Here is a 57,671-nt window from a genome sequence, read left to right on the forward strand (position 1 = left end):
CAGGTCCATGTTTGATGATAATAACGGAGTATGCCAATAAATATGGCATCCTCCGGATGATTCCATTGTGTGTTGAAAATTACGGTCAGTAGTATATTTTTGGCGGTCAGGCGCTGCTTTGCGCAGCACACAACCGCCAAAACCTCGATTTATCCCGACACCCTCCGCCGCAACTCACGCCAAACACCGTATCTCGCGCAGCGCTACGGTCAGCATTGCGGCGTCCAGCGTGCCTGCCAACTGCAGGTCGGCCAGCAGCTTGCGGTAGCGCGCCAGCGCGCTGTGATCGTTGCCGGCCCAGGCCTGCAGGATGGTCTCCGTGTTCTGTTCGTCGGGGCTCAGTGCGAGCGCGGTGGCGGTGAGCGTGCGGTGCGCGCCCGCCAGGTCGTCTAGCAGCGCGGCGCGCGCCAGCGTCTGCCATTGGCTGTCGGCCGGCAGCAGCCCGATCTGGTGGTGCAGCCAGTTGATGCCGAGGTCGCCGCCGAAGCCGAAATACACTGCGGCCACCAGGTCTGCCGGCCGCTTGCTCGCGGCCGCGACTTCGGTGATGTCGAGCGCGCAATACAACGCATCGCATTTGGCGATGCGCAGCGCCAGCTCGACCGGCACTCCGGCGCTGCTGAAGCTGGCCGTGCTGGCTTCCAGTTGGGCCCGGTCGGGGCCGATCAACAGCGTGCCCAGGTGTTCCGCCAGCGTCGCCACGCCGGGCCGGAAGCGTTCGATCACCGCCGCCATATCCTCCATATCCTGCTGCTGGCGGTGCTGCAGGAACCACAGCGTGCCGCGCTCGGCCAGCCGTTCGGCCTCGACGCTCAACGCGATCTGGGTCGCGTAGCCGATGTTGCTGTCGAGCCCGCCGATCGCCTGCCACAGGCTGACCAGGCCGAACACCTCGCGCGCCAGCAGGTAGGCGCGCACGATTTCGGCCGGCCTGGCCCCGGTTTCCTCCTGCATCCGATGCACGAATACGCTGCCGACCCGGTTGACCATGCTGTTGGTCACATGGGTAGCGATGATCTCGCGCTTCAGCGGGTGCTGCTGCATGCTGGCGCGGTAGCGTTCGCGCAGCGGCAGCGGGAAGTAGCGCTCCAGCGCGGTGGCGACATACGGATCGTCGGGCAGGTCGGAGGCGACCAGTTCCTCGCACAGCACGATCTTGCTGTACGCCAGCAGCACCGCCAGTTCCGGCGCAGTGAGGCCGGCGTCGGGGTCGACCGCTGCCAGTTTGCGCGTGTGCAGCTCCTGTTCGGTCGGCAGGAACTCCAGTTCGCGCTTGAGTTTGCCGGCCTGCTCCAGCGCCTTGATGTAGCGCGTCTGCGCGTCCAGCAGTGCGCTGCCGCGGGCGCGCGTGAGGGACAGGCTCTGGGTCTGGAAATGGTTGTCGCGCAGCACCAGTTGCGCGATTTCGTCGGTCATGTCGGCCAGCAGTTTGCTGCGCTGCTTGGCGGTCAGTTCGCCGTCGGCCACCACCGCATTCAGCAGAATCTTGATGTTGACTTCGTGGTCGGAGCAGTCGACGCCGCCCGAATTGTCGATCGCGTCGGTGTAGATGCGCCCACCGCCGAGCGCATATTCGATCCGTGCCAGCTGGGTGAATCCCAGGTTGCCGCCTTCGCCCACCACCTTGCAGCGCAGTTCGCTGCCATCCACCCGCACCGCATCGTTGGCGCGGTCGCCGACTTGCTGGTTACTTTGCTGGCTGGATTTGACGTAAGTGCCGATGCCGCCGTTGTATAGCAGATCGACCGGCGCTTTCAGGATGGCCCGGATCAGGTCGGTCGGCGTCAGTACTTCGGCCTCGATGGCGAGCAGCCGCCGCACCTCGGGCGACAGTGGCAGCGACTTGGCGCTGCGCGGGAACACGCCGCCGCCGGCCGAGATCAGGCCGGGGGCGTAGTCGGCCCAGGACGAGCGCTCCAGCGCGAACAGGCGCTCGCGCTCGATAAAGCTGGCCTCAGTTTGTGGCTCCGGGTCGAGGAAGATGTGGCGGTGGTCGAACGCCGCCACCAGCCTGATGTGGCGCGACAGCAGCATGCCGTTGCCGAACACGTCGCCGGACATGTCGCCGATGCCGGCCACGGTGAAGTCTTGATTGCCGATGTCGCGCCCCAGTTCGTGAAAATGGCGCTGCACCGATTCCCATGCGCCGCGCGCGGTGATCGCCATTTTCTTGTGGTCGTAGCCGACCGAGCCGCCCGACGCGAACGCATCGCCGAGCCAGTAGCCATACTCCTGCGCGATGCCGTTGGCGATGTCGGAAAAGGTGGCGGTGCCCTTGTCGGCCGCCACCACCAGATACGGGTCGTCGGCGTCGTGCCGCACCAGATTCGGCGGCGGCACCAGCTTGCCGCCGACCAGGTTGTCGGTCAGGTCCAGCATGCCGCGCAGGAAGATCTGGTAGCAGGCGATGCCTTCCCGCTGCAGCGCGTCGCGGTCGCCGACTGGCGCTTGCTTGAGCACGAAACCGCCTTTGGAGCCGACCGGCACGATCACTGCGTTCTTCACCATCTGGGCCTTGACCAGCCCCAGCACTTCGGTGCGGAAATCTTCCATCCGGTCGGACCAGCGCAGTCCGCCGCGCGCCACCTTGCCGCCGCGCAGATGCACGCCCTCGACCCGCGGCGAATAGACGAAGATCTCGAACATCGGTTTTGGCTGCGGCAGGCCGGGCACCAGCTGCGGATTGAACTTGAACGACAGATATGACTTAGATGCGGACTTAGGTGCTGACTTAAGCGCGGGCTGCGGCGCAGCGGCGGCCTCGACCTGGAAATAATTGGTGCGGGTGGTGGCTAGTATCAGCGCTAGGTACTGGCGCAGGATGCGGTCCTCGTCCAGATTCGCGACCTGCTCCAGCGCGGTCTCGATCGCCGTCGTCGGCGGCAGAGGCAGAGCAGGGCCGCGCTGTTCGGGTGCTTCGAGTACTTCGAGTGCTTGCGCCGGATCGAAGCGGGCCAGAAACAGCTCCAGCAACTGGCGCGCGATCTGCGGATAATGGGTCAGCGTCTGGCGGATGTAGGCTAGGCTGAAGGTGAAGCCGGCCTGTTGCAGGTACTTGCTGTAGGCCCGCAGGATCACCACCTCGCGCCAGGTGAAGTGCGCGCTCAACACCAGCCGGTTGAAATCGTCGTCCTCCGCCGCGCCGCGCCAGACCTGGGCGAAGGTGTCCTCGAACAGGCCCTTGACCTGGTCCAGCGCTAGCTCCGCGCCGGCCGCAAAGGTCATCGAGAAATCGTGAATCCAGACCGGCGCCGCATCCAGCGGCACGATCTGGTACGGATGATCGTCTTGCACCAGCACTCCCATGTGCTCCAGCATCGGCAGGCTGTCCGACAACGGCACCGGCCCGCCCGCATGAAACAGTTTGAAATGCAGTTGCTCGGGCTGCGCTTCGAGCCGCCGGTACAGCGTCAGGCCCAGGTCCAACCCCAGCCCTGAACCTGAACCTTGCTGCGCCAGCTGCTCCATCATCTCGATGTCATGCACCGCCAGCCGGGCCGAATAATCTTCCCGGTAGCCGGCCGGGAATGCGCCGGCGTAGCGGCGGTAGAGCCGGGTCGCGCGCTCCTCGCCGCAGCGTTCCAGCAGCGCCGCGTACACCTCGTCCTGCCAGCGCCGCCCGGCCTGCGCCAGCCGTGCTTCGAGCGCGGCCACGTCGAACTCGGGGATGCCGCTGCCGGGCCGGGTGCGCACCGTGAAATGGATGCGCGCCAGCGGCGACTCGGACAGTTGCACATTGAACTCCGCGCTGACGCCGTTGAACGCCTCCAGCAGAATCTGCTGCATGCGCAGGCGCAACTCGGTGTTGTAGGTGTCGCGCGGCACGAATACCAGACAGGACAGGAAACGGCCGTAAGGGTCGCGCCGCAGGAACAGGCGGGTGCGCTGGCGCTCGTTGAGGCGCACGATTCCCATCGCATGCTGCAACAGGTCATCCTCGTCGATCTGGAACAGTTCGTCGCGCGGGTAGGTTTCCAGCACCATGCGCAAATCCTTGGCGGCGTGGCTGCCGGGCAGCAAGCCGGCGCTGCGGATCACGTGCTCCACCTTGCGCCGCAACAGCGGGATCTGGGTCGGATTGGCGGTGTAGGCGTTGTGGGTGTAGAGGCCGAGGAAACGGTGCTCGCCGTTCACCTGGCCCTGGGCGTCGAAGCGCTTGATGCCGATGTAGTCGAGGTAGCCGGGACGGTGCACGGTGGCGCGCGAATTGGCCTTGGTCAGCATCAGCAATTGCGGCACCCGCGCCAGCCGGCGCGAATCCGGCGGCAGCACCGCGAAGCTGGCCGAGCGTTGCTGCTGGCTCTGGCGCAGGATGCCTAGTCCCGAATCCGGCACGATGCGCAGCACGTCTTCGCCGCCTTCGGTCACCAGGTCGTAGTCGCGATAACCGAGGAAGGTAAAGTGGCGTTGCCCGGCCCAGTCCAGGAACGCCTTGATCTCGGCCGCCTGCTCGCGGTCGACGGGCGCGGCATCGATCTCGGCGTTGACCTCGCGCAAGCGCGCCAGCATCTGCGGCCAGTCCTCCACCGCCTTGCGCACGTCCTGCAGCACGTGCTCGATGCCGGCCCGCAACTGCTCCAGCTGCGGGCCGGTCTGGCGGTCGACCTCCATGTGGATGATCGACTGCAAAACTCCATCGGCGGCTTCGGTGTCCAGCAATGCGATCAATTCGCCGGCGGCGTCGCGCTTGATGCGCAGCACCGGGTGGATCAGCAGATGCAGCGTGAGGCCCTGGCGGTTGGCCTCCATCGTCACCGAATCGACCAGGAACGGCATGTCGTCGTTGACGATTTCGACCACCGTGTGGCCGCACTGCCAGCCATGCTCTTCGAGGCGCGGATTGTAGACGTGCAGCTTGGCCGCGCCCGGGCTGAAACGGCGCAGCAAATTCCAGTGCGACAGCGCGGCCCCGTACAGATCCTGCACATTGCGCTCGCGCAAGTCATCGGGATCGACCTGCGCAAAGTATTCCTGCGCGAAGCGCACCAGTGGCGCCGTATCCTGCCCCGCGCAACGTTCTTCGATCAGTGCGCTGATCTTGCCGATCAGCTCCGCTTTGGTTTCTTCGCTGTTGGCCACGGTTCACCCTCTTGTTTTACGGTTAGTCGGACGACTGCTGACGCCCGGCGCAAACGGGTTGCCCGGAACCAGTCCGGTTTGTTTCAGCTTAGACGACGCAGCGGAGAAACCAAAGCCGAAGTAGGACGAAATGCATTGTTTTTGAGATAACCAGAATGGGATAGGCGTCAGCCCTGGAGCGCTAGAGCTGCATCCGGGCGGCGCAGGGCATAACCGCGTTCGATAACTGGCGCGGCGGAGCTTTTTATATGACTGCTATTTGGTGATAAATATGGTGGGTATGTCTATAAACATGGCATTTTCCGCATAATTTCATTGCGGACATAAAAAATACATTGGATAGTATATTTTATTTTCCAAAAAGTCCGGCTGGACAAAAAATCGCGGGGCGCCAATACCCGGCTGCCGGCGGCGGCGCGGACCGCGAGATTACGGTCCCGCAGCGGCTGGACTACAATCTTCTTTCCCGACTTTATGCTTGCCCGCCAATGACTTTGATCCCTTTAGCCGAACGCCTCCGCCCCAAAACGCTGGACGACGTGATCGGTCAGCAACACTTGCTTGGCGCGGGCAAACCGCTGCGCGTCGCGTTCGAATCGGGCGAGCCGCATTCGATGATCCTGTGGGGGCCGCCGGGTGTCGGCAAGACCACGCTGGCGCGCCTGATGGCTGACAGTTTCAATGCGGAATTTATCGCGCTGCCGGCGGTGCTGTCGGGGGTCAAGGATATCCGCGAAGCGGTCGAGCGGGCGCAGGTGATCCGCGCCAATTCCGGCCGCCGCACCATCCTGTTCGTCGATGAAGTGCATCGCTTCAACAAGAGCCAGCAAGATGCGTTCTTGCCGCACGTCGAGAGCGGCTTGTTCACCTTCATCGGCGCGACCACCGAGAATCCGTCGTTCGAGGTGAATGGCGCGCTGCTCTCGCGCGCGGCGACTTATGTATTGAAGTCGCTCACTGACGATGACTTGCGGACGCTGGCCGATCGCGCCTGCGCTGCCGAATTGGATGGTTTGCAATTTGCGCCGGATGCCAAACTGACGCTGATCGCCAGCGCCGACGGCGATGGCCGCAAGCTGTTGAATACACTGGAAATCATCGCCCGCGCGGCGCAAGCCAAGGAGGTGAAAGAAGTCGATGCGGCGCTGCTGGTGGAATGTCTGGGCGACACGCTGCGCCGTTTCGACAAGGGCGGCGACGCGTTTTACGACCAGATTTCAGCGTTGCACAAATCGGTGCGCGGCTCCAATCCGGATGCGGCGCTGTACTGGTTGTGCCGGATGCTCGATGGCGGCGTCGATGCGCGCTACCTGTCGCGCCGTATCGTGCGCATGGCTTGGGAAGACATCGGTCTGGCCGATCCGCGTGCGATGCAGATTGCCAACGATGCCGCCGCCACCTATGAGCGTTTGGGATCGCCGGAAGGCGAATTGGCGCTGGCGCAAGCGGTGATCTATCTGTCGATTGCGGCCAAGAGCAATGCCGGCTATATGGCTTACAACCAGGTCAGAGCCTTCGTAAAAAAGGACCAGTCGCGCCCGGTGCCGGAGCACTTGCGCAACGCCCCGACCAAGCTGATGAAGGAATTGGGTTACGGCAAGTTGTACCGCTACGCGCACGACGAACCGGAGGCTTACGCCGCCGGCGAAACCTATTTGCCCGATGGCATCGGCAATCAGCACTGGTACACCCCAACCCCGCGCGGGCTGGAAGGCAAGATCGGCGAAAAAATGGCCCATTTGCGGGAATTGGATAAAAAGGCGAAAAACTAGATACGCGATGGGTTGCACCCAGCGCGGGAGTAATACGCGGCTTGCTACAATGTTGGTTTCGTCACCAGAGTCCGGCAAACCCCCATGATCGACATTCAACTCCTGCGCAAAGACATCGACAGCGCCGCCATCCGCCTGGCCGCGCGCAAGTTCCAGCTTGATGTAACCACTTTCAATGCGCTCGAAGCCGAGCGCAAAGTCATCCAGACCCGCACCGAAGATCTGCAAGCCAAGCGCAACGCGCTGTCCAAGCAGATCGGCATACTCAAGGGCAAGGGCCAGGACACCTCGGCCGTGATGGCGGAAGTCGCCGGCTTGGGCGATGAACTGAAAAACAACGAAGGCGCGCTCGCCACCGTGCAGGACCGCATCAGCGAATTCATGCTGGCGATTCCGAATCTGCCGCACGAATCGGTGCCGGAGGGTCTGGACGAAGCCGGCAACGTCGAGTTGCGCAAGGTCGGCACGCCGCGCATCTTCGACTTCGAGGTCAGGGATCACGTCGATGTCGGCGCCGCGCTGGGGCTGGATTTCGAGGTCGCGACCAAGATTACCGGTTCGCGCTTTTCGGTGATGAAGGGCGGCATCGCCCGATTGCACCGTGCGCTGGCGCAGTTCATGTTGAATACCCATACTGAAGAACACGGCTATACCGAATGCTATACGCCGTACATGGTGAATGCCGACAGCTTGCGCGGCACCGGCCAGTTGCCGAAATTTGAAGCGGATTTGTTTTCAGTGAAAAAGGGCGGCGTGGAAGGCGAGGGCGAGACTTTTTACCTGATCCCGACCGCTGAAGTGCCGCTGACCAACATCGTGCGCGACGAAATCGTGGCCGCCGAAGCGCTGCCGATCAGGATGACTGCGCATTCCCCATGCTTTCGCTCGGAAGCGGGCAGCTATGGCCGCGACACGCGCGGCATGATTCGCCAGCATCAGTTCGACAAGGTCGAGATGGTGCAAATCGTCCATCCGGAACAATCCTATGAAGCGCTGGAACAGATGGTCGGCCATGCCGAAGCCATCCTGCAAAAGCTCGGCCTGCCGTATCGCGTGGTCAGCCTGTGCACCGGCGATATGGGTTTTGGCGCGACCAAGACTTACGACCTGGAAGTATGGCTACCGGCACAAAATACCTACCGCGAGATTTCGTCGGTCTCGAATTGCGAAGCCTTCCAGGCGCGCCGCATGCAGACCCGTTTTCGCAACGCACAAGGCAAACCGGAGCTGGTGCATACGCTGAACGGCTCCGGCCTGGCGGTCGGGCGTACCTTGGTTGCATTATTGGAGAATTACCAGCAGGCCGATGGCAGCGTCGATATTCCGGCGGTGCTGCATCCGTACATGGGCGGTTTGACGCGGCTGGTTCCGTAATTCAATGTCTACCTCAGCCGCGCACTTTGTCGGCTTCGCGTATGCGATTGATTCGGAAAAGGAATAAGGTATTCGGATGCCTACAGGCTGATGCAGCCTGTAGGCGATACTCAGGCAGCTTCCAAAACCAGATGTAATTTTTGACCGATGCGTGTGGCCAGTTTGATCAGCATGTCGAGCCTGAACTTGTCGCATTTGCCGCGCACCAGATCCGACACGCGCGACTGACTGATGCCCAGATGGGCCGATGCCTGTTGTTGGGTCCAGCCGTGTTGGGCGATTACGCGCCGCAGTTTTGCCATCAGGTCGGCGCGCATGTTCAGCACTGCCGCATCTTCGGGGGGGATTCCGGGGGCGGAAAAGGCAACTATTCGTGGTGAACTTAATAACTCTTTCATGACTTCTCCTGTTTCTCCTTGCATGGCTTTTGGCGGATTAATAGCCACCGGCCGGCGCTGACGAGCGGGCAGTCTGCACGGGAAGCAGGATTTTGTACTTGTCCTATCTTAAGTTTTGGCAGACGTTCCTGCAGAGGGGCGACAATTGTTGATGCTATCGGTCAAGGGCGGGTTTTCTAGAAGTTCGGTTGATTGAAAATTGCGCCCATTCAAGGTAGCCTGAGACTCGAGAATTCCATCGTAAACTTCATACTCAAAACTCACGGAAAGAAAATATGCCAGTTATCGTCATTGCAAACCCCAAAGGCGGGGTGGGAAAAAGCACCTTTGCCACCAACCTGGCAGGGTATTACGCGGCTCAAGGCAAGCATGTGATGCTGGGCGATATCGACTTGCAGCAATCGTCGCGTGGGTGGCTCGGATTGCGTCCCGCAAACCTGGCCCCTATCAGCGCCTGGGAGTTGAAGGATTGTCAGGTGGTCAGGCCGCCCAAGGGCAGCAGCCATATCGTGCTCGATACTCCAGCCGGACTGGAAGGCAGGCAACTTGCCGCAGTGCTCAAGATTGCCGACAAAGTCATCGTGCCGCTGCAGCCTTCGATGTTCGATATTTTCGCGACCCAGAAATTCCTGCAACTGCTGGCCAAGCGCAAGCACAAGTTCGACATCGGCGTGCTCGGCATGCGCGTCAATGCCCGCAGCCATTCGGCCGAGCAGCTCGCCGCTTATGTCGGTCAACTGGATTTGCCGGTGATCGGGATGCTGCGCGATACGCAGAATTACGTGCAAATGGCAGCGCAGGGCGCCACTTTATGGGATCTGGCACCGACGCGGGTAGCCAAGGATCTGGCGCAATGGCGCGAGGTTCTGACCTGGATAAACAAGTAATTCCCGATACTGCTCAGGCTCATTTGGGCTTATTTGCACTTAATCGGCACTGCTTACTTGCAAGGCAGCAATGCGTCGCTCGCGTTCGTCCTGGATTACCTGCATTGCGGCGCCCTCCGCAATGCCCAGCGTTTGCAGCACGAAAGAGGAGAGTTGCAAGCCGGATTCCAGGGTTTCCGGGATGACGATGGCGGCGCCGGCTTTCTTGAGCATGCGTGCATGTTTTTCATCCCGCGAGCGCGCAAAAACCGGTAGCTGCGGATATTCGCGCCGGATGGCTTTGACCGCGTGCAGCGCCGAAGCGGGATGATCCATCGTCAACACAATCGCAGCGGCCTGATCGGCGTGTACCTTTTGTAACAGTTCGGCGCGTGCGGCGTCGCCAAAATAGATTGGCACGCCCTGCGGGCGCAGTTCGGCCACCAGCCGCGCATTGTTTTCCAGCGCTATGAAATGGATTCCCTGCGTCTCCAGAATATGTCCCAACAGTTGGCCAACGCGGCCAAAGCCGGCAATGATCACCAGTCCGGCGGTTGGCTCCGGCACGTTGCCATTCAGGCTGCCAACCGGCTCCCGGTAATGTGCTTCCCACCAGTCGCCGAACAGTCGCCCGGCCCTGGCCGCCAGCGGTGTGGCAAACAGGCTCAGGCCAACCAGCAGCAACACGAACTGGCCCAGCGCCGGCGCGATCAGCTTGGTGGTCATCGCATAGCCGACCACGATAAAGGCAAATTCGCCGCCTTGCCCGAGCAACAGGCCGCCCTCCAGCGCGCGGCCCCACTGGAAGCCGCCGATCTTCAACAATACGGCCAGCACCAGCGACTTGACGGCAAATAAGCCGAACAGCGACAGCGGTAGCCAGAGCGGCGCCTGGGCAATTTCCCGCAGATCGATGCCAAGCCCGACCGACATGAAAAACAAGCCCATCAGCAAACCCTTGAAAGGCTCGATCGTCACCTCGACCTCGTGCTTGAACTCCGTCTCGGCCAGCAGCAAGCCGGCCAGAAACGCGCCCAGGGCCATTGATAATCCGGCTGCGGCAGTCAGGCCGGCAATTCCCAACGTGCTCAACAGAGTGAGCGCCATGAACACGTCGGGCCGGCCCTGCTTGGCGAAAGAGCTGAACAAGGGCCGAATTACCCGTCGGCCCAGCAAATAAATCAGCACAATCACGCCGACTGATTTCAGCAGCGTCAGGCCAGCCAGTACAAACAGGCCGTCGGTCTGGCCCTTGGCCAGGATGCCGACCAGGATCAGCAGCGGAACCACGAACAGATCCTGCATCATCAGAATGGAAAAAACCGATTGCCCCAACGGTGTGCCCAGCGTGCGCTGTTCGGTCATCAACTGCATTACCACCGCGGTAGACGACAGGGCCAGCACCAAGCCCAGCACCGCTGCAGTGTCGATCCGGTTGCCGAACAGATAGATAATGCCGCCAAGTGCCAGCGCGCTGATGCAGACTTGCGCGGTGCCGGCGCCAAAGACCCAGCGCCGCAATTCCCATAGACGCGCCGCCGACAGTTCGAGTCCGATCATGAACATCAGGAACAGTACCCCCAGTTCGGCTAGCACCGCCACTCCTTCCAGGCGTGGAAAGGTGAAATACGCCAGCCAGGGCACTGCAGTGGCCCAGAGCCCGAGGCCAAACGGGCCGACCAATGCGCCGACGGCCAGAAAACCCAGAATCTGATTGACGCGCCAGCGCTGTAGCAGTGGGATCAGAATCCCGGCCAGAGCCAGAAACAGCAGTGTCTCGCGCAGAAAAGGTAAAGCGTGTTGTTCTTCCATGTGATCTTGTTGAAGGGCGGTTGAGACGGGGTTCCATTTTATGTTGCAACCCGACCACAGCAACAGTATCGGATCAACTTTGCGCCCGGATTCGTTTGAATAATTTTCAATTTTATAAATTTAGGCGGGGTATGCGCATAAAAATGCCATTTCACGCAATTAAATAAAGTTTAATTAAAAATACATAGGCATGTATATATTTTCAGAAATACCCACTACGAACTGTAGTCAGGCAAATATTTTTGAAATATTGATATAGGTCAACTAGATGTTGTATTGAGGCATGTTTATACTGATACACCTACAAATTTTAAGGGTATTAACGTGAAAAAGACATCTCTCATCATTGCATTGGTTGCTCTCGGCGCTATCGCAGGGCCTGTCATGGCGCAACAAAGTCCGTGGCTGGTGCGTGCGCGTGTGGTGCAAATCGACACTGCAAATAAATTTGATACGGCCGGTAATGGGCTGTTAAAAGATAGTGTTCATGTCAGCAACAAGACCATTCCTGAAGTCGATATCTCTTACTTCTTCACGCCGAACTTGGCTGCGGAACTGATCCTGACTTACCCGCAAAAACATGATGTGTCTTTGAATGGCGACAATATCGGTACTCTCAAACACCTACCGCCGTCTCTGTTGCTGCAATACCACTTCACACCAGCCGCGCAGTTCAGCCCGTATGTTGGCGTCGGCGTCAATTACACCCGCGTCTCGCAGGTCAATCTGTTGAAAGGCGCCGCAACTCTGGAAAAGAATAGCTATGGTCTGGCGCTACAGGCGGGTGTGGACTACAAGTTGGATAAAAACTGGTCGCTGAATCTGGACGTGAAAAAAGTCCAAATCCGCAGCGATCTGAGCCTCGCCGATGGCACCAAGCTTGGTACCGTGAAAATTGATCCTTGGCTGATCGGTGTTGGCGTCGGTTACCGTTTCTAATGCGCTTGTCGCATCGGATGTGAGTCTAGCGGCCGGCTCTCGCCGGCCGCAGTAATGCCGGCGCGTCTGCGCCGGATTCTTTCTTCAAATTCAAATAATCTCCAGCAGAGCAGAGCGCAACGCATCGGCGCGGCGTTTGCCATCGCGGGTTTGAATAATGGCGTCGATCCAGTAGTCGAATTGCGCGCGCATTTCTGCGTGCGATTGCGCTGCATTCACTTTCTCGACCAGGCTGAGCGTCGCATACGGGCCGGTAAAACTTTTTAGTGTGTTCATCATGAAATTGCGCGCCAGTTCCAGCTCTTTGGTGCTTGACGTCGGCGGCAGTTCGCGAAACACGGTGCCGATTGGCGCCGGTATTTTTTCGGCGGGCACAATTGATGCGATCGGCTCAGGCCCGATGCAGAGATCCTCAGTCATTTCGACTGCCGCAATATAGCCCTGCTGCTGCAGCGCCTGTAGCGTGTTTTCCAGATCGTCGGTAGGCAACATTTTGCGCAATGCATCGATGTCGCGTTTGCCGTCGACAAAAATCAGCACCTGCCGCACGCGCTGGGCCAGGCCGCCGGTGCGCGTTTTGATCTCTTCCTGTCCTTGTTCGGTCTTGGAAAATACCTCGCTCATGACTTGTCTCTTTCTTTTGAGTAATATTTTTTCCTATTCTAACCTGTTGCATCAATCGCACAGCAGGCGGCATCCCGAGTGAATCCAGGATGGCAACGCCAACTTCTAGATTGGGATCTACTTTTGCTGCAATAGCGGATGCGGGATGATGCCTGCGCTATCAATTGCATCTATTGCATTTGTGACGCTGCCGGAATCAGCGCCAAGATAGCGTTCCACCAGCACGAAAAAGCGTTGATAGAACTCGCCGGTGGGGATTGTCAAGCTTGCAACCTTGACCAGCGAGTCGTCGCTGGAAGAGAACGGCAGCGAAATCGAGCCGAGAGCACCCACTCCCAGACTGGCTGAGTTATTACTCTTCTTTAATGCGTAGCGGTCTTCCAGTGCGCTGACAAAGGCGGTTGATCCTTTGCCGCTAGCGTCAGCTACGCAGACGATGCGAAACACGATCTGGACGTGATTATCGCTGCTTGGCTGGAAGTTCTTGCGTCCATCCACCAGTTCATTATTGGCCTGATTGATCAGGTAGCCCTGACTGAGCAGCGCGCGCCGCGCCGCTTCGCAAGTTTCATCGGCTGACACCGCAAAGCTGCGCGAATAGGTCGAAGTCGAATCGAATCCCTCATGCAGATACACCACCGATTTAGATGGCGTCCCGCAAGCCGATAAAACGCCGGCAATCGATACAGCGAGTATTGCCGGCAACCGGCGAAACGACTGGCGCATGCGTAAGTTCTCCCTCAAATAAATGCGGTAATGGATGCTTTTCGAAACAGTACCGATAGTAGCTGAATAGGCTTAAAAATCGCCCATATAGTCTTTTTTGCCGATTTCGATGCCGTTGTGACGCAAAATCACATAAGCGGTGGTGACGTGAAAAAAGAATTGCGGCAGTCCGTAATGGAGCAGATACGATTGACCAGACAATTTTTTCTCTTTCGGAGTTCCCGGGCGCAACACGATTTCACGCGTTTGGCTGCCATCAAATTGCGCCGCGTTCAGATTATCGAGAAAAGCCAGCGTTTTGCCGATCAGTGCCTGCAGATCGGAAAAAGTCTTTTCAGTCTCTTCGTAGGCCGGCACCGCAACACCTGCCAGACGCGCCGACACGCCGCGCGCGAAATCGGTTGCGATCTGTACCTGGCGCAGCAGCGGGAACATGTCGGGGAACAGGCGCGCCTGTAGCAAGGCGTCCGGCGTGATGTTCTTGGCCGTTGCATGCGCTTCGGCCTTGGTCAGCACGTCGTGCAGGCTGTTTAGCATTTGTTTGAAAACGGGAATCGATGCGGAGTACATGGAAAGTGTCATGGCGTTACCTCGGGTGAATGTGGCGTGATTATAGGGTTTAGTCAGTCAACCCGTATGGGTCTGCGCAAGGACTATCAGACTTGCCACGCACCATTGCAGTACACCACATCGTCGTCCAGCGTGACCGATTCCGTGACGGCAAAGACGTCAACGTGATGCTTGCCTTCGCCGCGCTTGAAGTTGGGTTTGCCGTAGCTGCCGTGCTTGGCGCCGAGCGACAGGTGGACGCCGCACATGCGCTCGAAGGTGCCGATATCGCTTACCGTTCGGTCTTTTGAAAAAGCGCGATTCATGCCAAAGCCCAGTTCGCGCACCCACACCACGCCCTCATCGGCGCGGATATTGGCCAGCACTTGCTCGAATTCCGGGGTGGCATCGATGACGCCCGTCACCTGGCCGCAGGTGACCACCAGCGTGATCGGCGTTTCCGGCTGGTTGACTCTGAACGCGGTGTCGCCAAACACAAAAATGCGCACCCGACCGTTGACCGCCTCCAGATTTTGCGCCTCCGTGAACACTTCGCCGATCGGAAACTGACCGCCGACGTTTTTCATCTGGCTGTAATCGCCTACGTTCAGTTTTGCCGATTCAAACCGGGAGGCGAACACCAGGCGCGCGCCGCCACTCTCGACCACACCGTCTTGCGCGCGATCAATGCGCGCCTTCAGCGCATTGCCGACGCCGCGGAAATACGCGGGATCATAGGCCAGCGAATCGATGTAGTAGAGCGCTTCCGGCCCAAGCATGCGGGCCAGATGCGGATGCTCGATCACCTTCAAGCCGCGCTTGAATAGCTCGACCCGAATCCGGAACGCTTCCAGCCGGAAGTTAGTCGATTGAATCAGCACCACCAGGTCGGACGGCGCCAGCGGTGCGAATGCCGCCAGCACCGCTGGCGGAGAAACCGCATCGAAGTCGATGAAGGTCGCGCTCGGAAGGCAGCGCCGGTAAGCCGCTGTCAGCGCCTGCGCCAGATCGCAGCGCGTATCGAATACCACCACCGCCGAATGCGGATGCGCGTGGTCGAATGCAAGCGACAGAATATCGCGCAGATGCTGTTCTGCAGCGTCCACCGCCGCGCCGGCGATCGTGCTGATGTGCGTACCGTCGGCGTTATTGGCGCACATTGGGTTGTCTGCTCAATTCTTGTTGTCGACGGCAAAGCGCTGCTGCAAATAGCTAATGATTGCGCCGGACTGATATAGCCATTGCGCTTTACCGTGTTCATCGGTGATTTTCAGGCAAGGTACTTTGCTGCTGCCGCCTTGCGCCAACAGGGCTTGACGATTTTCTGCCGAATGCTGCGCATCGCGCAATTCGACTGTCAATGCATGACGGCGCAATTCCTGGCGTACCTTGATGCAAAACGGGCAAGTGCTGAATTGATACAAGGCCAATTGCCGGCAAGCGGCATCGACGCCGGCTTGCTCAGTTGCAGAGCGCACTACGCCTTGCGGCCTGGTCAGCCGCTCGTTGAGCAGCATGAAGGGGCCAAGAATAACGCGTATCAATCTAAAAAAATATTTCATCGGTTCTTTCGGTGGGATGTCATCTGCTTCAAACAAGCAAGGCAGGCATTGTAAGCGACAAGGCGGCACCCGCCGCCAGTGCTGAAAAAGTTGTGCTAGTGCCGTCGGGACGGTAACTCAGGTTAATTCCAAACTTAAAAAATAGGGGGTATGCAGTAAAAACAGCAATTTTCCGCATATTTTTAATGTGCCTTTAAAAATACGGAGTTAAGTATATTATCTGGCCATCAGTATTGGCAGCAAGAAGTAAATGTAGGAAATAAGCAATGGCCTGAACAACAATTATTGCGATGCTTGCATCTTCTCCAGTGCCCTTAATAACAATGCGGGATCATTTGTCGCCAGCTTTTCCGAGTTGGAAAGCAATTGCCGAAACCTGCGTGCGCCAGGCATGCCAGCCATCAAGCCCAGCATATGACGTGTAATGCTGTTGAGCCGCAATCCACCTCCGGCATTCTGACTGTTACGCTCAAGTTGATGTCGAGTATACAAAACCATCGCTTCCAGCACCTCGGCCCGAGATCTGATCGGAGCTTCATCGCCATAATAACGTGCGTCAAAAGCAGCCATTGCATAAGGATTGTGGTACGCCTCGCGCCCCAGCATCACGCCATCAATATACTGAAGGTGACAGTCGATCTCGTCCGATGTTTTGACGCCGCCATTGAGGATGATCTCCAGTTGCGGAAAATCGCGCTTCAATTGGTAGACGAAATCGTACTTTAACGGCGGAATTTCACGATTCTGCTTTGGACTCAATCCTTTCAGGATCGCGTTGCGGGCATGGACGATGAATGTAACGCAACCTGCCTGCGCCACAGTCCCGACAAAATCTCGCACAAAATCATAAGACTGTATTTGGTCAACGCCGACGCGATGCTTGACCGTAATATCAATGGACGCGGCATCGCGCATCGCCTTTACGCAATCCGCCACCAAATCTGGCTCTGCCATCAGGCATGCGCCGAAAGCGCCTTTTTGCACGCGCTCGGACGGGCAACCGCAATTCAGATTGATTTCATCGTAGCCCCATGATTCGCCCAATTTCGCACTTTTGGCCAGATCGCCCGGGTCGCTTCCGCCCAGTTGCAGTGCAACCGGATGTTCTTCCTGGCTAAAGTCCAGATGCCGCGCAACGTCGCCGTACAAAAGCGCTCCGGTAGTCACCATTTCTGTATATAACCAGGTATGGCGCGTAATTTTTCTATGGAATGATCTGCAATGCCTATCTGTCCAATCCATCATTGGCGCAACAGATATTCTGCGTCCCTTATAGATAGACCTGTTTTCAGGATTCTCCCTGCGAGGTGTCATTTTTTCAGTCACATCAAGATTCATTTTGATTCATATTTTTAATCGTATTTTCACTTACAGCTGCTTCAAATTTTCCATCAATGCCCGATATTATCGCCCCAGACGCGTTCCTGGCTTGGAATGCGGGTTCCGTTCAGTCGCATACCTTGGATAAGGCCTACCATATTAGACAAGTCTCTTTTTTGATATAATTCGCAAATTCCAGTTATAATTTCCAAAATTTAAGCCAGCGTCTTTTAGTTGACGGGCGCATCGTAGCGCAAAGTCAGAGGCAAAATAAGTTTGATGGCAGTATCAGCAATGCCATAACGTTTAGCCGCGCAACCCTTTCAAATCGTCACTCATTCCATACCCAGCAACATGAGTGTTGAAACTAGTATCAACGAGATATCTAGTTGGTTGCTATTTTGAAAGATCGTCGTCGCATATAATCTCGCAATAGTCGCTTAAGTTCTGTGCATGAATACTCCTGAGGCTAAAAAAGTCCTTGAAACCGCCTTGTTGTGCGCCTACCAACCTTTATCAGTTCATGATATGAGGAAATTATTCAGTGGGCTTGAGGACGCATTGGGTGTTGAAGATATTAATGCGATTCTCGAAGAGTTACGCGCAGACTGGCTTGGCAAGGGTATAGAAATGGTTCTTTTATCGTCCGGTTGGCGTGTTCAAAGCAAGCCGGAGATGAAAGTATACCTGGATCGCTTGAATCCTGAGAAGCCACAACGATATTCCAGAGCGACCATGGAAACCCTGGCCATCATTGCTTATCGTCAACCTGTGACCCGAGGTGACATAGAGGAAATACGTGGCGTTGCCGTCAACTCGCAAACGATAAAGTTGATCGAGGAGCGGGGATGGATTGATGTGGTGGGGCATCGTGATGTTCCGGGGCGTCCAGCCTTGCTTGCCACCACCAAGCAATTTTTGAGCGATCTCGGCTTGGCTTCTCTGGATAAACTACCGCAATTACAACAGGAATCGAAGATCGAAATGCAGGCTGAAGCTTTGCTGCAACTGCAATCGCTGGAAGCCGATCTTCAACTTGTCGTGAGTTCGGCAGAAGCCAGTGATGGTCCTGCTGGTATAGAGTCAGCCAGCGAGTTAGTCAACAGTATCGGCGATGTCATCCCATATTCTGCACAAGGCCAGGAGCCCGATGTGCACATTCGCGCTTCACAAATTGAAGCCGTTTCTTCAGGTAATACGCCTGAATCAAAGTTTGATGCGAATGCGAACAGTAATATCACGAAGTAAATAATGAACCCGTCCAATCCAAATAATATTTCGCCAAAAAGCCCCGATACACTTGCACCAAGTGATGAGGTGGCCATTGCAAAAAGCAGCCGTGTACGTACGCGGAAAAAAACTACTGATACAAAGCCAGTTGACGCAGCGGCCGGATTGCAGTCGGCCCAGCCTGCTACACGCACCCCGCGCGCGCCACGAAAGGCAAAGCCGGCTTCATTTCCATCGCAGTCGGGCGACGAGCAGGCTGTCGCGGCACCCGCTGTGCAAGAAAATACTGTTGTCGAGCCACTGGCGGCTAAAGAAAGTGCAACAGCGGTAAGCGCAACAACACCGGGCCCGCGGCATGCTCGGGGTAATCGTGGTGACGGTAACCGGCAACAAAAACAGGGTCAGTCCGGACGCGTTGCATCGAAATCCTTTAACGGCAAGGAAAATGGCAGGGTTCAACAAACGCGTACAAAACCGGCGGATGCTGATGCGCTGTTTTCGTTTGTCATTTCCGAAGAGTTCGATCATGGTCAGATTGAAGGTCCTGATACCAACTCGCGTCAGGCTAATCGCGCATCACAGCAAAAAAACGTCAGGCGTGATCTGACTGCTGACGATGACGCACCCAAGCTGCACAAAGTATTGGCAGAGGCTGGCCTCGGCTCGCGTCGCGACATGGAGGATTTGATCATATCGGGACGTGTCTCGGTGAATGGCGAGCCTGCACATATCGGGCAGCGAATTTTGCCTACGGATATTGTGCGAATCAATGGCAAGCAAATCCAGCGAAAAGTCAGCACGCATCCCCCCCGGGTGCTGATTTATCACAAGCCGGCAGGCGAAATTGTCAGCAATAACGATCCGGACGGAAGGCCGTCAGTGTTTGACCATTTGCCTAGCATGAAAGCAGGCAAGTGGCTGGCGGTAGGTCGCCTGGATTTCAATACGGAAGGGTTGCTGTTGTTTACGACGTCGGGCGATCTCGCCAACCGTTTAATGCATCCCCGTTATGGCATTGATCGTGAGTATGCCGTGCGCACTTTGGGTGAGCTGGAGGAAGGCATGCGCCAGAAACTATTGAGCGGCGTTGAATTGGGAGACGGCCTGGCGCAATTTTCCAAAATTGCGGATGGTGGCGGCGAGGGTATTAATAAATGGTATCGCGTCATCATTGGCGAGGGCAGAAATCGGGAAGTACGGCGCATGTTTGAAGCAATCGGGTTAACCGTATCGCGGCTGATACGCACCCGGTATGGTTCCATGACCCTCCCACGCGGTTTGAAGCGTGGGCGATGGGAGGAGATGGAAGAAAATGCGGTCCGCGATTTATTAAATTTGTGTGGGTTGGATAAAATTGCTGCCAAAAGCCGTGGAAATGAATCCGTGGGTTACGGTGGAAATCGAGAGCGCAAAGACGTTGGTGACAGCAAAAAAAATATGAACTATAAAAAGCAGGGCCAAAGCTTTGAGCCAGGGAAAACTCAGCCGCCCCGAAATCGTCAGCCTGACCCGCTCCAAACCACATTTGGCTATGCCGGCATGGGACAGCCACGGCGCAATTCCAGTCGACAGCCTAACGGGGCAAATAGTCAGCAAGTTGCACCACGCCGCCGCAATAAAGGGTAATTCCCAAGTTCAACTGGATCAGGGTAATTTAAAATAGGCGGTTTTTTTGTACGAAATCCTGTATTTTTATTGAACAATGTATATTGTTCGCTCGATCGCAGGGCATTTTTACATTGCTGCCTATGGCGCATATCGTATATAATGCGCTGACTTAAAAGGTCACTCTGAATCCATTGTTGGCGAACAGCTTGGCTTGGTATATAAATAGAAGGTGGGCAGAGGCCCATTTTTTTTTGCTGAATGGTTTTAGAATCCAATGCTCAATGTTGTGGCGTGGCAGGGTTGGCTTATGTACGGAGAATGCTTTGCGTTTACTGGATTTAATTGAAAAAACAGTTATCGGTATGGGTTACGAGCTTGTTGATTTCGAACAAGCAGAGCGTGGCCTGTTGCGCGTGTATATTGATTTCATGCCCGAAGATGTTGAAACAGGTTTAATTACTGTCGAAGACTGTGCAAAAGTGAGTCACCAATTGACGCACGTATTGACGGTCGAAAATGTCGATTATTCGCGGCTTGAAATTTCATCGCCAGGTCTGGATCGGCCGTTGAGGAAGCTTTCTGATTATGTGCGCTTCGCAGGGCAGGAGGTGGTAATCAAGTTGCGCTTGCCAATGGCGGGAACGTCGAATCGTAAAACGTTTCAAGGTATTCTTCATGAGCCCTTGGGCGAAGCGTTGAAGCTGGAGTTTGAGGGAAATGATGGGATGGCGACGTTGGATTTTGCGCTCGCTGACGTAGATAAGGCACGATTGGTGCCAGCAGTGGATTTTAGGAGCCGCAAAGCATGAGTCGAGAAGTTTTATTATTGGTTGATGCGTTAGCGCGTGAAAAAAATGTCGATAAAGATGTAGTCTTTGGCGCACTTGAGCATGCGCTGGCACAGGCAACAAAAAAACGATATGAGGGGGATGTCGACATCCGCGTCTCCATTAATCGAGAGGCGGGTCAATTCGAATCCTTCCGCCGCTGGCATGTCGTACCAGACGAGGCTGGTTTGCAATTGCCGGATCAGGAAGTGCTACATTTTGAAGCCAAGGAACAAATCGCCGACATAGAAGTTGACGATTACATAGAGGAGCCAATTGAATCAGTCGATTTTGGCCGTCGTTTTGCGCAAGACACAAAGCAGGTCGTATTGCAGCGTATTCGGGACGCGGAGCGTGAACAAATTCTGATGGATTTTCTTGAAAGAGGCGATTCACTTGTAACCGGCACCATCAAGCGTATGGAGCGCGGGGATGCAATTGTCGAGTCTGGTAAGATTGAGGCCCGCTTGCCGCGGGATCAAATGATTCCCAAGGAAAATCTGCGTATTGGTGATCGTGTGCGTGCCTATATCTTGAGAATAGATCGTAATGTTCGTGGGCCACAGGTAATTCTTTCCCGTACAGCTCCAGAATTCATAATGAAACTGTTTGAGCTTGAGGTGCCAGAGATAGAGCAAGGTAGTCTTGAGGTGAAGTCTGCCGCTCGCGATGTGGGTGTGCGGGCGAAAATTGCCGTGTATACAAATGATAAACGCATCGATCCTATCGGCACCTGCGTGGGTATGCGCGGCTCGCGCGTACAGGCGGTGACTGGGGAGTTGGGTGGCGAGCGCGTGGATATTGTTCTGTGGTCGGAAGATCCCGCGCAATTTGTAATTGGCGCGCTGGCGCCGGCGAATGTTTTTTCCATTGTGGTGGATGAAGATAAACATGCAATGGATGTCGTTGTTGATGAGGAAAACTTGGCTATTGCAATTGGTCGCAGTGGGCAAAATGTGCGTCTGGCCTCGGAGTTGACAGGTTGGAAAATCAATATCATGACAGCCGAAGAGTCAGCTGACAAATCAGAATTGGAAACCGCCGCCATACGCCTGCTTTTCATGGATAAGCTGGACGTTGACAAAGAGGTTGCCGACATTTTGGTCGATGAAGGTTTCACCAGCCTTGAAGAAGTTGCTTACGTGCCGATTAGCGAAATGCTTGAAATCGAATCTTTCGATCAGGAAACGGTGAATGAATTGCGTAACCGGGCCCGAGACGCACTAGTGTCAGAAGCTATTGCTTCGGAAGAGGGTCTTGAGGGCATGGATGATGGTCTTGTAAATCTTGATGGCATGGATCGCATCACCGCTGGTAAGTTGGGTCTGGTTGATGTCAAGACGATCAAAGCATTTGCTGATTTAGCCTACGATGAATTCGGTGCAATTCTGGCATTGCCGGTGGAACGTGCGCGGCAATTGATTGAAAATGAATTTGAAGATGTGACGGATGATGAAATGAGGCTCATCGATGCCAAGTACGATGAGCGTGCCAAGACACTACAAGCCAAGGCCTGGAGCCTGGTTGAGGTTAAGTGATTTGAACGTTTCATTATTATCTGTCAAGCAACATAGAAAAGAGGATTGAATGGCGAGTAACAATGTAGCCCAATTTGCCACCGAGCTGAATATGTCAGCGGATTTGCTGCTTACGCAGTTGCACGCCTCTGGCGTACAAAAAAGCTCGGCGTCCGATCCGTTGTCAAAAGATGACAAGGATAGACTTTTGGATCATCTGCGTCGCGCACATGGCGCCGCGCAGGATGTTGAAAAGAAAAAATTCACGTTGACACGTAAAGAAACGACGGAGATTAAGCAGGCTGATGCCACAGGCAAATCGCGCACAATTCAGGTGGAAGTGCGCAAGAAGCGTACCTTTGTCAAACGCGAAGATGCTCCGGTAGAAAGCCCTGATACTATTCCTGCTATCGCAACTTTGCAGGCGGTTGATTCGGATGAAATCGCTCGGCGCGAAGAAGAGGTGCGGCGTCAAGCTGAGTTGATTGTTCGTCAAGAGGCAGAGCTGCACGAAAAGCAAGAACGTTTGGCAAAACTTGAAGCTGAAAAAGCAGCGCAGGCCGAAGCGCAAGAAAAGGCGCTGCAAAAAGCCAAGATGGAGACAGAAAAAATCGCTGCTCAGGCTGCACTTGCCGCTGCCACAACGGGCGGTGTTGCTGCAGAAGAAAAAAAGCGCGTTACCGCTGAAGATGCCAAGAAAAAATCTGACCTCCTTGTCAAGGAATCTGCTGAGAAAACCGCCGCTACTGAACGTGCACGTAAAGCCGTAGCGGACGAAGTCGCGCAAATCAAGGCTATGCTGAGTGCTCCACGCAGAGTAATCAAGGCGCCAGAGCCGGCTCCAGTGCCGGTGGTAGCAAAGGCACCTGAAGGGACGCTGCATAAGCCTGCGGATAAGAAGCCAAGTGAGAAAAAGCCGGTAGTTGTCGATAAAAAATCTATTAAGTCAGCCAATGTCTCTTCGACTTGGCAGGATGACGCAGCCAAAAAACGTGGGGTCAGCACAATCAAGCCACGTGGCAACACAGGTTCCGGCCGTGATGCATGGCGTAGTGGTGCGCGCGGTGGACGCAGAAATTCCCATAATGATGACCACAGCACCAATTTTCAGGCACCTACAGAAGCTGTGGTTAAAGATGTCTACGTGGCAGAAACAATTACTGTTGCGGAGTTGGCGCATAAGATGTCTGTCAAGGCTTCTGAAGTCATCAAATATTTGATGACATTGGGTCAGATGGTGACGATTAATCAGGTTCTGGACCAGGAAACAGCAATGATTCTGGTTGAGGAAATGGGGCATAAAGCATTCGCTGCGAAGCTTGATGATCCGGAAGCCCTGCTCGAATCCAATGCAGCCCATGCAGATGTTGAGATGCTGTCACGCGCCCCAGTAGTGACTGTCATGGGTCACGTCGATCATGGTAAAACTTCGCTGCTCGATTATATTCGTCGCGCCAAGGTAGCTTCCAGTGAGGCCGGTGGGATCACACAGCATATTGGTGCTTATCACGTTGAAACGCCGCGCGGCATGATCACTTTCCTTGATACGCCAGGCCACGAAGCGTTTACTGCAATGCGCGCACGCGGTGCAAAGGCAACGGATATCGTTATTCTGGTTGTCGCTGCAGATGACGGCGTCATGCCGCAAACCAAAGAGGCGATCGCTCATGCGAAAGCGGCTGGCGTACCATTGGTTGTTGCTATTAACAAGATTGATAAGCCGGGCGCCAATCTTGATCGCGTCAAGCAGGAATTGATTGCCGAACAGGTCGTGCCGGAAGAGTATGGTGGCGATGCACCATTCATATCGGTTTCTGCAAAAACAGGTGAGGGCATTGAAAATTTGCTGGAGAGCGTTCTTCTGCAAGCTGAAGTCATGGAGTTGAAAGCGCAGCGGGATGCACCTGCTCGCGGTTTGGTTGTGGAAGCACGACTTGACAAGGGGCGCGGTCCGGTTGCGACGATACTCGTGCAGTCGGGAACCTTGAAACGCGGCGATGTCGTTTTGGCCGGCTCCTCCTACGGTCGCGTTCGTGCAATGCTGGATGAAAACGGTAAGAGCATTACGGAAGCAGGTCCATCGATACCAGTTGAAATCCAAGGTTTGACAGAAGTTCCGGTGGCTGGTGAAGATGTGATGGTCATGACTGATGAGCGCAAAGCGCGTGAAATCGGCTTGTTCCGCCAAGGTAAGTTCCGTGATGTGAAGCTTGCGAAACAGCAGGCAGCCAAACTCGAGAATATGTTTGAGCAGATGGGCGAGGGTGAGGTTCAGAACTTGCCATTGATTATCAAGACAGATGTTCAGGGTTCACAAGAGGCTTTGGTTCAATCCCTGCAAAAACTATCAACGACTGAAGTGCGTGTGCAAGTGGTGCATGCCGGCGTTGGTGGTATTAGCGAATCGGATGTCAATCTTGCTGTAGCGTCTAAGGCCGTCATTATCGGTTTCAATGCTCGCGCAGACGCTTCCGCACGCAAGCTGGCAGAAGCTAATGGCGTTGATATTCGCTACTACAGCATTATTTACGATGCGATTGATGAGGTTAGGGCTGCGCTGTCTGGCATGCTGGCTCCTGAGAGACGTGAGCAAGCGTTGGGCTTGGTTGAGATTCGTCAGGTTATTCTGGTGAGCAAAGTTGGTGCTATTGCCGGTTGTTACGTGCTTGACGGCCTCGTCAAACGCGGTGCTTCGGTGCGGCTGTTGCGAGATAACGTTGTTGTCTGGACTGGTGAACTTGACTCCCTGAAGCGCTTTAAGGATGATGCCAAAGAGGTGAGAGCTGGTTTTGAGTGCGGCTTGACACTGAAAAACTTCAATGAAATAAAAGAAGGGGATCATCTGGAAGTATTTGAAGTCCAAGAGATTGCACGTACGCTGTAATACTTCGCTGCCATATTTGTTTACCAGCGTTATTTATCAGCGTCGTTATTCGCTTATGGATGCCCCGGCAGCACGCATAACGTGCTGCCGGGGTATTTTACGTATGGCGGCTTATTTTTACGATATTGACGATTACAGGCAGTTAATTACACATGGCTAAACATAGCAAATCCATACCTGGACGCGGCCTGCGGGTTGCGGATCAGATTCAGCGCGATTTATCAGAAATTATTGCCTTCGAGTTGAAAGACCCACGTGTGGGCATGATTACCATCACGGAGGTGCAAGTCACGCCCGATTATGCGCACGCGAAGGTTTTTTTCACTACGCTTAACGATAGCGCAGAGGCATTGCAGAATACTCTGGAAGGACTGAACAAGGCATCAGGTTTCATTCGCGGACAACTAGGCCGCAGATTGTCAATACACACACTTCCTGCATTGCATTTTCTGTATGATTCTTCGATTTCACGTGGGGCAGATTTGTCCCAGTTGATACAGCAGGCTAACGCTACACGAGCACTGGATGACGATGAAAATTGATACTTTCGCTAGCGCAGTTAATGCAAAGTTATTTTTCGTAAAATACTTTGATCAGGCTGCAGCAACGGAATTAGATACCACATATAAGCATGGCTAAAAACCAAGTCAGGATTTTGCGCAAAGCGATTGATGGCGTGTTATTGCTTGATAAGCCTGTCGGCTTGTCCAGTAATGATGCATTAATCAAGGTCAAGCGGCTCTTGAATGCGAAAAAAGCTGGACATACCGGCACACTTGATCCGTTTGCGACCGGATTATTGCCTCTGTGCTTTGGCGAAGCGACAAAATTTGCGCAGGATTTGCTCGATGCTGACAAATCCTACGAAGCAGTCGTGCATCTGGGTATCAAGACGACGACCGGCGATACCGAGGGGGATATACTGGAAACGCACGCCGTCGAAGTGACACAAAGCCAGATCGATGTGGCTTTGCAGCAATTCGTTGGAGAAATTGACCAAATTCCTCCCATGTATTCTGCGCTTAAACGTGATGGCAAACCTTTATACGAGTATGCACGTGCCGGCATAACGCTTGATCGCGCAGCACGGCGGGTGCTTATTCGCACACTGGAATGTGTTCAATACAATGCTCCTTACCTCACATTGCGCGTAACTTGCAGCAAGGGCACTTACATTCGCGTGTTGGGCGAGGATATCGGCGCTGTGCTGGGTTGCGGTGCGCACTTGCAGGCTTTGCGCCGTACTCAGGTTGGAGATTTGTCGCTGACAGACGCATTGACGCTGGATGTGATAACCGAGATGCCAGAATCGCTTCGTAATCAATCCCTGGCACCAGTCGATGCCTTGCTCTCGTCTTTTCCGACAGTATTTTTGTCAGATCTATTATCGGTAAGGTATCTACACGGCCAACGTTTATCGCTTGGCAAAGAGGGCGTTGCCTTACCTACTGAACAAGGGCGAATAAGGGTTTACCGGCAGAGCGACGGACGACTGCTTGGCACCGGACTAATGGCGGAATTTGGTGTGCTTGCCCCTGAACGTTTAATTTCCACACATCCCTCTTGTTAGATTTTTTCATTCAGGAAGGGCTTGGCGGGAAGTAAGCTCTTGAAATATTAAGACAATTTAATTCTGTGCATTGCAGCATGTTATAATCCTCGGCTAACCGAATCACACCATCACGACTATGTCAAATACTAAACGCGCAATTCGCAACATCGCCATCATCGCTCACGTTGATCACGGCAAGACAACACTCGTCGACAAACTGCTCCGACAGTCTGGAACGTTCCGCGACAACCAGCAGGTTGATGCTCGCGTGATGGATTCCAATGACCTCGAAAAAGAGCGCGGCATCACGATTTTGTCGAAAAATTGCGCAGTTGAGTACGAAGGTACGCATATCAATATCGTCGATACCCCGGGCCATGCCGACTTCGGCGGCGAGGTCGAGCGCGTGCTGTCGATGGTTGACTCCGTCCTGCTGCTAGTCGATGCGCAAGAAGGTCCGATGCCGCAAACCCGTTTCGTCACGCGCAAAGCGCTGGCCCTCGGTCTCAAGCCTATCGTCGTCATCAATAAAATCGACCGTCCGGGCGCACGTCCGGATTGGGCGATCAACGCTACCTTCGAACTGTTCGACAAACTCGGCGCGACCGAAGAGCAACTCGATTTCCCTGTCGTGTTTGCGTCCGCGCTGAACGGCTACGCAAGCCTCGACTCTTCAGTGCGTGAAGGCGACATGAAGCCGTTGTTCGAAGCCATCTTGCAATACGTGCCGGCACGTGAAGACGATCAGGACGGTCCACTGCAGTTCCAAATTACCTCGCTCGATTATTCTTCCTACGTGGGTAAGATCGGCATCGGCCGCATTACCCGTGGCCGCATCAAGGCTTTGCAAGACGTGATCGTCATGAATGGCCCGGATTCAACTCCGGTCAAGGCGCGCATCAACCAGGTTTTAGGTTTCAAGGGTCTCGATCGCGTCCTCATTGACGAAGCGGTCGCCGGCGATATCGTGCTCATCAACGGTATTGACGAAATTGGTATCGGCAGCACGATCTGTGCCCCGGATACCCCGGATGCCATGCCGATGTTGACGGTCGATGAGCCGACCCTGACAATGAATTTCATGGTTAATAACTCGCCGTTGGCCGGACGCGAAGGCAAGTTCGTCACTAGCCGTCAATTGCGCGAACGACTTGATCGCGAATTGAAAGCGAATGTCGCGCTACGGGTTATGCCGACCGACGATGACACGATTTTCGAAGTGTCCGGCCGTGGTGAATTGCATCTGACGATTTTGATCGAAAACATGCGTCGCGAAGGCTTTGAACTGGCTGTTTCACGTCCGCGCGTGGTCTACAAGATGGTCGACGGCGTGCGCTATGAGCCGTTTGAATTGCTGTCAGTCGATGTGGAAGAAGTGAATCAGGGCGGCGTAATGGAAGAGTTGGGTCGTCGTCGTGGTGACCTGCAGAACATGGAATCGGATGCCAAAGGGCGTGTGCGTCTGGAATACCGCATTCCTGCGCGGGGCCTGATTGGCTTCCAGGGCGAATTCATGACACTTACCCGCGGCACTGGTTTGATGAGTCACATCTTCGATGAATACGCACCGGTAGATGCCAGCAGGGGCGAAATGACTGGTCGTCGCAATGGCGTTCTGGTTTCTCAGGATGACGGCGCGGCAGTTGCTTACGCGCTGTGGAAGTTGCAGGATCGTGGCCGCATGTTCGTCAGCCACAATGACCCGGTGTATGAGGGCATGATCATCGGTATCCACGCGCGCGACAATGATCTGGTGGTTAATCCGATCAAAGGCAAACAATTGACCAATGTGCGTTCATCCGGCACCGATGAGGCAGTGCGCCTGGTGCCGCCGATTCTGATGTCGCTGGAATACGCAGTTGAGTTCATCGCCGACGATGAACTGGTGGAAATTACACCGAAAAGCATTCGTTTGCGCAAGCGCTACCTGAAAGAAAATGAGCGCAAGAAATCGTCGCGCACAGCTTAATCGAGTAATTAGAGTAATAATCTAGCTGCGATCTGGCCCTCCCTGGCACGTAAAGTGCTCGGGAGGGCCATTTTGTTTTTAAAGCCGGGTTTGAATAGATTATCGGAAAGTGGTCAGGCTGCTTTGACCTGGATGCGCACATCGCCCAGGCTTACCACCTGGCCAGCGCGGATTTTGCAGGTTTTGCGTAACTCGGTCTGGCCATCGACCGATACATTGCCTTGGGCGACCAGAATCTTGCCGGCGCCGCCGCTATCGCAGATGCCGCTGAGTTTCAACAGTTGATTCAATTCGACGTATTCGCCATCCAGCGTGAATGATAGTTTTTGCATGGGATTCCTGGTTGCGTGTTCAGGCAGCGAGTATAAATCCACGCATGCAGTTGATGCCACTTTTTGTGCGGTCAATTTCTGCAGGCGATGTGCGTAAGCTGGCTCGTCGCCACTCCTTCGGCGATAAGCCGGAATGTCTTATGGGCGGAGTGCGGCAGTAGACAGTAAGAACCGGCATCAAACCGGCCAGCAGAACGCACAATAAGCAATAGACATAGAGTTTTCCTCGGCAATGTTCATATTCTGCCTAAGGTACGGCATCACCTGCCAGGAGGTTAAACTGCCCGCTGGAATTGCCCGGGAGAGATTTTGCTGCGTGTGCGTGTCAGAAGCGTGTTTCGCGTGCAGTGCGCAGGAAACTGTCTAGTATGACGGTGCAATCGAGCAGTTCGGCGCTGCCGGCGCGATGGAATTCCGGGTGCCATTGCAGGCCCACCACGAAGTTCGACTTGCTGTAACGGATGGCCTCGATGATCTGATCATCGGTCGAGGTTGCCTCGACAATAATGTCGCGTCCCAGCGTATTGACCGCCTGATGGTGGATCGAATTGACCAGCGCCACCGGCTTGGTGGCAAATAGCCCAGCCAGCAACCCGCCTTCGGTTAGGCGAATGGAGTGGGTATTGCCGTCGTATTTTTCACTCACATGCGCAATCGCGTTCGGTACATCGGAAGCGATATCCTGATGCAAAGTGCCACCAAAGGCGACATTGATCAATTGGCAGCCACGGCAGATGCCGAGCACCGGTTTGCCAGCTTCGATGAACTCGTGCAACAGTTCCAGTTCGTACATGTCACGCGCACGATCGCCATTCCATTCCGGCCGTGTGGCAGCCTTGGCGTAACTCATCGGCGCGATATCGGCGCCGCCTTGCAGCACCAGTCCATCCAATTGTTTGGCGTAGTCGCGCAGCCGGATGCTGCTGTTGTGCAGCAGGCTGTTATTGTTGACGGACGGTATCATCAATACCATCACGTCGCGCGACATCACCCATTGCGCAATCGTTTCTTCCAGATATTGCAGGGTTCTGCTGCTCAAACCTATTGCGCCGGGCTCAGGATGGAAAATTCGTGCCGAAACGCCGATGATCAGGGTGCGCTGGTTGATGCGCTTGGCGGCCTTGTGAGATAGCGCCTTGAGTCTGGCCGACAGGATGCTCCAAGTCTGCGACCAGGGCGATGGCCCTGGGCTCTGTATGGAATCCTGTTTGCCTGGAGGGGGAGTTGTATTCAAATTGTCAGTATCGCTCATGTGAAAAGTTGTCTATTGCCATATCGTCCCGTCGATTTTACTGCGATGCAGTTGCGGGCGCTTGGTTGGTGCCGATGCTGGCTGCTTGCGATAATGCAGTCGATCTCTGCTCAATCAGACTGTAGCTACACACAGAAGTAACCTGGCTCTTTTGAAAAATTATCTGGTATTTGAATAAAGTTCCGGGTATGTTAAAAATACCTATGTTTTCCGCATTAAAATAAATCGACTTTAAAAATACAGCATGCTGTATATGTAATTTTCTGCGGTTCGCGGTAGTTAGCGGCCGCCGAAATTGAGCGAAGTTCAGAGTTGTTGCGCCTCGAAGGTGTTGCAATTGTTCAGTTGGCCGCTGTCGATGCCGCGTTTGAACCAGCGTACCCGCTGCGCCGACGTGCCGTGGGTGAAGGAATCCGGCACTACATGGCCTTGCGCCTGGCGCTGAAGCGTGTCGTCACCGATCGCGGTCGCTGCCTTCAATGCGCTTTCTACATCGCCCGCTTCCAGGATGCTGCGCGCCTGGTTGGCATGGAAAGCCCATACGCCGGCAAAGCAGTCGGCCTGCAATTCCACCTTGACCGAGATTGCGTTGGCCTGTTTTTCCGAGCCGCTGCGGCGCGCTTTATCAACCTTGTCCATGATGCCGGAGATGTGCTGCACATGGTGGCCGACCTCGTGCGCAATCACGTAAGCTTGCGCAAAATCGCTCGAAACCTGGAAGCGCTCGCGCATGGTCTGAAAAAATGCCAGGTCGATATAGACTTTCTGGTCGCCCGGACAATAAAACGGGCCGGATGCGGTATCGCCAGTGCCGCAGGCGGTTGGAGTCGAGCCGGAAAATAGCACCAGTTTCGGCTGTATGTAATTGGAGCCGCTCTGGCGAAAAATCGGTCCCCAGGTATCTTCGGTATCAGCCAGCACAGTGGCGACGAATTTCACCATCGGGTCATTGGCTGCGGCCTGACCCTGACGCGCCGGCGCTGATTGCGAAGTGTCGATTTGCCCCGAACCGCCGGAAAGCAGGCTGATCACGGTCATCGGGTTTACGCCAAAGAAATATGAGGCGACCAGCGCGATCACGATGGTGCCGAGCCCAATCGAACGCCCGCCGAAGCCGCCGCCACTGCCACTATCACGGCGATCCTCGATATTGTCGCTTTCGCGATTGCCGTCCCATTTCATGTCACCACTCCCGCAAGTTCTATGTAGACGAGAGTGTAACGGAAGCCCTGCTTTACAGCAGGCGCGATATCAATGCCTTGTCGAAACGTGCCTCGAGCGGAATGCGCACCCGGTGCGGGCTGCCCGGCGCTACGCTGATTTCGCTGCCGTCAACGGCCAGCATGCGTTCCAGCGTCATGGTCTGGTTGCCGGATGGATGGATGATCTCGATCCGGTCGCCGACCGCGAAGCGGTTCTTGGCTTCCACCAGCGCCCAGCCGTCCGCCACCGACAACACGTCGCCGACGTATTTGCTGCGATGCGTTTTGGATACGCCTTCCATGTAGTTCTGGTGATCCTCAGTATGGTGGCGCTGGTAGAAACCGTCGGTATAGCCGCGGTTGGCCAAGCCTTGCAGTTCGCTCAATAAGTTGATGTCGAACGGACGGCCCGCGACTGCGTCGTCGATTGCGCGCCGATACACTTGCGCGGTGCGCGCCACGTAATACAGCGACTTGGTGCGGCCTTCGATTTTCAGGGAATTGACGCCGATCTTCACCAGCCTCTCGATATGCTCGACCGCGCGCAAATCCTTGGAATTCATGATGTAAGTGCCGTGCTCGTCTTCCAGAATCGGCATCAGCTCGCCCGGGCGGCCGGCTTCCTCGATCAGGTAGGGCTGGTTTGCCAGCGGGTGGCGCTGCATGTCGCCCAGCGCGGAAAACGCCTGATTCGCCTCTTCCATTGCCTCCTGGTAGTTGAGCTTGATGGTTTCGACCGGAATCCGCGCCAGGTCGCCGGTGGCGTCCTCGGCGGCGTTTTCGACCTTGTAATCCCAGCGGCAGGCATTGGTGCAGGTGCCCTGGTTCGGGTCGCGATGGTTGAAGTAGCCGGACAACAGGCAGCGCCCGGAATAGGCCATGCACAGCGCGCCGTGGACGAACACTTCGATTTCCATCTCGGGGCAGCGCTGGCGGATTTCTTCCACTTCATCGAGCGACAGTTCGCGCGACAGGATCACCCGCGTCAAGCCCATCTTGTGCCAGAACTTGACGTCGGCCCAGTTCACCGCATTGGCTTGCACCGACAGATGCACCGGCACCTCCGGCCATTTTTCGCGCACCATCATGATCAGGCCGGGGTCGGCCATGATCAGCGCATCCGGCTGCATTGCGATCACCGGCGCCATGTCGTTGATGTAAGTCTTCAGCTTGGCGTTGTGCGCAAAGATGTTGCTGGCGACAAAGAACAGTTTGCCGCGCGCATGGGCACCGCTGATGCCGGCCTGCAACGCTTCCAGCGTCGAGAATTCATTATTGCGGGCGCGCAGGCTGTAGCGCGGCTGGCCCGCATAGACGGCATCGGCGCCATAGTCGAAAGCGGCATGCATCTTGGCAAGCGAGCCGGCGGGGAGCAGTAGTTCAGGGGCGTGGGACATGGCGGTGGTGGCGATCTGAATGAAAAAGCAGGGGTACGATTATAGTGGGCGGGCCGTAAAAATCGCATGATTTGCATCAAGCCAGCCGTAACGGCAGCTCTGGAGAATCCGCAAAAATTTATAATAATAATGGGAGTATGCCAATAAAGTCATAGTTTTCCGCATGATTTCATTGAATTTATAAAAAATACACAGGTTTGTATTCTTAAGTGCCGGAAGCGGGGTCAAAAGCATCCAGTCCGGATAAAGCGGCGTGGCAGGGGGCGCAGGGTGGTATTAACGGGCATGAAAAAAAACCAGCCGGCAGGCTGGTTTTGTGGTTTTACGCCGATTCCTGTTGCCGAAAGATCGGTGTCGGGCTGGCCGTATCCGGTGCTGCGGCTGGCGTTGATGCCGGCGTGGGACTGAGCAGTTCCTGGTGCAGCGTTTCCTGATCCAGTTCATTTTCCCATTTCGACACCACGATGGTTGCGACGCCATTGCCGATGAAGTTGGTCAGTGCGCGGCATTCGCTCATGAAGCGATCGATGCCGAGAATCAGCGCCATGCCGGCCACCGGAATGGTCGGCACCACCGCCAGCGTCGCAGCCAGGGTGATGAAGCCGGCGCCGGTGACGCCAGACGCGCCCTTGGAGGCCAGCATCGCGACACCGAGAATGGTCAATTGCTGGGTTATCGTCAAATCCGTGTTGGTAGCTTGCGCCACGAACAGCGCTGCCATGGTCATGTAGATGTTGGTGCCGTCGAGATTGAACGAGTAACCGGTCGGCACCACCAGGCCGACTACGGATTTAGCGCAGCCGAGCTTTTGCAGTTTGGTCATCAGCGAAGGCAGTGCGCTTTCCGATGAGCTGGTACCCAGCACAATTAGCAACTCTTCCTTGATGTATTTGAGAAAGCGCCAGATCGAGAAGCCGGTCATCTTGGCGATCGAGCCCAATATGATGAAGACGAACAAACCGCAGGTCAGGTAGAACGCGCCCATCAGTTTAGCCAGCGGTAATAATGACGCGATACCGTATTTTCCAATCGTGAAGGCGATGGCGCCAAATGCGCCGATGGGTGCGGCTTTCATGATGATAGCTACCACGCCAAACACCGCAGTCGAGATTTCTTCGATCAGATGCGTGACGCCCCGGCCTTTTTCGCCCAGCATCGAGAGCGAGAAACCGAACAGCAGGGCAATCAGCAGCACCTGCAGGATGTCACCCTTGGCAAAGGCATCGACGAAGGTGTTCGGGATGATGTTGGACAAGAAATCCACCGTGCTATGGGCATGGGCATTCGAAGTATATTGGGCAATCGCGCTGGAATCGAGCGTGGCCGGATCGACATTGAAGCCCGCGCCGGGACGCAGAATATTGGCCACTAACAAGCCGAGCGCCAGCGCAAAAGTGGAAACCACCTCGAAATACAGCAGCGCCTTGCCGCCGACGCGGCCGACTTTCTTCATGTCCTGCATGCTGGCGATGCCGGTCACGACGGTGCAGAAAATCACCGGCGCGATGATCATCTTGATCAGTTTCACGAAACCGTCGCCCAGAGGCTTCATATCGATTCCGAGCGAGGGCTCGAACACGCCTAGCAACACGCCGCACACGATGGCGAATATCACTTGAACGTAAAGTATTTTGTAAATTGGTTTTTTCATCAGGTATCCATAGAAGCGATGTCTGTCGTGTATTGTCCATAAACCGGGGCATCACTTCTATTGTGGAAATCCACACGATGAAAAGCTGTTTTGCGATGCTCGCCTGTAAGTGGCGCAGGATATTTGGTTCCGACAGGCTACTAAGCCTGCCGGAAAGAGCCGATTTGTCGTTGCGAAAAACCGCGATGGCCGCTTAGTCGCTTAATGCGCTGCCTGTGTGATGGCGACGATGCGTTCCAACAGAACGGCGGTTTTGGTATAGCCGGAACTGATCAGATGCAGCGTTTCGTCATGCTTCAGCACCAATGCCGGAAAGCCCTGGATGCCCCAGCGCTGGGTTTGCGCGAAATCCTGCTTGGTTTCCGAGAGGGTCGAGGCGGCGCGCAGCGTGCTCAGGAAATCGGCGCTGTCGATCGGCGCAATCGGCTGCCCGGCCAAACTGTTCTGGCCGCCAGCATCCGCCAGCGCAGTCGCGCCAACTTCTGCCAGCACCTGCAAATTGGTGACATCCCGGCCCTCTGCGTAAAAAGCGTGCTGGATCGCATGAAACACATCCAGAATCTTGCGCGACGGCAAATCCTCGCTCAGGATGCGGGCTGCGACCACCGCCCGGCAAGCCGGTTCGGTGTCATAGATGAAGCCCGGGCGCGCCATGCCGGAGGTCGAGAACGGCAGTCCGCTGGCTTCTTCCACATGTTTCCAGTGCGTCAGAATGGTGGCCTTCCTGGCCTCGTCCATAACCTCGGTGTTGTAGGCGCGCAGCCCGCCGGTGACGATATCGAGTTGTGCCTCAGGCCGCGCATCGAGCAGTGCATTGAGTTGCGGACCGAATCCATAGCACCATGAACACATGGGATCGGCGATATAAATCAGGTGAAGCATAAGGTTCCTTGGTGGTTTCTGGTGATGATGGCCAATGGTACCAATTTAGAGCGGGCAGCGTTGCCGTCCGATATCTATGCCACAATTTCAACCGGCATCTCAGATTGACTAACAGATCGGCCAACGACAACAAAGGGCTAAAAATGGTAAAAGTGGCATTCATTGGATTAGGCGTCATGGGCTTTCCCATGGCTGGACATCTGGCAGCACACGGTCACGCGGTGACGGTATTCAATCGCACCCCGGCCCGTGCGCAGTTATGGCTGAAAACGCATGCGGGGCGCAGCGCAGACACGCCGGCAGAGGCAGCTGAAGATGCAGAATTCGTGTTTACCTGCGTCGGCAATGACGACGATCTGTATCAGGTGACGCTGGGCCCGGACGGTGTTTTGTCACGCATGCGCCCAGGCAGCATCCTGATCGACAACACCACGTGTTCCGCCGCTGCTGCGCGCAAGCTATATCAGGAGGCCGGCAAGCTGGGCATACACTTTCTGGATGCGCCGGTATCGGGCGGCCAGGCCGGCGCCGAAAATGGCAAGCTCACCGTGATGGTGGGCGGCGACGCCGAGGTCTTCGCGCGGGCCGAGACTGTCATCGCATCCTATGCGCGCGCGGTGATGCATATGGGCTTTGCCGGATCAGGGCAGCTGACCAAGATGGTCAACCAGATTTGCATAGCCGGGCTGGTGCAGGCGCTGGCCGAAGGCGTGGCATTCGCTAAAAACGCCGGGCTGGACGGCGAGCGCGTGATCGATGCACTCTCCAAAGGCGCGGCGCAATCGTGGCAGATGGAAAACCGCGGAAAAACCATGCTGGCATCGAAATTCGACTTTGGCTTCGCGGTCGATCTGATGCGCAAGGATCTGGGCATTTGCCTGGAAGAGGCGCAACGCAACGGCAGCCAGTTGCCCGTCACCCAGTTGGTCGATCAGTATTATGCGGAAATACAAAAACGCGGCGGCGGCAAACTCGATACCTCCAGCCTGATGCTGCTGGTGGATCGCCACTGAGGAGGCGGCACCGGCCGTTTCGGGCTCCAAGCTGGTGCTGTCTGAAAACGCGCCTTGCACATCCGATCGGGGATTAAACTTGACGCACCGGTCCGGGGTACTGCGCCACCAAAGCATCCGCTGTCAGCAAGGTGATGCCCTCAACGGTCGCTTGCGCAACAAGGATGCGGTCGAATGGGTCTTTATGAATGGGTGGCAAACTGTCGAGTGAAACCGCGTGCGCACTGGTAATAGCCAATTCCTGATAGCCGTTATCCAGCAGCCCGCGGCGCAGCACCCTGGCATCCACCTGAAAATCGGCACGCCCAAGGCCACGTTTGATGGCAATTTCCCACAGACTGGCCGCACTGAAAAGGAGTTCGTTCAGTGGGTCTTCCAGCAATTTTCGCGCCTCTGCGGACAGCTGATCAGGCGCACCGGCAGCCCATAGCAACAAGTGGGTATCGAGCAACAGCTTCATGCTTCACCACCGAACAATTGCTCGATTTCCCCGCTGCCCATACGGTCGAAATCATCCGGTACGGTGATCTGCCCCGCCATGAATCCCAACCTGCGCGCTTGTCCGGCTAATGGTGCGTCCAGCCGAGTCACTTTGACTAGTGGCTTTCCAGCCTTGGCGATGATGAATGAATCCCCTTTCACTGCTTGCTCTATCAGCCGCGATAGTTGGGTTTTTGCCTCGTGGATGTTAACCGTCTGCATGATCATCCTTATTGAACTAAGTTTAATTAGTTTAATTTATCATATGAGGCATCAAATGACCAGATGGCAGGCGTTGATGCTTGGCTGGTGGGCTTGTTTTATGAACTAGGGAATCCTCAAAATCTGGATGCACTTGTCTATGCGCTGCATTGGTATGAGGGCGGGATGGATTTCGGCGGTGCTGGGCATAGGTGGAGTATCAGTTAAAACAGGCATGTTCCCGCATGTATCAATTGCGGTATTTAAAAATACACTTATAGGTATGTGCAGTAACATGCGGCGCAATGCGCTGCGCTTATTGCGCCTTACGGCCTTTTACTAGAGGTTCCTAACGTGCTCTGGCGCCCAGTCGAACTGGCTACACGTGCAGCAGGGACCCCTCTTACAGGCAGTAAGGTGCACTAGGTAGGGCGTCAATAGCGCAGCGCATTGCGCCGCATGTGTCTGAATGTAGACTGCAAACCGCAAATAAACCGGACGCGAGGACTTTGCATCCCGCAAACAAAAACGCCAACCGGTGAGGGTTGGCGTTCTGATATTTACAGCTTGGTGATCATCAGTGTTCCGAATTTAATTTCGGTACAGATTCAAAAAATTCCGATCTTTATTCCTGGGTTCCGAACTTCATTCCGGACAAACAGCAAAAACTCTTACGCGAAATTCTTTGCGACGAAATCCCAATTAGCCAGATTCCAGAAATTTTCAACGTATTTTGGACGGGCATTGCGGTAGTCGATGTAGTACGCGTGTTCCCAAACGTCACAGGTCAGCAGTGGCTTGTCGGTGCCAGTCAATGGCGTTGCGGCGTTGGAGGTGTTGACGAGGTCGACCGAACCGTCGGATTTTTTCACCAGCCAAGTCCAGCCGGAGCCGAAGTTGCCGAGTGCGGATTTGGTGAATTCTGCCTTGAACTGATCAAATGTTCCCCATTTTGCGTTGATCGCGTCAGCCAGCGCGCCGCTCGGTGCGCCGCTGGTGTTCGGGGTCAGGCAATTCCAGTAAAAAGAGTGGTTCCAGACTTGGGCTGCGTTGTTGAACAGGCCGCCGGATGCTTTGCGGATGATGTCTTCCAGCGTGGCGTTTTCAAACTCGGTGCCCTTGATCAGATTGTTCAAGTTGGTGACGTAAGTCTGATGATGCTTGCCGTAGTGGTACTCCAGGGTTTCCTGGGAGATGTGGGGTTGCAATGCGTCCATCGCGTACGGCAGGGCTGGCAGGGTATGTTCCATGGTGCGTCCTTTTTAGTTGTTTGTTGAGGTAAAAATCTGTTTTGCAGGATCGCCAATTGTATGACGGATGCGCATCGCTTGCAGGCGGCGCTTATTCGGATGCATCCAATGAATCCAATGACTCCAGCGATTTCAGGGCCGGCTGCACGCTGGCGATGCCGATCTGGGCGCTGCCGCTGGCCAGGCGCAGCGTAATGGTGTCGCGTGGGTGCAGCGCTTTGGTGCTGCGGATGACCTGGCCTTTGGCATTGGTGACGATCGCGTAGCCGCGTTCCAGCGTGCGTTGCGGGCTTAGCAGCTCCAGTTGCGCGGTCAGCGCCGCCAGCGCTTGCCCGCGTTGCGCGGCTGCGCTGGCCAGTCGCGCATCAAGACGGCGCGCCTGTTCCTGCAGCATGCTGCGCTGGCTTGCGCTATCGGGCCGCCGTGCGCCGAGCCGGGTGCTTAATTGCGCCAAGGCAAAGCGGGCTGCGTTTTGCGGGGTGCGGGTGGCCAGGTGCAGGCGATTGCCGAGCGCTTGCAATTGCATCCGTTCGCGGGCGATGGTGGCTTTCGGACTTTGCAGCCGGCGCGACAGCCAATCCAGCGTTTGTCCGTGGTCGGACAGTTGCCGCTGCATCGCGCGCAGCAGCGCGTCGGCTTGCGTCATCACGCTTGAAAGCCAGTCGGCACGCGGCGTGGCTGCCAGCTCGGCAGCGGCGGTCGGAGTCGGCGCGCGCAGGTCGGCGGCGAAGTCGGCGATGGTGAAGTCGGTTTCATGGCCGACGCCGGCAATTACCGGCATGTTGCAATCAACGATGGCGCGCGCCACCGCTTCGTCATTGAACGACCACAAATCTTCGATGCTGCCGCCGCCCCGGCACACCAGCAATACATCACAGTCGCCGCGGTTGGAGGCGATCCGGATCGCGTGGGCGATTTTGGCAGCAGCGCCTTCGCCCTGCACCGGAGTCGGGTAGAGGATTATTTCGACATGCGGGGCGCGCCGTTGCAGCGTGGTCAGGATGTCGCGCAGCGCGGCGGCTTGCGGGCTGGTGACGATGCCGATGGTTCTGGCGAAGACCGGCAAGCGCCGCTTGCGCGCCGGGTCGAACAAGCCCTCAAGCTCCAGTTTTTCTTTCAGCTGCAAAAACGCTTCGAACAGGTTGCCCAGGCCGGCGCGTCGGATCGCTTCCACATTCAGCTGGTAATCGCCGCGCGGCGCATACAGCGTCACCAAAGTGCGCAGTTCGACCCGGTCGCCATCCTTGGGGATGAAGTCGGCGTATTGGGCGCGGGCACGAAACATCACGGCGCGCACTTGGGCCGCGCTGTCTTTGAGTGTGAAGTACCAGTGGCCGGAAGCGGCGCGGGTGAAGTTGGAGATTTCACCCGCCACCCAGGTCAGTGGAAAGCTGCGTTCCAGCATCCTTGCTACGGCATGATTGAGTGCCGAGACGCTCAGGATGGGCGCAGCAGTAAGTGGATTTTCCAGGGAATTGTTTGGGCTCATGCTGTTTGAATGATGAAAAGGCGCTGCACGCTTTATGAGCGGCAATAAAAAATCCTTACGGATCAAGCACTTCGGTATTGATCGTAGTACTTACGCACAAAGTTATCCACAGAAACTGTGCAGAACCGGCGCTGCTGGCGATTGTCCCATGCAATGCTGCCGGCATACATTGTTTATGCTGTGCCACAGGTCTGCTGTGGCGCAGTTTGCAAGAAAATCATCGGTATTGGGGTCAGGAAACTTCCTGTGCATTTATTTTAATCAATGAATTAAAGTATTTCATAATCAATGACTTATAGTTAATCCATGGGTTTACCCACAAAGTTATCCACACAATATGTGCACAACATTGCTGTCGATGGCGGCTGCGGGATGACGCTGTGCAAAAGTTTTGCCACATTTTAGGTCATGCGTTTTAAAGCGATAAAAATCAAACACTTAATCCGCTTGCAGCGACTTGTGCACAAAGTTATCCACATAATCTGTGCAGAACTTCCCGAGCGCGAACGATCCGTTTCGAATACGCCGACGGCTGATTCATGCTTGCCGTGAAGTGTCCAACACGTTACATTGCGGCTTCGTGATATTCAAGCCATCGTCAACTGCAGTATCAATATCAATATCTATAGGGAGTTTCTTTTGTTCGCCATTATTCAAGCAGCTGGGTGGCCGATCTGGCTGTTGCTCATATCTTCAGTCATTGCGCTGGCACTAATTATTGAACGCAGCCTATATTTGCGCCATAGCCTGGTGCTGCCGCCGACCTTGCTCGACGAAGTGATTCACGTTTATCGCAGCGGCCAGGTGAGCGCTGAAGTGATCGACAAGCTGGAACAGAACTCGCCATTAGGCCGGGTGCTGGCTGCCGGCCTGCGCAGCGTGGACGCGCCGCGCGAGATCATGAAGGAATCGATCGAGGAAGCCGGCAGCGGTGTGGCGCATGAGCTGGAGCGTTTTCTGACCACGCTGGGAACGATAGCTTCGCTGGCGCCGCTGATGGGCCTGTTCGGCACTGTGGTTGGAATGATCGAGATTTTCGGTTCGCAGACCGCCGCCGGCGCCAATCCGACGCAATTGGCGCATGGTATTTCGGTGGCGCTCTACAACACCGGTTTTGGTTTGCTGATTGCGATGCCGGCGATGGTTTTTTACCGGCATTTTCGTGCGCTGGTGGATAGTTTCGTCGTCGATATGGAACAAAAAGCCGTGAAATTCGTTGACGTCGTGCATGGTGCACGCAAGTCATAAACGGAAGGCTCGGCATGAAATTTCATAAAAATCGCAGGCATGAAGACCCTGAAATCAATCTGATTCCATTCATTGATGTGCTGCTGGTGATCCTGATTTTCCTGATGGTCACGACCACGTACAGCAAGTTTTCCGAATTGCAAATTACGCTGCCGAGCGCGGACGCCGAAAAGGTGCAGCAGCGGCCGTTCGAGATCAATGTCGGCGTCAGCACCGACAACAGCCGTTATGTGATCAACAATACTACGGTGGCCTACCACGATGTGCAGGAACTGGCCGAAAGCCTGAAGGCCGCAGCGATGCTCAATGGTGTGGCGCAAAAAGACCCGGTCGTGATCATCAGCGCCGATGGCACCGCAACCCATCAAAGCGTGATCAACGTGCTGGAAGCGGCGCGTCTGGCGCAATTCGCCAAGGTGACTTTCGCGACCCAGGTTGCCACCAAAAAGTGATCTTGCGGTATGCTGGCAATATTATAAATAGTGGCAGTATGCTAAAAAACATGGCATTTTCCGCTTTATTATATTAGCGTTTTAAAAATGCTATGGTAGGTATGTAGTACTTTCAAAGAAATTGCTACGGTCACCGGAAAACAACGCCTTGGCTTCTGCCGCATCCACCCTCGAATCCATTTTAAGCCGCGCCTGGCTGCGCCGCGGGCTGCTGGCGTGTGCGCTGTGGCCGCTTTCCCGGCTGTTCGGCGGCTTGCTGGCGCTGCGACGGGTGCTGTATCGGCGCGGCTGGCTGGCATCGGTGCGGTTGCCGGTGCCGGTCATCATCGTCGGCAATGTATTCGTCGGCGGCACCGGCAAGACGCCGCTGACGATCTGGCTGGTCGATGCGTTGCGCGGTGCCGGCCGTGTGCCGGGCGTGATTTCACGCGGCTATGGGGCGCGGGGGAATCCAGACGCGGCGCCGTGTCTGGTGTTGCCGGAGGCGACGCCGCAGCAGGTCGGCGACGAACCGCTGCTGATCGCCCGCCGTGCGCAATGTCCAGTGATGGTCGGGCGCGACCGGGTGGCGGCGGGGCAGGCTTTGCTGGCAGCGCATCCGGAACTCGATTGCATCGTGTGCGACGATGGACTGCAGCATTACCGGCTGGCGCGCGATGTCGAAATCGTCCTGTTCGATGGCCGCGGCGCGGGCAATGGCTGGCTGCTGCCGGCCGGCCCCTTGCGCGAACCGGTCGCGCGCCGGCGCGATTTTACGGTGGTCAATCTGGCGCAGGGCGCCGATCTGCCTGACGGCATGCCGACGGACGCTTACCGGATGGTTTTGGCAGGCGCGGTGGCGCAACGCCTGTGCGACCCGACGCAACAGTTGCCGCTGCAGGAATTGACGCGGCAAAAATTGACGGGGCAAGTATTGAATCCGTTGCCGGTAAAAATCGTGGCGGCAGCCGGCATCGGCAATCCGGCACGGTTTTTTGCCACTTTGCGTCAGGCCGGACTGGATTTTGAGGAGTTGCCGTTGCCGGATCATTACGATTTTGCTGTCAATCCCTTTGGCGATAGTGCCGCCGACATCATCCTGATTACAGAGAAGGATGCAGTAAAATGTGCGCTCGTGACTGAACTGAAAAACGACCCGCGCTTGTGGGTGGTTCCCGTGACAGCGTGCCTGGATGGCGCGCTGGCCCAACGAATTCTGGAGAAATGTCGTGGACAATCGACTACTTGATATCCTGGTATGCCCGCTGTGCAAAGGCCCGCTGGTACATGACAAAAAAGCGCAGGAACTGATTTGCCGTGCCGACAAACTGGCTTATCCGATCCGCGACGGCATTCCCATCATGTGGGCCGATCAGGCCCGTGCGTTGAATGCGCCGCTGCCGATCCAGGACAATTCTTAAAGCACCCGATGGACTTTACCGTCATCATCCCGGCCCGCTTGGCGTCGACCCGGTTGCCCAACAAACCGCTCGCTGATCTGGGCGGCAAGCCGATGGTGGTAAGGGTGGCCGAGCGCGCCATGCTATCCGGCGCCAGCCAGGTCATCGTCGCCACCGATCATGCCGATATTCTGGCCGCCTGCGCCGCTCACGGCGTGCGCGCCAGCCTTACCCGCAGCGACCATCTGAGCGGCACCGACCGGATCGCCGAAGTTGCCGCTGCCATCGGCCTTGCTGCCGATGCGGTGGTGGTCAATGTGCAGGGCGACGAACCGCTGATCGATCCAGCCTTGATTGCTGCGACCGCAGCGCAGATTAACGCCGAGGTGCCGATGGCCACCGCCGCGCATCCGATCAGTGACGCTCGGGATGCCTTCAATCCGAACGTGGTGAAAGTCGTGCTCGACAAGTTCGGCCGGGCGCTGTACTTCTCGCGCGCGACCATACCGTGGCATCGCGACGCTTTTGCAGAGTCCCAATCGGTCTTGCCGCAAGGCACTGTTCCGTTGCGCCATATCGGCTTGTATGCCTATCGCAATGCATTCCTGCAAGCTTATCCCGGGTTGGCGGTGTCGCCGCTGGAACAGATTGAGGCGCTGGAGCAATTGCGCGTGCTGTGGCACGGTTTCCCAATTGCCGTGTATGTCACCGATACGACGCCGGCCTCCGGAATCGATACCCAGGATGACCTGATTCGAGTACGACAATACTTCCTGTAAACGTTTGTTTTGTGTCAATTTTTTGACGCGCATTTGCACTCAAAGCAACGACTTCGTGTAGTTTTGTGGTAAGTTTCGTGAAAACTTAATGTGATAAAACATATTCTCGCAATGCACATATCGCTCTAACCCGGCGTATATCGGCTGCAATTGCGGACACGGACATAAAATTCAAACTCTTAGGAAATTAACATGCGTCTCATCCTGTTAGGAGCACCAGGTGCCGGCAAAGGTACACAGGCAACATTCATCAAGGAAAAATACAATATTCCGCAAATCTCCACTGGCGACATGCTGCGTGCGGCAGTCAAGGCAGGAACGCCGCTGGGCCTGGAAGCAAAAAAAGTGATGGATTCCGGTGGTTTGGTGTCGGACGACATCATCATCGGTCTGGTCAAGGATCGTCTGAAAGATGCCGATTGCGCCAACGGTTATCTGTTCGACGGTTTTCCGCGCACTATTCCGCAGGCCGATGCAATGAAGGAAGCGGGCGTTGCCATCGATTACGTACTGGAAATCGATGTTCCGGACGAAGCCATCATCGACCGCATGAGCGGTCGCCGCGTTCATGCTGCGTCGGGTCGCACCTACCATGTCGAATATAATCCGCCGAAAGTTGCCGGCCTGGATGACGAAACCGGTGACGCGTTGATGCAGCGTGATGACGACAAGGAAGAAACCGTCAGGAAGCGCCTCGCGGTGTATCACGAACAAACCGAAGTGCTGGTCAAGTATTACGGCAACTGGGCGCAGGCCGGTTTGCCGGGCGCACCCAAGTATCGCAAGATAGTCGGCGTCGGCCAGGTCGAGGAAATTCGCGATCGGGCTTTTGCTGCACTGGCAGAGTAAATAAAAAAGCGGACCTTGTGTCCGCTTTTTTGTTGGGGCGCACAGTCAAGCAGCATGCCGTCACAACTGATGCGCATATTCATCTTGGCGGAAACAATATCCACAAAAAACACGAACGGCACGAAAAAAGGTCGTGGACAGCGCCGGTGTGGGTGCTTACGTTGACGCATCGATTCGATTCATGTCCAGAATTAATATGAGTATATTTTACAACCGCAATGAATATATGCGTGAAATGCCATTAAAATTGTGATACTCCATATATTATAAGAAACGTATCGTGTTGCAAGGCCGGCTCGTGCTTTGCGTGTCATTCGTGGGCGATGCATCAGAGCATAAGCAAAAAAATCATAGAGATCATAGAGTTTTGTAAAAAACAGGCAGCGAGCGCTGGAGTAGCGAATAGCCAGCGCCACTATCCGGGATGTTTTTAACCATGTCGTTAATAACAGGGGGAGGCAATATGGCAGCAGTTTTATGGTTTGCGGTGCTGAGTGGCTTGGTTGCAGTTATTTATGGACTTAATTCACGGCGCTGGATTCTCAAGCAAGACCCTGGCAACCCCCGGATGCAGGAAATCGCAGCTGCCATTCAACAGGGCGCTGCCGCCTATCTGGCGCGACAGTACCGCACCATCGCACTGGTCGGCGTCATCCTTTTCATCATCATTGCCGTGTTGCCAGGAGTCGGGCTGACCACCGCGATCGGCTTCCTGATCGGTGCGCTATTGTCTGGCGCTTGCGGCTTCATCGGCATGAATGTCTCGGTGCGCGCCAACGTGCGCACTGCACAGGCCGCCACCAAGGGCATGAGCCAGGCGCTCGATGTCGCATTCAAGGGCGGCGCGATCACCGGCATGCTGGTGGTCGGACTTGGCTTGCTGGGCGTAACACTGTTTTACTGGGTGCTCACGATGTCGGCGCCGCACGGATTGGGTCATACGGTGTCGTTGCATGACGTCATCAAGCCGCTGATCGGACTGGCGTTCGGCGCTTCCCTGATCTCTATTTTTGCCCGATTGGGCGGTGGCATCTTCACCAAAGGCGCCGATGTCGGTGCCGATCTGGTTGGCAAGGTGGAAGCCGGCATTCCGGAAGACGATCCGCGCAATCCGGCAGTCATCGCCGACAACGTCGGCGACAATGTCGGCGATTGCGCCGGCATGGCGGCCGATTTGTTCGAAACCTATGTGGTGACGCTGATTGCCACCATGCTGTTGGGCAGCCTGCTGGTCAAAGGCGCGGAATCGCAAGCGGTGCTGTATCCGCTGGCGCTGGGCGGCGCATCCATTTTCGCTTCCATCATTGGCTGCAGCATGGTCAAGGCCAAGCCGGGCAAAAAAATCATGTCGGCGCTGTATACCGGCTTGTGGTGGGCGGCCGGTTTGTCGCTGATCGGTTTCGCAATCGTGACCTGGCTGATCATGCCGCCGCAAATGCGCTTGCCGATGATGGGCTCGGCCCTGGTCGGCATCGTGCTGACCGGCTTGATGGTGTATATCACCGAGTATTACACCGGCACCGATTTCAAGCCGGTCAAGCATATCGCCCAGGCATCGACTACCGGTCACGGCACCAACATCATCGCCGGCCTGGGCGTATCGATGCGGTCGACCGCCTATCCGGTGCTGGCAGTGTGCGCCGCTATCCTGACTTCTTACTGGCTCGGCGGCCTGTACGGAATCGCGATTGCCGCTACTTCGATGCTGTCGATGGCCGGCATCATCGTGGCGCTCGACGCTTACGGTCCGATCACCGATAACGCCGGCGGCATTGCCGAAATGTCCGGCATGCCGGATTCGGTACGCGCGATCACTGACCCGCTGGATGCCGTCGGCAACACCACCAAGGCCGTCACCAAAGGTTACGCAATTGGCTCTGCCGGACTGGCGGCGCTGGTGCTGTTCGCCGATTACACTCACGCCCTGAATGCAGTCGGAATCAGCACTTCTTTCGATTTGTCGAACCCGATGGTGATCGTCGGCCTGTTCATCGGCGGCCTGATTCCGTATCTGTTCGGCGCGATGGCGATGGAAGCGGTGGGGCGCGCAGCCGGCGCAGTGGTGGTCGAGGTGCGGCGTCAGTTCCGCGACATCAAGGGCATCATGGACGGCAGCGGCAAGCCGGAGTATGACAAGGCAGTCGATATGCTGACCGCCTCCGCCATCAAGGAAATGATCATTCCATCGTTGTTGCCAGTGGTGGTGCCGGTGCTGGTCGGCTTGATTCTCGGGCCGGCAGCGTTGGGTGGCTTGCTGATGGGTACCATCGTCACCGGCCTGTTTGTCGCGATTTCAATGACGACTGGCGGCGGCGCCTGGGATAACGCCAAAAAATACATCGAGGATGGCAATTTTGGTGGCAAGGGTTCGGACGCGCACAAGGCGGCAGTCACCGGCGACACGGTGGGCGATCCTTACAAGGATACCGCCGGGCCGGCGGTCAATCCGCTGATCAAGATCATCAATATTGTGGCCCTGCTGATCGTGCCTTTGCTGCCAGGAACCGGGATGCAAAGCGCCGCCATGTCGGCACCGGTTGCGTTGGTGGCACCGTCGACCAGCGCCGGCGGCGTAACTATACCGACCGTGGCAGCAAACACGGCGGTCATGATTACAGCGCCGATTGCAACAGAAGCCAAATTGCGCTGATGCCGAAGGCAAACCAAAAAAGCGGCAGTTGCCGCTTTTTTTACGTTGCAGTGCAAAAATTGACTACAATCCGAAAGGATTGATGCTTACGCTTACGTAAACGTCAGCGTAATATTTACAAATTTTAGTCTGTAGCAAAAGCGGTAATCGAAACCCATCTCATCAAGGAAGCAAACCATGCAAATCAAAGATAGCGTATTCATCATTACCGGCGGTGCCTCCGGCCTAGGCGCGGCAACTGCACGCATGATCGTCGAAGGCGGCGGCAAAGTCGTGCTGGCGGACGTGCAGGTGGAAGCCGGTGAAAAACTGGCGGCAGAACTGGGTGGCGAATTCGTCAAATGCGATGTTGCTTCCGAAGCGGACGGGCTGGCAGTGGTCGCCGCCGCAACCGCAATCGGCACTCTGCGTGGTCTGGTCAACTGCGCCGGCGTCGCGCCTGCGGTGAAAACGGTCGGTAAAGACGGCCCGCATCCGCTGGAAATCTTCCAGCGCGTCATCAACATCAACCTGGTCGGCACCTTCAACATGTCGCGCCTGGCTGCCGATGCAATGGGGAAAACCGATCCTACCGAACAGGGCGAGCGCGGCATCATCATCAATACCGCCTCGGTAGCAGCTTATGACGGCCAGATCGGCCAAGCCGCTTACGGCTCATCCAAGGCCGGCGTGGTCGGCCTGACACTGCCAATGGCGCGCGATCTGTCGCGCAGCGGCATTCGCGTAATGACTATTGCACCGGGAATTTTCGAGACGCCGATGCTGCTCGGCTTCCCACAGGAAGTGCAGGACGCACTGGGCGCGATGGTGCCGTTCCCACCGCGTCTGGGCAAGCCAGCCGAATATGCGCATCTGGCAAAAGCCATCATTGAAAACGTGATGCTCAACGGCGAAACTATCCGGCTGGACGGCGCGATTCGGATGCAACCGAAATAATCGGCTGATGTGCCGCATTGCCGTTTCCGCATTATGGCAATGACGATCAGTGACGATACTGGTTAATCCGGCTACACTAAAAAAAGGCAAGTTTCGCTTGCCTTTTTTCTTTGGGAGCCCGTCATGACCGTAATCAGAACCTCTGTTATCGCCTGTGTCGCTGCCGTTTTGCTGGGTGCTTGTGCCAGCAGCCCGAGTTTCCATTACGAAGTGCCGATCGCCGGCATGCATGCGCCGGAAGCCGCCAGCGGCTACACCGAAAAATCCGGCACAACCTCTAAAAAATTCATGGTGGCCGCGGCCAATCCGCTAGCGACCGATGCCGGCTACCAAGTGCTCAAGGCTGGCGGATCGGCGGTCGATGCGGCGATTGCGACCCAGATGGTGCTTAATCTGGTCGAGCCGCAGTCTTCCGGTATCGGCGGCGGCGCGTTCCTGATGCATTTTGACGGCAGCATCGTGAAGGCTTTCGACGGGCGCGAAACCGCTCCGGCCAGGGCCACCGAAAAGTTGTTTCAGGATGCGAATGGAAAAGCGCTGCCGTTTTATGAGGGCGTGGTCGGCGGCCGTTCGGTCGGCGCACCCGGCGTGCTGCGCATGTTGGAATTAGCGCACCGGCAATACGGCAAGCTGCGCTGGGCCGATCTGTTTTCGCCGGCAATCCGATTGGCCGAGCAAGGTTTCGCGGTCAGCCCACGCTTGCATATTCTGTTGGGCACAGAACCGCATCTGAAGAAAGATGCAGCCGCCGCCGCGTATTTTTATGATCCGCAAGGCGCGCCGTGGCCGGTCGGCCATCTACTGAAAAATCCGCTGTTGGCCCAAGTCTTCAAGGAGATTGCAGCAGGCGGCGCGGATAGTTTTTACAAGGGGCGCATCGCACAGGATATCGCCGCCAAAGTCGGCAGCCATCCGGTCAATCCCGGCCTGTTGAGCGCGGCTGATATTGCCGGCTACCAGGCCAAGGTGCGCGAGCCGGTATGCAGCGACTACAAGGCCTGGACCGTATGCGGGATGCCGCCGCCATCCTCCGGCGGCATCGCCATCGCGCAAATGCTCGGCATGCTGGAAGCGCGGGATATTCGCCCGTTTGCACCGAAAGACGGCGTCCTGAATGCCGATGCGGTTCATCTGTTTTCGGAAGCGGGACGGCTGGCCTATGCAGACCGTGGCCTGTATGTAGCCGATACCGATTTCGTGCAGTTGCCGGGAAACAGCTTCAAGCCTTTGCTGGATAAGCAGTATCTGGCGCAACGCGCAGCGCTGATTGGCGACAAGTCGATGGGCCCGGCAAAACCCGGCCTGCCGCTTGCGATGACTCTGGCCTGGGGCCAGGATACGTCGCCGGAGCTGCCCAGCACTTCGCATATTTCGATTGTGGATGGTTACGGCAGCGCGGTTTCGATGACGACCACGATTGAAGATGCGTTCGGCTCGCGTCAGATGGTGGACGGCTTTTTGCTGAATAATCAGCTGACCGATTTCTCCTTCGATTCCGCAGACGCCAACGGCCCGATCGCCAATCGGGTGCAGGGCGGCAAGCGTCCGCGCAGTTCGATGGCGCCGACTCTGGTATTTGAAAAAGACAGTAAAAAACTGGTGCTCACCACCGGTTCGCCGGGCGGTTCCGCCATCATCAACTACGTCGGCAAAGTGCTGGTCGGCACCATGGACTGGGGTTTGAACGTGCAGCAGGCGATCAGCCTGCCGAACTTCGGCAGCCGCAACGGCCCGACCGAACTGGAGCAGGGCAGGGTATCGGACGCGTTGGTGGATGCGTTGAAAGCGAAGGGTCATAACGTGCGCGTAATGGAACAGACGTCCGGCCTGCAAGGCATCATGCGCATCAACATCCACGGCGAAGAGATATGGTTCGGTGGCGCCGATCCGCGCCGGGAGGGTATTGTCAAAGGCGATTAACGTTGGCGGACGCGCCCGATGCCGCACGCTCTTGGGCGGCATCGGCGCGAACCAGATCCGAGGGCTGCGTTCCCATCTATTATTTAAGTCCAGCTATAGCCGTGAACTGATTGATCTGGGAACACGAGATATTTTTTCGCAGTGTGAACGTGCTGGATTTTTTTCGCGCCTGCATTGCCGGTTGCAAATCAGGTTCGCCAAGACCATCATGAATTATTAAAATATGCTGGGTATATGCATATAATGCCAATTTACCGCATATATTTATTGCAGTATTAAAATATACGTATTGCAGTATATATTTATGTCCGGGGCTTTCTGCTACGTCGAAGCTATCAAACTATCATCAGGAATACTATCGCGTTGACATGCGCTCTGGCCGCATGTTTTTTATCCGCCGGCTTGAATAATTGCTGCTTTGCCGCATATTCAGGCTACTGCCTTGTGATTCGGGTTGATTCGTTTTCTACAACACGTTACCCTATGAGGATTCGGGTTTGTGGCGCTCGCCAATGGACGCATTAAATCGACGGAAAATGATTTTGAACTTCAAATCACTGCGCAATACCCTTTTTTTCCTTGCCGCGATCCTGTTTTCCGCGGGCGTGTCGGCAACGGATACCGCGGCGCTGGCCGCGGTGCATGTATCCGCTTTGCCCGTACAGGCGCAACAAGTGCTGGTGCAAATCAGGCAGGGCGGCCCTTTTGCTTACGCCAAAGACGGTGTGACTTTTGGCAATTATGAACAAATTCTGCCCAGGCAAAAGCGTGGGTATTACCATGAATACACTGTCAAAACGCCGGGTGCGCGTAATCGTGGCGCACGCCGCATTGTGGCCGGCGGCATCCCGCCGGCATCCGGCGAATACTATTACACCGAAGATCACTATGCCAGTTTCCGACGCATCACAGAATGACGGACATGAAAATCAGCACCCCATTTTTGTACCGGCCGAGGGTTCAATGAGTTTGTTAAAAACCGTGCTGCCAAATGCGGTGCAATCCATCCGCGCCTTTCGGGTCGCCGATCTGCAACTGGAGGCCGCCAATCTTGGGCAACATTTTCTGTACGCCTATTGCGGCGACGCTACCACCAAGCAGCAGGTGCTTACCACCATTGCGGAGGCATTTTATTTTCCGAAGCACTTTGGCAAGAATTTTGATGCGCTGTCGGATTGCCTGACCGACCTGGTGCACAAGGCGGGGCGTCAGCCAGGCTTTGTAGTAGTGCTGGAACAGATTCCGAATACGCCGAAATTCGACAAGGAAGCACGCGAAAACTTGCTCGATGTATTTCGCGACGCGGCCGATTTCTGGGCTGAAAAAAAAGTCGCATTCAGGGTGTTTTACTCCTTCGAATAAGGCAGAAAAAAGCTAATCTGGAGCATGCCGACCGCGTTGTCGGCTTTTTTGTTCGGCTTTTTGTTTTTCTATCTGAATCCAACAAAAGGTACAATGCGCGCCATGAAAAACATCGTTATCCTGATTTCCGGGCGCGGCAGCAATATGGAAGCCATCGTTCGCGCGGTAGAGTCCGAGCGCTGGCCGGCCAGAATCGCCGCCATCATCAGCAACCGCATTGACGCCCCCGGCCTGCAATTCGCCGCCGCGCGCGCGATCCCGACGGCGGTAGTAGCCAACCAGGATTACCCGTCCCGCGCAGAGTTCGATGCAGCGCTGCAATCGACGATAGACGGTTTCGCGCCTGACCTGGTGGTGCTGGCCGGATTCATGCGGATCCTGACGGCGCCGTTTGTCGCGCATTATGCCGGCCGGATTTTGAATATCCATCCTTCCCTGCTGCCGGATTTCCCCGGTCTTGCCACCCACCGGCAGGCGCTTGCAGCCGGCGTCACCGAGCATGGCGCGACGGTACATTTCGTCACCGCCGAACTCGATCACGGCCCGGTCGTGCTGCAGGCAAAAATTCCTGTTTTGCCAGACGACACCGAACAGTCGCTGGCAGCGCGCGTGCTGGTGCAGGAGCACATCATTTATCCGCGTGCGGTAGGCATGTTTATCGAGGGCAGCCTGACGTTACAGCAAGAACAGTTACGCACCAATGCCGGCGAAAGCCGGTCAGATCATATAAAGAAGGATTTCGCATGAGATTGCCACCAGCGGTCATACACCAAACTGAAGAAGTATTACGCGAAATATTGCGTTTTACCGGCCCCGCCGACGGCACGCTGTCACGCTATTTTCGCGACCATCCGCGTTTGGGTTCGCGCGAGCGCGGCGTCATCGCCGAAGGCATTTACGGCCTGTTGCGCAACAAATCGGTATATTCCAGTTTTGCCGAATCAGGTGGCGGGAGTGGCGGTGCAACCATGCGCAAGTTGACCCTGCTCGGCTTGGCCGATGCCGCCGGCGTGGATGCGCTCGGCGGTCTGACCGAGGAAGAGAGCGAATGGCTGACGCGTGTGATGCAAATCGACCGCACCCTGCTGCAGCCTTCATTGCGTTCGAATCTGCCGCAATGGCTGTTTGAGAAGCTGGTTGCGCGCGATGGCGAAGAGCAAACATTGAAGCTGGCTGACGCCTTGAACCAGCCGGCACCGCTGGATTTGCGCGTCAACTCGATCAAGGCGGTACGCGCCGACGTCATGGACAAACTGGCCGAAGCACCGATTTTGTGCGAGCCGACACCCTATTCGCCTTTGGGCCTGCGCGTGATCAAAAAGCCGGCATTGCAAAACATGCCCTTGTTCAAGGAAGGCGCGATTGAAGTCCAGGACGAGGGCAGCCAGTTGCTGTCCCAAGTGGTGGGCGCCAAGCGCGGAGAAATGGTGGTCGATTTCTGCGCCGGCGCGGGCGGAAAAACCTTGTCGCTGGGTGCTGCGATGCGTAACACCGGACGTCTGTACGCTTTCGATGTTTCCGAAAAACGCCTGGCCAAGCTCAAGCCGCGCCTGGCCCGCAGCGGTTTGTCGAACGTGCATCCGGTACTGATCGCGCATGAACGCGATGCCAAGATCAAACGCCTGGCCGGCAAGATTGACCGCGTGCTGGTCGATGCGCCATGCAGCGGCCTGGGCACCTTGCGCCGCAATCCGGACGTCAAATGGCGTCAGACGCCGGAATCGATTGTGGAGCTGAATGCCAAGCAGAGCGCGATCCTGGATAGCGCAGCAAGACTGGTCAAGGCGGGCGGGCGGCTGGTGTATGCAACCTGCAGCTTGTTGAATGAAGAAAACGAAGATATCGTCAGCCAGTTCTTATCCAACCACCCTGATTTCACGCTGCTGCCGATGAGAGAAGTATTGGCAGAGCAGAAAATTGCACTCGACATGCAGGATTATCTGAAACTGGTGCCGCATCTGCATCACACCGACGGCTTTTTTGCCGCTGCCATGGTGCGCAAGGTGCCGAAAGTGGCTGAAACTGAGGATGCTGTAACTGAGCCGGCTCCGGTTGACTGAATTCTTTAATATGCGGCGGATTCTCAGGGCATGTATCGCCCTGATTGGCGCCGGCGCGCTGCTGGGCACACCGGCGGTGCGTGCATTCGATGCATCTTCATCAGACCAAATAGTTGCGCAGGGAACCTTGCAAGCGGCTTTTTCGCCCTGGGATGATATTGAGACGCTGATTGTTAGCGCGATTGACGGTGCGAAAAAACAGGTATTGGTGCAAGCCTATCTGCTGACCAGTAAAAAAATCACACAGGTATTGATTGCTTCGCAGCAGCGCGGGGTTAGCGTGATGGTGTTGGTCGATGCCGCGCAGTCCGCCAAAGTTCCATCCTCCAAAGCACAAGATTTATCGCTTGCCGGCATTCCTGTTTGGCTCGAAACCCGGTATCAGAATGCACACAACAAGGTCATCGTCATAGATGCCGGTTTGGCAAGCGCTACGGTGATTACGGGAAGCTATAACTTTACTTGGTCGGCACAGCACAAAAATGCGGAAAATATCCTGATCGCCCGCAAAAATCCGGTACTGGCGGCACGCTACGCGCTGAACTGGGAGCGGCACCGACAGGGCGCAACGCCTTATAAATAATGGCGTTTTCTGTTCGATTTCGGTTAATAGCCAAGTCTTGTCACACGGCGCAGTGAAAATTGCATTCCAGTGTGCTGCTGCTGCGCGCCCTGTGGCGGCCTCAATCGGATCTAGTCAAATGGCGTACAATGCCAAAATTTCGGAAACGCGAATTCTGTTCAATATATCGGGAATAATCGCGTAGATGCGATTAACTCTGGAGAAGTAATGATTTTAAATGGTATTTTTGAGGCGTCGCTGGATTTTCTTTCTAATGGCGTTACCAGGGCAAGCGGGTGGCAAGTGTTCATTTTTACAATGATTGCAACGCACATCACGATTGTTTGCGTTACGATTTTTCTGCACCGCTGCCAAGCGCACCGGGCTCTCGAACTGCATGCGATCCCGAGCCATTTTTTCCGTTTTTGGCTGTGGCTGACCACCGGCCAGGTGACCAAGGAATGGGCTGCGATTCATCGCAAGCATCACGCCAAATGCGAAACCGAAGAAGATCCGCATAGCCCGGTTACGCGCGGCATCAAAAAAGTGCTGTTCGAGGGTGCTGAACTGTACCGCGCCGAATCAAAAAATCGGGAAACCATCGAAAAATACGGTCACGGGACGCCCGATGACTGGCTGGAGCGCAATGTTTACACCAAATACAGCATGCAGGGCGTGGTGCTGATGTTGTTTATCGATGTGTTGTTGTTCGGGGTGATTGGCATCACCGTGTGGGCGGTACAAATGATGTGGATTCCGATTACTGCCGCTGGCATTATCAATGGGATTGGCCACTATTGGGGTTATCGAAATTACGATTGCGCCGATGCCTCCACCAACATCATGCCTTGGGGTATTCTGATCGGCGGCGAAGAGTTGCATAACAATCACCATACTTTTGGCACATCGGCCAAACTGTCGTCGAAATGGTATGAATTCGATATCGGCTGGATGTATATCCGGATGATGGAAATCGTCGGCTTGGCAAAAGTCAAGAAAATCGCGCCGGAACCAAAATTCGATCAGCGCAAGCTGATTGCCGACCTCGATACGCTGCAGTCGGTGATCGCCAACCGCTATGATGTGATGGCCAAATACGCCAAATCCCTGAAGCGCGCGTGGCATGACGAACTGGTGCAGCTGAAAGCAAAAAACCAGCTGAAGTCGGGTTTCCTTCGTTCATCAAAAAAACTCTTGCAACGTGAACCGGGCAAGCTGGAAGCTACGCATCAGCAGCAACTTTCGGAACTGTTTACGCACAGCAAGGCGCTCAAGACCATGCACGAAATGCGCGTCGAACTGGGTGCAATCTGGGAGCGCTCACACTCCAGTCGCGATCAGTTACTGCAGCAGTTGCAGGATTGGTGCGCTAGGGCCGAAGCTTCCGGCATCAAGGCCTTGCAGGATTTTTCATTGCGTTTGCGAACCTATGCTTAAAGCAGGCTGATAACTGCAGGCCTGAGTGCCAGCAAGATTATCGGCAAAAAACCAGCTTTTGATATGAAACGGCCCGGATCATCCGGGCCGTTTTTTTATATCGCTCGTAGCGAGGCAATGCAGCAGAGAATAAAAAGCCCCGCAAGACGTAATCTTGCGGGGCTTTTTATGGTCAAAAATCGATTACCTGATTTTTGTTTCCTTGTATGCAACATGCTTGCGCGCCTTGGGATCGAACTTCATGATCTCCATTTTTTCAGGCGTGGTGCGCTTGTTTTTGGTAGTGGTGTAGAAATGACCTGTACCTGCGGTCGATTCCAGCTTGATTTTGTCGCGGCCAGATTTTGCCATGATGGTTTCCTTTATCCCGTTGCGCTAATTAAACTTTTTCGCCGCGGGCACGCATGTCGACCAGTACGACATCAATGCCGAGTTTGTCGATGATACGCAGACCGGCATTCGACAAACGCAGGGAAACCCAGCGATTTTCCGATTCGACGAAAATGCGGCGATTTTGCAGATTAGGCAAAAAACGGCGCTTGGTTTTGTTGTTTGCATGGGAAACATTGTTGCCGACCATCGGCTTTTTCCCAGTAACTTGGCAGACACGTGCCATGCTTTACTCCTCAATGGTTTCCGAATCCGGAAAAAATGAGAGTATAGACAAAAAACCGTGTTTTATCAATGACTTGTGAAAATTAATTGTGTCATTGAATATTATAATATTTAACAAATTAGAGCGGCGGCGCTTGCATCCGCTTGCTTGAGAAAAATTAGTATTTTCTTAAAATTCATATACTGAAATAGGTATATTTAAAAGGCGCATGTATATATGCGTAAAATTGTTCGTTATTGCATATACTCCACTGTTTTTGAAATGAGATTGATGAAAAGGCTACAATTGGCCATGTTCTGCGAATGAATGAATTTGTCGCCCCGCGACGATGAAATGATCCAGTACCTGTACATCCACCAGTTCCAGCGTCTGCTTGAGCGTGCGCGTGAGCAAGTGATCGGCTGCGCTGGGGTCGGGCGAGCCGGACGGATGGTTGTGGGCCAGGATGATGGCAGCAGCATTGTGTGCCAGCGCAACTTTTACAACTTCGCGCGGATAGACGCTGGCATGTGTGAGTGTGCCGCGGAACAGTTCTTCTGAAGCAATCAGGCGATTTTTGACATCCAGGAAAAGTACGGCGAACGATTCGTATTGCTTGTTGCCCAACAGCAGTTGCAGATAGTGGCGTACCGCTTGCGGAGAGCTTAGTGTGACGCCGGCTTCCAGCTCTTCGGCCAGAGCACGCCTGGCCAGTTCCAGAACCGCTTGCAACTGTGCAAATTTAGCGGGGCCAAGGCCGTTGATGGCTGAGAATTCCTTGATCCGGGCAGAAAACAGGCCGTTCAAGGAGCCAAAATGGCCAATCATTTCGCGCCCCAGATCTACTGCACTTTTACCGGTGACGCCGGTGCGCAAAAAAACGGCCAGCAATTCGGCATCCGAGAGTTTTTGCGGCCCGTGTTTGATCAGCCGTTCACGCGGGCGCTGATCTTCAGGCCAATCCGTAATCGCCATGCCGAGTTTCTTTCAGTAATTGGGTTTGTCTGCGCAGCCGCTGACAGTCATAAAGCTGGCTTACAATACCAGCTTATCCTCAATCACCATGAGTTTTACATGTCCAACACACTACCTCCAGTCGTCACCGACACCGCTTATCTGACGTTAAATTATCGTTTGGCATCCATGGATGGCAAAGATATTGTCACTACTTTCCAGGACAAACCTGCGACTTTGCAACTGGGTAATGGGCAACTTGCCCCTTTCCTCGAATCCTGCCTGATCGGTTTGCAGGAGGGTGCACATCAAACCTTTGAATTGTCGCCGGAGCAAGCATTTGGCCCGCGCAACCCGGATTTGGTTCAGCGCGTGTCGAAATCGACCCTGCAGGAGAACTCTCCCGAAGATGCGCAATATGCGATTGGCGACCTGGTGGATTTTGCTGCGCCAGGCGGTGGTCGCTTTGCCGGTGTTTTGCGATCAATTGATGATGCAGGCGCGGTGTTCGATTTCAATCACCCGCTGGCGGGTCAATCACTGAAATTCGAAGTCAGAATCATTGGAATCATGTGATGGAAGAGAAAGAAATTTTACTTGCGCAGCCACGCGGTTTTTGTGCCGGCGTCGATCGCGCAATTGAAATCGTGGAACGGGCATTGCTTCAGTTTGGTGCGCCAGTTTATGTACGCCATGAAATCGTGCATAACGCTTACGTAGTGGAAGATTTG

General features: G+C 55.5%; 52 protein-coding genes (1 of these 52 cut by a window edge). 30 read left to right on the forward strand and 22 right to left on the reverse strand.

The features are described from left to right. Positions 1-174 precede the first annotated feature (174 nt). On the reverse strand, positions 175-5,079 hold the full coding sequence (locus FKCLFG_RS02955; protein ID WP_472614744.1) for an NAD-glutamate dehydrogenase: 4,905 nt from the start codon (positions 5,077-5,079) through the stop codon (positions 175-177). Positions 5,080-5,567: 488 nt separating this feature from the next. Here FKCLFG_RS02955 and FKCLFG_RS02960 point away from each other — a divergent pair, with 488 nt between their 5' ends. Continuing rightward, on the forward strand, positions 5,568-6,851 hold the full coding sequence (locus FKCLFG_RS02960) for a replication-associated recombination protein A (protein ID WP_472614745.1): 1,284 nt from the start codon (positions 5,568-5,570) through the stop codon (positions 6,849-6,851). Between the two features lie 84 nt (positions 6,852-6,935). Continuing rightward, positions 6,936-8,225, forward strand: coding sequence for a serine--tRNA ligase (serS, locus tag FKCLFG_RS02965; protein WP_472614746.1), 1,290 nt, complete (start codon positions 6,936-6,938; stop codon positions 8,223-8,225). A 110-nt stretch (positions 8,226-8,335) separates the two neighbouring features. Here serS and FKCLFG_RS02970 read toward each other — a convergent pair whose 3' ends face one another. Continuing rightward, on the reverse strand, positions 8,336-8,623 hold the full coding sequence (locus FKCLFG_RS02970) for a helix-turn-helix domain-containing protein (RefSeq protein WP_472614747.1): 288 nt from the start codon (positions 8,621-8,623) through the stop codon (positions 8,336-8,338). 275 nt (positions 8,624-8,898) lie between these two features. Between FKCLFG_RS02970 and FKCLFG_RS02975 the strand changes: the two genes are divergently transcribed. After that, complete coding sequence (locus FKCLFG_RS02975; protein WP_472614748.1) at positions 8,899-9,510, forward strand: nucleotide-binding protein; 612 nt, start codon at positions 8,899-8,901, stop codon at positions 9,508-9,510. 39 nt (positions 9,511-9,549) lie between these two features. Here FKCLFG_RS02975 and FKCLFG_RS02980 read toward each other — a convergent pair whose 3' ends face one another. After that, a complete protein-coding gene (locus tag FKCLFG_RS02980) occupies positions 9,550-11,301 on the reverse strand; it encodes a cation:proton antiporter domain-containing protein (protein WP_472614749.1) in 1,752 nt (583 codons plus the stop codon). A gap of 324 nt (positions 11,302-11,625) precedes the next feature. Here FKCLFG_RS02980 and FKCLFG_RS02985 point away from each other — a divergent pair, with 324 nt between their 5' ends. Continuing rightward, positions 11,626-12,240 carry an OmpW/AlkL family protein gene (locus tag FKCLFG_RS02985; protein ID WP_472614750.1) on the forward strand — a complete coding sequence of 205 codons (615 nt, stop codon included), beginning with the start codon at positions 11,626-11,628 and terminating at the stop codon, positions 12,238-12,240. 90 nt (positions 12,241-12,330) lie between these two features. On the opposite strand, the gene FKCLFG_RS02990 is transcribed toward FKCLFG_RS02985, so the two are convergent. The 6 genes from FKCLFG_RS02990 to dusA form a co-directional block, all read right to left on the reverse strand. Beyond that, positions 12,331-12,864: a hypothetical protein gene (locus FKCLFG_RS02990; protein WP_472614751.1), complete on the reverse strand. Its 534-nt coding sequence runs from the start codon at positions 12,862-12,864 to the stop codon at positions 12,331-12,333. Between the two features lie 117 nt (positions 12,865-12,981). Next, the gene (locus tag FKCLFG_RS02995; protein ID WP_472614752.1) at positions 12,982-13,590 is read right to left on the reverse strand and encodes a DUF2242 domain-containing protein; all 609 of its coding nucleotides are present in this window, start codon (positions 13,588-13,590) and stop codon (positions 12,982-12,984) included. Positions 13,591-13,662: 72 nt separating this feature from the next. After that, on the reverse strand, positions 13,663-14,172 hold the full coding sequence (locus tag FKCLFG_RS03000; protein WP_472614753.1) for a DUF1993 domain-containing protein: 510 nt from the start codon (positions 14,170-14,172) through the stop codon (positions 13,663-13,665). A 74-nt stretch (positions 14,173-14,246) separates the two neighbouring features. Beyond that, positions 14,247-15,299 (reverse strand): M29 family metallopeptidase, encoded by a 1,053-nt coding sequence (locus FKCLFG_RS03005; protein ID WP_472614754.1) that lies wholly within the window; start codon positions 15,297-15,299, stop codon positions 14,247-14,249. A 12-nt stretch (positions 15,300-15,311) separates the two neighbouring features. Continuing rightward, positions 15,312-15,701 carry a glutaredoxin family protein gene (locus tag FKCLFG_RS03010; protein WP_472614755.1) on the reverse strand — a complete coding sequence of 130 codons (390 nt, stop codon included), beginning with the start codon at positions 15,699-15,701 and terminating at the stop codon, positions 15,312-15,314. Between the two features lie 282 nt (positions 15,702-15,983). Next, positions 15,984-17,015: a tRNA dihydrouridine(20/20a) synthase DusA gene (gene dusA / locus FKCLFG_RS03015; protein ID WP_472615777.1), complete on the reverse strand. Its 1,032-nt coding sequence runs from the start codon at positions 17,013-17,015 to the stop codon at positions 15,984-15,986. Between the two features lie 459 nt (positions 17,016-17,474). Between dusA and scpB the strand changes: the two genes are divergently transcribed. The 8 genes from scpB (at position 17,475) to typA (ending at position 28,608) form a co-directional block, all read left to right on the forward strand. After that, entirely contained in the window at positions 17,475-18,269 is a 795-nt protein-coding gene (gene scpB / locus FKCLFG_RS03020) for an SMC-Scp complex subunit ScpB (RefSeq protein WP_472614756.1), read from the forward strand. 3 nt (positions 18,270-18,272) lie between these two features. Further along, positions 18,273-19,877 carry a pseudouridine synthase gene (locus tag FKCLFG_RS03025; RefSeq protein WP_472614757.1) on the forward strand — a complete coding sequence of 535 codons (1,605 nt, stop codon included), beginning with the start codon at positions 18,273-18,275 and terminating at the stop codon, positions 19,875-19,877. A gap of 305 nt (positions 19,878-20,182) precedes the next feature. Further along, positions 20,183-20,668: a ribosome maturation factor RimP gene (gene rimP, locus FKCLFG_RS03030; RefSeq protein WP_472614758.1), complete on the forward strand. Its 486-nt coding sequence runs from the start codon at positions 20,183-20,185 to the stop codon at positions 20,666-20,668. Then, the gene (nusA, locus tag FKCLFG_RS03035; protein WP_472614759.1) at positions 20,665-22,224 is read left to right on the forward strand and encodes a transcription termination factor NusA; all 1,560 of its coding nucleotides are present in this window, start codon (positions 20,665-20,667) and stop codon (positions 22,222-22,224) included. Before rimP ends, nusA begins: the two co-directional genes overlap by 4 nt. A gap of 49 nt (positions 22,225-22,273) precedes the next feature. After that, positions 22,274-25,087: a translation initiation factor IF-2 gene (gene infB, locus FKCLFG_RS03040; protein WP_472614760.1), complete on the forward strand. Its 2,814-nt coding sequence runs from the start codon at positions 22,274-22,276 to the stop codon at positions 25,085-25,087. Between the two features lie 152 nt (positions 25,088-25,239). Then, on the forward strand, positions 25,240-25,629 hold the full coding sequence (gene rbfA, locus FKCLFG_RS03045) for a 30S ribosome-binding factor RbfA (protein WP_472614761.1): 390 nt from the start codon (positions 25,240-25,242) through the stop codon (positions 25,627-25,629). 89 nt (positions 25,630-25,718) lie between these two features. Continuing rightward, a complete protein-coding gene (gene truB / locus FKCLFG_RS03050) occupies positions 25,719-26,657 on the forward strand; it encodes a tRNA pseudouridine(55) synthase TruB (RefSeq protein WP_472614762.1) in 939 nt (312 codons plus the stop codon). Positions 26,658-26,775: 118 nt separating this feature from the next. After that, positions 26,776-28,608, forward strand: coding sequence for a translational GTPase TypA (gene typA, locus FKCLFG_RS03055; protein WP_472614763.1), 1,833 nt, complete (start codon positions 26,776-26,778; stop codon positions 28,606-28,608). Positions 28,609-28,721: 113 nt separating this feature from the next. On the opposite strand, the gene FKCLFG_RS03060 is transcribed toward typA, so the two are convergent. From FKCLFG_RS03060 to FKCLFG_RS03085, 6 genes are all read right to left on the reverse strand, one after another. After that, positions 28,722-28,940 (reverse strand): RNA-binding S4 domain-containing protein, encoded by a 219-nt coding sequence (locus tag FKCLFG_RS03060; protein ID WP_472614764.1) that lies wholly within the window; start codon positions 28,938-28,940, stop codon positions 28,722-28,724. Positions 28,941-29,265: 325 nt separating this feature from the next. Next, on the reverse strand, positions 29,266-30,192 hold the full coding sequence (locus FKCLFG_RS03065) for a gamma-glutamyl-gamma-aminobutyrate hydrolase family protein (RefSeq protein ID WP_472614765.1): 927 nt from the start codon (positions 30,190-30,192) through the stop codon (positions 29,266-29,268). A 306-nt stretch (positions 30,193-30,498) separates the two neighbouring features. After that, complete coding sequence (gene ypfJ / locus FKCLFG_RS03070) at positions 30,499-31,374, reverse strand: KPN_02809 family neutral zinc metallopeptidase (protein ID WP_472614766.1); 876 nt, start codon at positions 31,372-31,374, stop codon at positions 30,499-30,501. Between the two features lie 52 nt (positions 31,375-31,426). Then, positions 31,427-32,791, reverse strand: a complete 1,365-nt coding sequence (gene trhP, locus FKCLFG_RS03075; protein ID WP_472614767.1) for a prephenate-dependent tRNA uridine(34) hydroxylase TrhP — start codon at positions 32,789-32,791, stop codon at positions 31,427-31,429. A 322-nt stretch (positions 32,792-33,113) separates the two neighbouring features. Then, positions 33,114-34,445, reverse strand: coding sequence for a dicarboxylate/amino acid:cation symporter (locus FKCLFG_RS03080; RefSeq protein WP_472615778.1), 1,332 nt, complete (start codon positions 34,443-34,445; stop codon positions 33,114-33,116). Positions 34,446-34,643: 198 nt separating this feature from the next. Further along, the gene (locus FKCLFG_RS03085; RefSeq protein ID WP_472614768.1) at positions 34,644-35,324 is read right to left on the reverse strand and encodes a DsbA family protein; all 681 of its coding nucleotides are present in this window, start codon (positions 35,322-35,324) and stop codon (positions 34,644-34,646) included. Positions 35,325-35,467: 143 nt separating this feature from the next. Here FKCLFG_RS03085 and FKCLFG_RS03090 point away from each other — a divergent pair, with 143 nt between their 5' ends. Continuing rightward, complete coding sequence (locus FKCLFG_RS03090) at positions 35,468-36,337, forward strand: NAD(P)-dependent oxidoreductase (RefSeq protein ID WP_472615779.1); 870 nt, start codon at positions 35,468-35,470, stop codon at positions 36,335-36,337. Between the two features lie 73 nt (positions 36,338-36,410). Here the strand turns inward: FKCLFG_RS03090 and FKCLFG_RS03095 are convergent, their stop codons facing one another. The 4 genes from FKCLFG_RS03095 to xseA all read right to left on the reverse strand — a co-directional run bounded on the left by FKCLFG_RS03095 (position 36,411) and on the right by xseA (position 39,757). Further along, a complete protein-coding gene (locus tag FKCLFG_RS03095) occupies positions 36,411-36,797 on the reverse strand; it encodes a type II toxin-antitoxin system VapC family toxin (protein WP_472614769.1) in 387 nt (128 codons plus the stop codon). Then, positions 36,794-37,039: a type II toxin-antitoxin system Phd/YefM family antitoxin gene (locus tag FKCLFG_RS03100; RefSeq protein WP_472614770.1), complete on the reverse strand. Its 246-nt coding sequence runs from the start codon at positions 37,037-37,039 to the stop codon at positions 36,794-36,796. Before FKCLFG_RS03100 ends, FKCLFG_RS03095 begins: the two co-directional genes overlap by 4 nt. A gap of 650 nt (positions 37,040-37,689) precedes the next feature. Further along, on the reverse strand, positions 37,690-38,268 hold the full coding sequence (locus FKCLFG_RS03105) for a superoxide dismutase (RefSeq protein WP_472614771.1): 579 nt from the start codon (positions 38,266-38,268) through the stop codon (positions 37,690-37,692). A gap of 91 nt (positions 38,269-38,359) precedes the next feature. Beyond that, complete coding sequence (gene xseA / locus FKCLFG_RS03110; RefSeq protein WP_472614772.1) at positions 38,360-39,757, reverse strand: exodeoxyribonuclease VII large subunit; 1,398 nt, start codon at positions 39,755-39,757, stop codon at positions 38,360-38,362. A gap of 639 nt (positions 39,758-40,396) precedes the next feature. Here xseA and FKCLFG_RS03115 point away from each other — a divergent pair. The 15 genes from FKCLFG_RS03115 to FKCLFG_RS03185 all read left to right on the forward strand — a co-directional run bounded on the left by FKCLFG_RS03115 (position 40,397) and on the right by FKCLFG_RS03185 (position 55,391). Continuing rightward, positions 40,397-41,005: a MotA/TolQ/ExbB proton channel family protein gene (locus tag FKCLFG_RS03115; RefSeq protein WP_472614773.1), complete on the forward strand. Its 609-nt coding sequence runs from the start codon at positions 40,397-40,399 to the stop codon at positions 41,003-41,005. Positions 41,006-41,019: 14 nt separating this feature from the next. Next, a complete protein-coding gene (locus FKCLFG_RS03120; RefSeq protein WP_472614774.1) occupies positions 41,020-41,457 on the forward strand; it encodes an ExbD/TolR family protein in 438 nt (145 codons plus the stop codon). A 148-nt stretch (positions 41,458-41,605) separates the two neighbouring features. Next, entirely contained in the window at positions 41,606-42,685 is a 1,080-nt protein-coding gene (lpxK, locus tag FKCLFG_RS03125) for a tetraacyldisaccharide 4'-kinase (protein WP_472614775.1), read from the forward strand. After that, on the forward strand, positions 42,666-42,857 hold the full coding sequence (locus FKCLFG_RS03130; RefSeq protein WP_472614776.1) for a Trm112 family protein: 192 nt from the start codon (positions 42,666-42,668) through the stop codon (positions 42,855-42,857). Before lpxK ends, FKCLFG_RS03130 begins: the two co-directional genes overlap by 20 nt. A gap of 8 nt (positions 42,858-42,865) precedes the next feature. Further along, positions 42,866-43,615, forward strand: coding sequence for a 3-deoxy-manno-octulosonate cytidylyltransferase (gene kdsB, locus FKCLFG_RS03135; RefSeq protein WP_472614777.1), 750 nt, complete (start codon positions 42,866-42,868; stop codon positions 43,613-43,615). Between the two features lie 192 nt (positions 43,616-43,807). Then, on the forward strand, positions 43,808-44,464 hold the full coding sequence (gene adk / locus FKCLFG_RS03140; protein ID WP_472614778.1) for an adenylate kinase: 657 nt from the start codon (positions 43,808-43,810) through the stop codon (positions 44,462-44,464). Positions 44,465-44,927: 463 nt separating this feature from the next. Next, positions 44,928-47,114 (forward strand): sodium-translocating pyrophosphatase, encoded by a 2,187-nt coding sequence (locus tag FKCLFG_RS03145; RefSeq protein WP_472614779.1) that lies wholly within the window; start codon positions 44,928-44,930, stop codon positions 47,112-47,114. Positions 47,115-47,291: 177 nt separating this feature from the next. Further along, entirely contained in the window at positions 47,292-48,050 is a 759-nt protein-coding gene (locus FKCLFG_RS03150; RefSeq protein WP_472614780.1) for a 3-hydroxyacyl-CoA dehydrogenase, read from the forward strand. A 123-nt stretch (positions 48,051-48,173) separates the two neighbouring features. After that, positions 48,174-49,970, forward strand: coding sequence for a gamma-glutamyltransferase (gene ggt / locus FKCLFG_RS03155; protein WP_472614781.1), 1,797 nt, complete (start codon positions 48,174-48,176; stop codon positions 49,968-49,970). Positions 49,971-50,506: 536 nt separating this feature from the next. Next, positions 50,507-50,887 carry a guanyl-specific ribonuclease gene (locus tag FKCLFG_RS03160; RefSeq protein ID WP_472614782.1) on the forward strand — a complete coding sequence of 127 codons (381 nt, stop codon included), beginning with the start codon at positions 50,507-50,509 and terminating at the stop codon, positions 50,885-50,887. Continuing rightward, positions 50,859-51,332 (forward strand): barstar family protein, encoded by a 474-nt coding sequence (locus FKCLFG_RS03165; protein ID WP_472614783.1) that lies wholly within the window; start codon positions 50,859-50,861, stop codon positions 51,330-51,332. Before FKCLFG_RS03160 ends, FKCLFG_RS03165 begins: the two co-directional genes overlap by 29 nt. 102 nt (positions 51,333-51,434) lie before the next feature. Continuing rightward, positions 51,435-52,079 (forward strand): phosphoribosylglycinamide formyltransferase, encoded by a 645-nt coding sequence (gene purN / locus FKCLFG_RS03170; protein WP_472614784.1) that lies wholly within the window; start codon positions 51,435-51,437, stop codon positions 52,077-52,079. Further along, positions 52,076-53,392, forward strand: a complete 1,317-nt coding sequence (locus FKCLFG_RS03175; RefSeq protein ID WP_472614785.1) for an RsmB/NOP family class I SAM-dependent RNA methyltransferase — start codon at positions 52,076-52,078, stop codon at positions 53,390-53,392. The genes purN and FKCLFG_RS03175 overlap by 4 nt, the downstream gene beginning before the upstream one ends. 10 nt (positions 53,393-53,402) lie before the next feature. Further along, positions 53,403-53,975, forward strand: a complete 573-nt coding sequence (locus FKCLFG_RS03180) for a phospholipase D family nuclease (RefSeq protein WP_472614786.1) — start codon at positions 53,403-53,405, stop codon at positions 53,973-53,975. 207 nt (positions 53,976-54,182) lie between these two features. Beyond that, positions 54,183-55,391 carry a DesA family fatty acid desaturase gene (locus FKCLFG_RS03185; protein ID WP_472614787.1) on the forward strand — a complete coding sequence of 403 codons (1,209 nt, stop codon included), beginning with the start codon at positions 54,183-54,185 and terminating at the stop codon, positions 55,389-55,391. A gap of 183 nt (positions 55,392-55,574) precedes the next feature. Here the strand turns inward: FKCLFG_RS03185 and rpmG are convergent, their stop codons facing one another. The 3 genes from rpmG to radC all read right to left on the reverse strand — a co-directional run bounded on the left by rpmG (position 55,575) and on the right by radC (position 56,961). Next, positions 55,575-55,742 carry a 50S ribosomal protein L33 gene (rpmG, locus tag FKCLFG_RS03190; RefSeq protein ID WP_472614788.1) on the reverse strand — a complete coding sequence of 56 codons (168 nt, stop codon included), beginning with the start codon at positions 55,740-55,742 and terminating at the stop codon, positions 55,575-55,577. 28 nt (positions 55,743-55,770) lie between these two features. Beyond that, complete coding sequence (rpmB, locus tag FKCLFG_RS03195; protein WP_472614789.1) at positions 55,771-56,007, reverse strand: 50S ribosomal protein L28; 237 nt, start codon at positions 56,005-56,007, stop codon at positions 55,771-55,773. Between the two features lie 279 nt (positions 56,008-56,286). Beyond that, complete coding sequence (radC, locus tag FKCLFG_RS03200) at positions 56,287-56,961, reverse strand: RadC family protein (RefSeq protein WP_472614790.1); 675 nt, start codon at positions 56,959-56,961, stop codon at positions 56,287-56,289. A 99-nt stretch (positions 56,962-57,060) separates the two neighbouring features. Here radC and FKCLFG_RS03205 point away from each other — a divergent pair, with 99 nt between their 5' ends. Beyond that, positions 57,061-57,516: an FKBP-type peptidyl-prolyl cis-trans isomerase gene (locus FKCLFG_RS03205; protein WP_472614791.1), complete on the forward strand. Its 456-nt coding sequence runs from the start codon at positions 57,061-57,063 to the stop codon at positions 57,514-57,516. Then, on the forward strand, positions 57,516-57,671 hold the beginning of the coding sequence (ispH, locus tag FKCLFG_RS03210; protein WP_472614792.1) for a 4-hydroxy-3-methylbut-2-enyl diphosphate reductase. The gene runs 780 nt beyond the window's last position; only the first 156 of its 936 coding nucleotides appear in the window; it begins with the start codon at positions 57,516-57,518; the stop codon falls past the right edge of the window. Before FKCLFG_RS03205 ends, ispH begins: the two co-directional genes overlap by 1 nt.

Source organism: Gelidimonas denitrificans (genome assembly GCF_055694065.1).

Bases quoted from the DNA above. Each gene is read 5' to 3' on its own strand.
- rbfA (WP_472614761.1), top strand. From the start codon at position 25,240: ATGGCTAAACATAGCAAATCCATACCTGGACGCGGCCTGCGGGTTGCG.
- FKCLFG_RS02990 (WP_472614751.1), bottom strand. From the start codon at position 12,864: ATGAGCGAGGTATTTTCCAAGACCGAACAAGGACAGGAAGAGATCAAA.
- FKCLFG_RS03120 (WP_472614774.1), top strand. From the start codon at position 41,020: ATGAAATTTCATAAAAATCGCAGGCATGAAGACCCTGAAATCAATCTG.
- FKCLFG_RS03085 (WP_472614768.1), bottom strand. From the start codon at position 35,324: ATGCTTCACCTGATTTATATCGCCGATCCCATGTGTTCATGGTGCTAT.
- FKCLFG_RS02960 (WP_472614745.1), top strand. From the start codon at position 5,568: ATGACTTTGATCCCTTTAGCCGAACGCCTCCGCCCCAAAACGCTGGAC.
- FKCLFG_RS03100 (WP_472614770.1), bottom strand. From the start codon at position 37,039: ATGCAGACGGTTAACATCCACGAGGCAAAAACCCAACTATCGCGGCTG.
- FKCLFG_RS03150 (WP_472614780.1), top strand. From the start codon at position 47,292: ATGCAAATCAAAGATAGCGTATTCATCATTACCGGCGGTGCCTCCGGC.
- FKCLFG_RS03145 (WP_472614779.1), top strand. From the start codon at position 44,928: ATGGCAGCAGTTTTATGGTTTGCGGTGCTGAGTGGCTTGGTTGCAGTT.
- FKCLFG_RS02980 (WP_472614749.1), bottom strand. From the start codon at position 11,301: ATGGAAGAACAACACGCTTTACCTTTTCTGCGCGAGACACTGCTGTTT.
- FKCLFG_RS03000 (WP_472614753.1), bottom strand. From the start codon at position 14,172: ATGACACTTTCCATGTACTCCGCATCGATTCCCGTTTTCAAACAAATG.
- purN (WP_472614784.1), top strand. From the start codon at position 51,435: ATGAAAAACATCGTTATCCTGATTTCCGGGCGCGGCAGCAATATGGAA.
- infB (WP_472614760.1), top strand. From the start codon at position 22,274: ATGGCGAGTAACAATGTAGCCCAATTTGCCACCGAGCTGAATATGTCA.
- FKCLFG_RS02975 (WP_472614748.1), top strand. From the start codon at position 8,899: ATGCCAGTTATCGTCATTGCAAACCCCAAAGGCGGGGTGGGAAAAAGC.
- FKCLFG_RS03185 (WP_472614787.1), top strand. From the start codon at position 54,183: ATGATTTTAAATGGTATTTTTGAGGCGTCGCTGGATTTTCTTTCTAAT.
- FKCLFG_RS03010 (WP_472614755.1), bottom strand. From the start codon at position 15,701: ATGAAATATTTTTTTAGATTGATACGCGTTATTCTTGGCCCCTTCATG.
- FKCLFG_RS03165 (WP_472614783.1), top strand. From the start codon at position 50,859: ATGCCAGTTTCCGACGCATCACAGAATGACGGACATGAAAATCAGCAC.
- trhP (WP_472614767.1), bottom strand. From the start codon at position 32,791: ATGTCCCACGCCCCTGAACTACTGCTCCCCGCCGGCTCGCTTGCCAAG.
- xseA (WP_472614772.1), bottom strand. From the start codon at position 39,757: ATGAGCCCAAACAATTCCCTGGAAAATCCACTTACTGCTGCGCCCATC.
- rpmG (WP_472614788.1), bottom strand. From the start codon at position 55,742: ATGGCAAAATCTGGCCGCGACAAAATCAAGCTGGAATCGACCGCAGGT.
- ypfJ (WP_472614766.1), bottom strand. From the start codon at position 31,374: ATGAAATGGGACGGCAATCGCGAAAGCGACAATATCGAGGATCGCCGT.
- radC (WP_472614790.1), bottom strand. From the start codon at position 56,961: ATGGCGATTACGGATTGGCCTGAAGATCAGCGCCCGCGTGAACGGCTG.
- FKCLFG_RS03005 (WP_472614754.1), bottom strand. From the start codon at position 15,299: ATGTGCGCCAATAACGCCGACGGTACGCACATCAGCACGATCGCCGGC.
- ggt (WP_472614781.1), top strand. From the start codon at position 48,174: ATGACCGTAATCAGAACCTCTGTTATCGCCTGTGTCGCTGCCGTTTTG.
- kdsB (WP_472614777.1), top strand. From the start codon at position 42,866: ATGGACTTTACCGTCATCATCCCGGCCCGCTTGGCGTCGACCCGGTTG.
- FKCLFG_RS02995 (WP_472614752.1), bottom strand. From the start codon at position 13,590: ATGCGCCAGTCGTTTCGCCGGTTGCCGGCAATACTCGCTGTATCGATT.
- FKCLFG_RS03065 (WP_472614765.1), bottom strand. From the start codon at position 30,192: ATGAGCGATACTGACAATTTGAATACAACTCCCCCTCCAGGCAAACAG.
- FKCLFG_RS03160 (WP_472614782.1), top strand. From the start codon at position 50,507: ATGATTTTGAACTTCAAATCACTGCGCAATACCCTTTTTTTCCTTGCC.
- typA (WP_472614763.1), top strand. From the start codon at position 26,776: ATGTCAAATACTAAACGCGCAATTCGCAACATCGCCATCATCGCTCAC.
- FKCLFG_RS03105 (WP_472614771.1), bottom strand. From the start codon at position 38,268: ATGGAACATACCCTGCCAGCCCTGCCGTACGCGATGGACGCATTGCAA.
- FKCLFG_RS03205 (WP_472614791.1), top strand. From the start codon at position 57,061: ATGTCCAACACACTACCTCCAGTCGTCACCGACACCGCTTATCTGACG.
- rpmB (WP_472614789.1), bottom strand. From the start codon at position 56,007: ATGGCACGTGTCTGCCAAGTTACTGGGAAAAAGCCGATGGTCGGCAAC.
- FKCLFG_RS03025 (WP_472614757.1), top strand. From the start codon at position 18,273: ATGAACCCGTCCAATCCAAATAATATTTCGCCAAAAAGCCCCGATACA.
- scpB (WP_472614756.1), top strand. From the start codon at position 17,475: ATGAATACTCCTGAGGCTAAAAAAGTCCTTGAAACCGCCTTGTTGTGC.
- FKCLFG_RS03175 (WP_472614785.1), top strand. From the start codon at position 52,076: ATGAGATTGCCACCAGCGGTCATACACCAAACTGAAGAAGTATTACGC.
- adk (WP_472614778.1), top strand. From the start codon at position 43,808: ATGCGTCTCATCCTGTTAGGAGCACCAGGTGCCGGCAAAGGTACACAG.
- FKCLFG_RS03180 (WP_472614786.1), top strand. From the start codon at position 53,403: ATGCGGCGGATTCTCAGGGCATGTATCGCCCTGATTGGCGCCGGCGCG.
- dusA (WP_472615777.1), bottom strand. From the start codon at position 17,015: ATGACACCTCGCAGGGAGAATCCTGAAAACAGGTCTATCTATAAGGGA.
- serS (WP_472614746.1), top strand. From the start codon at position 6,936: ATGATCGACATTCAACTCCTGCGCAAAGACATCGACAGCGCCGCCATC.
- FKCLFG_RS03090 (WP_472615779.1), top strand. From the start codon at position 35,468: ATGGTAAAAGTGGCATTCATTGGATTAGGCGTCATGGGCTTTCCCATG.
- FKCLFG_RS03095 (WP_472614769.1), bottom strand. From the start codon at position 36,797: ATGAAGCTGTTGCTCGATACCCACTTGTTGCTATGGGCTGCCGGTGCG.
- truB (WP_472614762.1), top strand. From the start codon at position 25,719: ATGGCTAAAAACCAAGTCAGGATTTTGCGCAAAGCGATTGATGGCGTG.
- FKCLFG_RS02970 (WP_472614747.1), bottom strand. From the start codon at position 8,623: ATGAAAGAGTTATTAAGTTCACCACGAATAGTTGCCTTTTCCGCCCCC.
- FKCLFG_RS03060 (WP_472614764.1), bottom strand. From the start codon at position 28,940: ATGCAAAAACTATCATTCACGCTGGATGGCGAATACGTCGAATTGAAT.
- nusA (WP_472614759.1), top strand. From the start codon at position 20,665: ATGAGTCGAGAAGTTTTATTATTGGTTGATGCGTTAGCGCGTGAAAAA.